General features: G+C 53.4%; 53 protein-coding genes and 1 tRNA gene (1 of these 54 only partly in view). 37 read left to right on the top strand and 17 right to left on the bottom strand.

What is annotated here, in order from left to right; translation table 11 throughout:
• The first annotated feature begins 192 nt into the window (after positions 1-192).
• Positions 193-1059, top strand: coding sequence for a DsbC family protein (locus tag HUF19_RS13170; protein ID WP_260997045.1), 867 nt, complete (start codon positions 193-195; stop codon positions 1057-1059).
• A gap of 984 nt (positions 1060-2043) precedes the next feature.
• Here the strand turns inward: HUF19_RS13170 and HUF19_RS13165 are convergent.
• Positions 2044-2856, bottom strand: a complete 813-nt coding sequence (locus tag HUF19_RS13165; RefSeq protein ID WP_260997044.1) for a pseudouridine synthase — start codon at positions 2854-2856, stop codon at positions 2044-2046.
• A gap of 194 nt (positions 2857-3050) precedes the next feature.
• Here HUF19_RS13165 and HUF19_RS13160 point away from each other — a divergent pair, with 194 nt between their 5' ends.
• A complete protein-coding gene (locus tag HUF19_RS13160; RefSeq protein WP_260997043.1) occupies positions 3051-4184 on the top strand; it encodes an SMP-30/gluconolactonase/LRE family protein in 1134 nt (377 codons plus the stop codon).
• Positions 4185-4200: 16 nt separating this feature from the next.
• Entirely contained in the window at positions 4201-4512 is a 312-nt protein-coding gene (locus HUF19_RS13155) for a putative signal transducing protein (protein WP_260997042.1), read from the top strand.
• Positions 4513-4531: 19 nt separating this feature from the next.
• On the opposite strand, the gene HUF19_RS13150 is transcribed toward HUF19_RS13155, so the two are convergent.
• Both HUF19_RS13150 and HUF19_RS13145 read right to left on the bottom strand, forming a co-directional pair.
• Positions 4532-5386 carry an alpha/beta fold hydrolase gene (locus HUF19_RS13150; protein ID WP_260997041.1) on the bottom strand — a complete coding sequence of 285 codons (855 nt, stop codon included), beginning with the start codon at positions 5384-5386 and terminating at the stop codon, positions 4532-4534.
• A 53-nt stretch (positions 5387-5439) separates the two neighbouring features.
• Positions 5440-5967, bottom strand: a complete 528-nt coding sequence (locus HUF19_RS13145) for a DinB family protein (protein WP_260997040.1) — start codon at positions 5965-5967, stop codon at positions 5440-5442.
• Positions 5968-6175: 208 nt separating this feature from the next.
• On the opposite strand from HUF19_RS13145, the gene HUF19_RS13140 reads away from it, so the two are divergent.
• Both HUF19_RS13140 and HUF19_RS13135 read left to right on the top strand, forming a co-directional pair.
• On the top strand, positions 6176-8995 hold the full coding sequence (locus HUF19_RS13140; protein ID WP_260997039.1) for a TolB-like translocation protein: 2820 nt from the start codon (positions 6176-6178) through the stop codon (positions 8993-8995).
• A gap of 183 nt (positions 8996-9178) precedes the next feature.
• Positions 9179-10768: a cation:proton antiporter family protein gene (locus HUF19_RS13135; protein ID WP_260997038.1), complete on the top strand. Its 1590-nt coding sequence runs from the start codon at positions 9179-9181 to the stop codon at positions 10766-10768.
• A gap of 53 nt (positions 10769-10821) precedes the next feature.
• Here HUF19_RS13135 and HUF19_RS13130 read toward each other — a convergent pair whose 3' ends face one another.
• On the bottom strand, positions 10822-11358 hold the full coding sequence (locus tag HUF19_RS13130; protein WP_260997037.1) for an LOG family protein: 537 nt from the start codon (positions 11356-11358) through the stop codon (positions 10822-10824).
• Positions 11359-11524: 166 nt separating this feature from the next.
• Between HUF19_RS13130 and HUF19_RS13125 the strand changes: the two genes are divergently transcribed.
• A complete protein-coding gene (locus HUF19_RS13125; protein ID WP_260997036.1) occupies positions 11525-11770 on the top strand; it encodes a hypothetical protein in 246 nt (81 codons plus the stop codon).
• Between the two features lie 78 nt (positions 11771-11848).
• Here HUF19_RS13125 and HUF19_RS13120 read toward each other — a convergent pair whose 3' ends face one another.
• The 3 genes from HUF19_RS13120 to HUF19_RS13110 form a co-directional block, all read right to left on the bottom strand.
• Positions 11849-12268: a hypothetical protein gene (locus HUF19_RS13120; protein WP_260997035.1), complete on the bottom strand. Its 420-nt coding sequence runs from the start codon at positions 12266-12268 to the stop codon at positions 11849-11851.
• Between the two features lie 155 nt (positions 12269-12423).
• Positions 12424-13803 carry a PhoH family protein gene (locus tag HUF19_RS13115; protein WP_260997034.1) on the bottom strand — a complete coding sequence of 460 codons (1380 nt, stop codon included), beginning with the start codon at positions 13801-13803 and terminating at the stop codon, positions 12424-12426.
• A 435-nt stretch (positions 13804-14238) separates the two neighbouring features.
• The gene (locus tag HUF19_RS13110) at positions 14239-15144 is read right to left on the bottom strand and encodes a hypothetical protein (RefSeq protein ID WP_260997033.1); all 906 of its coding nucleotides are present in this window, start codon (positions 15142-15144) and stop codon (positions 14239-14241) included.
• Between the two features lie 191 nt (positions 15145-15335).
• On the opposite strand from HUF19_RS13110, the gene HUF19_RS13105 reads away from it, so the two are divergent.
• From HUF19_RS13105 to HUF19_RS13085, 5 genes are all read left to right on the top strand, one after another.
• On the top strand, positions 15336-16346 hold the full coding sequence (locus tag HUF19_RS13105; RefSeq protein ID WP_260997032.1) for a hypothetical protein: 1011 nt from the start codon (positions 15336-15338) through the stop codon (positions 16344-16346).
• 2 nt (positions 16347-16348) lie between these two features.
• Positions 16349-17341 carry a putative solute-binding protein gene (locus HUF19_RS13100; RefSeq protein WP_260997031.1) on the top strand — a complete coding sequence of 331 codons (993 nt, stop codon included), beginning with the start codon at positions 16349-16351 and terminating at the stop codon, positions 17339-17341.
• Positions 17342-17434: 93 nt separating this feature from the next.
• Positions 17435-19561 carry a TRAP transporter large permease subunit gene (locus tag HUF19_RS13095; protein WP_260997030.1) on the top strand — a complete coding sequence of 709 codons (2127 nt, stop codon included), beginning with the start codon at positions 17435-17437 and terminating at the stop codon, positions 19559-19561.
• 296 nt (positions 19562-19857) lie between these two features.
• Positions 19858-21405, top strand: a complete 1548-nt coding sequence (locus HUF19_RS13090) for a hypothetical protein (protein WP_260997029.1) — start codon at positions 19858-19860, stop codon at positions 21403-21405.
• 92 nt (positions 21406-21497) lie between these two features.
• Complete coding sequence (locus HUF19_RS13085) at positions 21498-23165, top strand: hypothetical protein (RefSeq protein ID WP_260997028.1); 1668 nt, start codon at positions 21498-21500, stop codon at positions 23163-23165.
• A 55-nt stretch (positions 23166-23220) separates the two neighbouring features.
• Here HUF19_RS13085 and HUF19_RS13080 read toward each other — a convergent pair whose 3' ends face one another.
• Positions 23221-23934: a cyclic di-GMP-binding domain-containing protein, MshE-related gene (locus HUF19_RS13080; RefSeq protein WP_260997027.1), complete on the bottom strand. Its 714-nt coding sequence runs from the start codon at positions 23932-23934 to the stop codon at positions 23221-23223.
• Between the two features lie 508 nt (positions 23935-24442).
• Here HUF19_RS13080 and trxB point away from each other — a divergent pair.
• Positions 24443-25396 (top strand): thioredoxin-disulfide reductase, encoded by a 954-nt coding sequence (gene trxB, locus HUF19_RS13075; protein ID WP_145465863.1) that lies wholly within the window; start codon positions 24443-24445, stop codon positions 25394-25396.
• 45 nt (positions 25397-25441) lie between these two features.
• Here trxB and HUF19_RS13070 read toward each other — a convergent pair whose 3' ends face one another.
• From HUF19_RS13070 to HUF19_RS13060, 3 genes are read right to left on the bottom strand one after another with little or no spacing between them, the layout of a single operon-like run.
• Positions 25442-26389, bottom strand: coding sequence for a M48 family metallopeptidase (locus HUF19_RS13070; protein WP_260997026.1), 948 nt, complete (start codon positions 26387-26389; stop codon positions 25442-25444).
• Between the two features lies 1 nt (position 26390).
• The gene (locus tag HUF19_RS13065; protein WP_260997025.1) at positions 26391-26873 is read right to left on the bottom strand and encodes a YbjQ family protein; all 483 of its coding nucleotides are present in this window, start codon (positions 26871-26873) and stop codon (positions 26391-26393) included.
• Positions 26873-27193, bottom strand: coding sequence for a YbjQ family protein (locus HUF19_RS13060; RefSeq protein WP_260997024.1), 321 nt, complete (start codon positions 27191-27193; stop codon positions 26873-26875). Before HUF19_RS13060 ends, HUF19_RS13065 begins: the two co-directional genes overlap by 1 nt.
• Positions 27194-27339: 146 nt before the next feature.
• Between HUF19_RS13060 and HUF19_RS13055 the strand changes: the two genes are divergently transcribed.
• Genes HUF19_RS13055 through HUF19_RS13045 form a run of 3 tightly spaced genes read left to right on the top strand, consistent with a single transcriptional unit; the run spans position 27340 to position 29754 of the window.
• The gene (locus HUF19_RS13055) at positions 27340-28578 is read left to right on the top strand and encodes a hypothetical protein (protein WP_260997023.1); all 1239 of its coding nucleotides are present in this window, start codon (positions 27340-27342) and stop codon (positions 28576-28578) included.
• Positions 28571-29281 (top strand): OmpA family protein, encoded by a 711-nt coding sequence (locus tag HUF19_RS13050; RefSeq protein ID WP_260997022.1) that lies wholly within the window; start codon positions 28571-28573, stop codon positions 29279-29281. Before HUF19_RS13055 ends, HUF19_RS13050 begins: the two co-directional genes overlap by 8 nt.
• Positions 29278-29754: a hypothetical protein gene (locus tag HUF19_RS13045; RefSeq protein WP_260997021.1), complete on the top strand. Its 477-nt coding sequence runs from the start codon at positions 29278-29280 to the stop codon at positions 29752-29754. Before HUF19_RS13050 ends, HUF19_RS13045 begins: the two co-directional genes overlap by 4 nt.
• Before the next feature lie 2 nt (positions 29755-29756).
• On the opposite strand, the gene HUF19_RS13040 is transcribed toward HUF19_RS13045, so the two are convergent.
• From HUF19_RS13040 to flgA, 6 genes are all read right to left on the bottom strand, one after another.
• Positions 29757-30611: an LEA/WHy family protein gene (locus HUF19_RS13040; RefSeq protein WP_260997020.1), complete on the bottom strand. Its 855-nt coding sequence runs from the start codon at positions 30609-30611 to the stop codon at positions 29757-29759.
• A gap of 71 nt (positions 30612-30682) precedes the next feature.
• Positions 30683-30758: transfer RNA gene (locus tag HUF19_RS13035), tRNA-Arg, on the bottom strand.
• 46 nt (positions 30759-30804) lie between these two features.
• Positions 30805-31545 carry a flagellar brake protein gene (locus HUF19_RS13030; RefSeq protein ID WP_260997019.1) on the bottom strand — a complete coding sequence of 247 codons (741 nt, stop codon included), beginning with the start codon at positions 31543-31545 and terminating at the stop codon, positions 30805-30807.
• 22 nt (positions 31546-31567) lie between these two features.
• Complete coding sequence (flgN, locus tag HUF19_RS13025; protein WP_260997018.1) at positions 31568-32038, bottom strand: flagellar protein FlgN; 471 nt, start codon at positions 32036-32038, stop codon at positions 31568-31570.
• Positions 32039-32052: 14 nt separating this feature from the next.
• Positions 32053-32379: a flagellar biosynthesis anti-sigma factor FlgM gene (gene flgM, locus HUF19_RS13020; protein WP_260997017.1), complete on the bottom strand. Its 327-nt coding sequence runs from the start codon at positions 32377-32379 to the stop codon at positions 32053-32055.
• Positions 32380-32442: 63 nt separating this feature from the next.
• Entirely contained in the window at positions 32443-33153 is a 711-nt protein-coding gene (gene flgA / locus HUF19_RS13015) for a flagellar basal body P-ring formation chaperone FlgA (protein ID WP_260997016.1), read from the bottom strand.
• A gap of 97 nt (positions 33154-33250) precedes the next feature.
• On the opposite strand from flgA, the gene HUF19_RS13010 reads away from it, so the two are divergent.
• From HUF19_RS13010 to HUF19_RS12905, 22 genes are all read left to right on the top strand, one after another.
• Positions 33251-34177: a chemotaxis protein CheV gene (locus tag HUF19_RS13010; RefSeq protein ID WP_260997015.1), complete on the top strand. Its 927-nt coding sequence runs from the start codon at positions 33251-33253 to the stop codon at positions 34175-34177.
• A 48-nt stretch (positions 34178-34225) separates the two neighbouring features.
• The gene (locus HUF19_RS13005) at positions 34226-35062 is read left to right on the top strand and encodes a CheR family methyltransferase (protein WP_270049425.1); all 837 of its coding nucleotides are present in this window, start codon (positions 34226-34228) and stop codon (positions 35060-35062) included.
• 166 nt (positions 35063-35228) lie between these two features.
• Positions 35229-35627: a flagellar basal body rod protein FlgB gene (flgB, locus tag HUF19_RS13000; protein WP_260997014.1), complete on the top strand. Its 399-nt coding sequence runs from the start codon at positions 35229-35231 to the stop codon at positions 35625-35627.
• Between the two features lie 2 nt (positions 35628-35629).
• The gene (gene flgC, locus HUF19_RS12995; protein WP_260997013.1) at positions 35630-36076 is read left to right on the top strand and encodes a flagellar basal body rod protein FlgC; all 447 of its coding nucleotides are present in this window, start codon (positions 35630-35632) and stop codon (positions 36074-36076) included.
• A 10-nt stretch (positions 36077-36086) separates the two neighbouring features.
• Complete coding sequence (locus tag HUF19_RS12990; protein WP_260997012.1) at positions 36087-36878, top strand: flagellar hook assembly protein FlgD; 792 nt, start codon at positions 36087-36089, stop codon at positions 36876-36878.
• A 27-nt stretch (positions 36879-36905) separates the two neighbouring features.
• A complete protein-coding gene (locus HUF19_RS12985) occupies positions 36906-40541 on the top strand; it encodes a flagellar hook-basal body complex protein (RefSeq protein WP_260997011.1) in 3636 nt (1211 codons plus the stop codon).
• A 204-nt stretch (positions 40542-40745) separates the two neighbouring features.
• Positions 40746-41492, top strand: a complete 747-nt coding sequence (gene flgF / locus HUF19_RS12980) for a flagellar basal-body rod protein FlgF (protein ID WP_260997010.1) — start codon at positions 40746-40748, stop codon at positions 41490-41492.
• A gap of 13 nt (positions 41493-41505) precedes the next feature.
• On the top strand, positions 41506-42291 hold the full coding sequence (gene flgG / locus HUF19_RS12975) for a flagellar basal-body rod protein FlgG (RefSeq protein WP_260974441.1): 786 nt from the start codon (positions 41506-41508) through the stop codon (positions 42289-42291).
• A 10-nt stretch (positions 42292-42301) separates the two neighbouring features.
• Entirely contained in the window at positions 42302-43000 is a 699-nt protein-coding gene (gene flgH, locus HUF19_RS12970) for a flagellar basal body L-ring protein FlgH (protein WP_260997009.1), read from the top strand.
• Positions 43001-43020: 20 nt separating this feature from the next.
• Complete coding sequence (locus HUF19_RS12965; protein WP_260997008.1) at positions 43021-44118, top strand: flagellar basal body P-ring protein FlgI; 1098 nt, start codon at positions 43021-43023, stop codon at positions 44116-44118.
• 293 nt (positions 44119-44411) lie between these two features.
• Positions 44412-44711: a hypothetical protein gene (locus tag HUF19_RS12960; protein WP_260997007.1), complete on the top strand. Its 300-nt coding sequence runs from the start codon at positions 44412-44414 to the stop codon at positions 44709-44711.
• 338 nt (positions 44712-45049) lie between these two features.
• Entirely contained in the window at positions 45050-46114 is a 1065-nt protein-coding gene (gene flgJ, locus HUF19_RS12955) for a flagellar assembly peptidoglycan hydrolase FlgJ (protein ID WP_260997006.1), read from the top strand.
• Complete coding sequence (flgK, locus tag HUF19_RS12950) at positions 46107-49088, top strand: flagellar hook-associated protein FlgK (protein WP_260997005.1); 2982 nt, start codon at positions 46107-46109, stop codon at positions 49086-49088. The genes flgJ and flgK overlap by 8 nt, the downstream gene beginning before the upstream one ends.
• 20 nt (positions 49089-49108) lie before the next feature.
• Positions 49109-50347, top strand: coding sequence for a flagellar hook-associated protein FlgL (flgL, locus tag HUF19_RS12945; RefSeq protein ID WP_260997004.1), 1239 nt, complete (start codon positions 49109-49111; stop codon positions 50345-50347).
• A gap of 53 nt (positions 50348-50400) precedes the next feature.
• On the top strand, positions 50401-51399 hold the full coding sequence (gene pseB, locus HUF19_RS12940; protein ID WP_260997003.1) for a UDP-N-acetylglucosamine 4,6-dehydratase (inverting): 999 nt from the start codon (positions 50401-50403) through the stop codon (positions 51397-51399).
• Positions 51400-51401: 2 nt separating this feature from the next.
• The gene (gene pseC, locus HUF19_RS12935) at positions 51402-52559 is read left to right on the top strand and encodes a UDP-4-amino-4,6-dideoxy-N-acetyl-beta-L-altrosamine transaminase (protein WP_260999508.1); all 1158 of its coding nucleotides are present in this window, start codon (positions 51402-51404) and stop codon (positions 52557-52559) included.
• The gene (pseF, locus tag HUF19_RS12930; protein ID WP_260997002.1) at positions 52556-53269 is read left to right on the top strand and encodes a pseudaminic acid cytidylyltransferase; all 714 of its coding nucleotides are present in this window, start codon (positions 52556-52558) and stop codon (positions 53267-53269) included. Before pseC ends, pseF begins: the two co-directional genes overlap by 4 nt.
• A gap of 98 nt (positions 53270-53367) precedes the next feature.
• On the top strand, positions 53368-54798 hold the full coding sequence (gene pseG / locus HUF19_RS12925) for a UDP-2,4-diacetamido-2,4,6-trideoxy-beta-L-altropyranose hydrolase (RefSeq protein ID WP_260997001.1): 1431 nt from the start codon (positions 53368-53370) through the stop codon (positions 54796-54798).
• Positions 54782-55696: an ATP-grasp domain-containing protein gene (locus HUF19_RS12920; RefSeq protein ID WP_260997000.1), complete on the top strand. Its 915-nt coding sequence runs from the start codon at positions 54782-54784 to the stop codon at positions 55694-55696. Before pseG ends, HUF19_RS12920 begins: the two co-directional genes overlap by 17 nt.
• Positions 55686-56321 carry an HAD family hydrolase gene (locus tag HUF19_RS12915; protein ID WP_260996999.1) on the top strand — a complete coding sequence of 212 codons (636 nt, stop codon included), beginning with the start codon at positions 55686-55688 and terminating at the stop codon, positions 56319-56321. Before HUF19_RS12920 ends, HUF19_RS12915 begins: the two co-directional genes overlap by 11 nt.
• The gene (gene pseI, locus HUF19_RS12910) at positions 56311-57342 is read left to right on the top strand and encodes a pseudaminic acid synthase (protein ID WP_260996998.1); all 1032 of its coding nucleotides are present in this window, start codon (positions 56311-56313) and stop codon (positions 57340-57342) included. The genes HUF19_RS12915 and pseI overlap by 11 nt, the downstream gene beginning before the upstream one ends.
• A 5-nt stretch (positions 57343-57347) precedes the next feature.
• Positions 57348-57671, top strand: partial view of a PIG-L deacetylase family protein gene (locus HUF19_RS12905; protein ID WP_260996997.1) — the beginning only. Its footprint extends 345 nt past the window's final position; only the first 324 of its 669 coding nucleotides appear in the window; it begins with the start codon at positions 57348-57350; its stop codon lies beyond the right edge, outside the window.

The raw sequence follows: 57671 nt of genomic DNA, 5'->3' as shown, positions 1-57671 counted from the left end.
TATGCCCGTTTTTATGTTTGTTGTTATATCTGTGCTGGGTTTGTCATCAGAAAAGCACGTACGGCTGATATACTGCTGTCTGGTTTGACACTTACTTTCTTGACACCGACAGGCGCATTTGAAAGGGTAGGGCCCGGAACAAACACGGGCTCTGGGCCTCCAAGCCTGAATGATGACGTAAAGGTTGCAGTAATGAAGAAAACACTTTTAGCCGCCGCGCTGGGCCTGAGCCTGACGTTACCGGCAATGGGCGCCGCCGCTGACAAAGCGCTGCCGCTCGACAAGCAGGTCGAAGCCAAGCTGGTGCAGGCTTTCGGTCCGCGTCTGCAGGTTCGTGAAGTTGCGCCTCTGGCAGGCAACCAGATTCTGGAGGTGGTATTAATTGATGGGTCTGTGATGCATATGACACCGGATCTGAGCCACTTTATTTACCGTGATGAGCTGTATGAGCTGAGTGCCGAAGGTCCGCAGAATATCACCCAGAACCGTAATAATCCGAAACGTGCTGAGCGTCTGGCCGCCGTCACCGATAAACAGACCGTGGTCTTTAAAGCCAAGGGCGAGCAGAAAGCCCTGATCAACGTCTTTACCGATATTGATTGTGGCTACTGCCAGAAGCTGCATCAGGAAATCCCGCGCCTGAACGAACTGGGTATTACCGTGCGTTATCTGGCTTATCCACGTGCCGGTATCAAAGATCCGCGCAGTGGCGAGCTGACTGACTCTTACCGCAAGATTAACTATGTCTGGTGTCAGGCGGACCGTAAGGCGGCTATGACCACCATGAAGAATACTCAGCGTGATATGAGCATTCTGGGTCAGCGCCTGCGTCAGTCCGGTGGTTCTTCTGAACTGGAAGACCAGTACCGCGCTCTGCAGGGGCAGGTTGTGGCGATGATGGATAAGAGCAAAGATTGCGGTGCACCAATTGCTGCCCAGTACGATCTTGGTCAGGAAGTGGGTGTAACCGGTACTCCTGCCATTATTGTCGATGATGGACGTCTGTTCCCTGGCTATATGCCGGCGGATGATCTGGCCCGTCGCCTCGGCGTGATGTGATTTCAGCATCAGCCTGTTGAAGTACCTGAAAACCTCCTGCGGGAGGTTTTTTTATGCCTGTATGCCCGGAACGGCGAAAGAGCGCAATTCAGCCGGCAAGATAAAGTTATGCACACTGCGCGCAGACGGCCACTGCTGCACCGCCAAAAAATAGTACCTTTGTATTAAAATTTATAAGCGTTTGTTTTCTATAAGAATTATCTGAACAGGCCGGATACTGCGCAGTCCTGGCGAAAGAAAAATATTGATCAGCGTATTGCTCTGCTCTGGTTTTATCCCCGGAAATATCCACAGATTGTCAGAGGAAGTGGTTACTTACCGCGCAGAGCCTTTCCCGACTGCTGTCGTGCAGGCTTCAGCAGGGAGCGCAAACAGGCTCTGTTTTGGCGCATGATGAACTCAGATGATGCATCTTATGCACATCAGGAGTTGCTGCGGTATTTTTGTCGGTAATTTGGCTCAAAAATAGGCAAAAGGGCTATTGATTTTTGTAAGTTGTTGAAAGTAAAGGGATTTTAATATTGGTTAAAAAATAAACAATCTAACGGGAGGCCGCTGTTTATGCGAAAAACAGGGACTTTCCAAAAGCTTACTCACAAAGTTATGCACAGAATCTGTGGACATTTAAACGGCGCTGATGGAGTGGCACAGAGGACATTTTTTCGTTAAATGGCGTTCTTTTCCTCTTGACTTAAAAATCTCACTGAGAACGGGTTATGCACATCGGTGGTATCTGCTTTTTGAACGGACATTCAAAAGTCAAAAAACTGAAATACATTCTGGTGGATGGCATAACTCATTGAATTACATAAGATTTGGCTTTTGTTGTTATTTCAGCCAATCTGACTCAGAGCCGCATCAGTACTGGATTCCGGGCACTTATCAGAAACTTTCCAACAGAATTATCCACAGAAAATGTTGATAACCTCAAGCAAGCCAGAAACGGCGCGACCCGGCGCCGTTGTGGATGATTTTTCCGGCCCTTCAGATGCCATCTTCGTCGTCCTCATCCGTGACATTCAGGAAACAATCCAGCGATGGATGGGGCGTATCCTGCTCATTAAAACGCAGAGCTTCCGGCAGGGCTGCGTACCAGTCAAAGTGCTGAACCAGACGTCGCCAGATGCCATCCAATGGGGCATTGAACACCAGCGTTTCACCGCTGACAGGGTGGCTCATCGTCAGCTGCGAGGCATGCAGCAGCAAACGCGGTGCCTGTAGCTGATCGCGGAAATAGCGGCTGTGGCGGCCTTTGCCATAGCGGGCATCGCCGATAATCGGGTGGCTGAGGTGTTTCAGATGGCGGCGCAGCTGGTGTTTCCGTCCGGTGTGCGGAATGCACTCAACCAGTGAATAACGTGACTGTGGGTATTTATCGATAAAGACCGGAATTTCGGCGTGGGCCAGCGAACGGAAATCGGTGATGGCTTCCTGCTCGGGTTTGATTCTTTCGTGTTTGGCGTATTTATCGACCGGTGGCGCCATGGGTTTATCAAGATGAATAAACTCGGGCATCCAGCCACGGACGATGGCGAGATAACGTTTATCCACGGCGCGCTGGCGCCACTGATCGGTGATCAGGCTGGCCATTTCCTGACTCAGGGCAAAAGCCAGAACACCGGATGTGGGTTTATCCAGACGGTGAACCGGGTACACCCGCTGTCCCAGCTGGTTACGCAGCAGCTGCAGGGCAAAGCGGGTTTCATGGCGGTCAATTTCGCTGCGGTGTACCAGCAGGCCGCTGGGTTTGTTGATAACAACCAGTTCGTTATCGAGGTAAAGAATATCGAGATCCACTGCATGCCCGGCGTGATCACCGGCCCCCGGCTAAAACGCGGCACTTTACCCTATGTGCTGCTGTGCGGGTAGCGCATGACCGTCGTCCGCTATGAGGCTACGCTGGCGCAGGTTTTCCATTGAGCGGCAAACTTTGCTACTTTGTGCGGCGCGAATGACTGTCCGTTCAGATTAAAAATAACAAAGGAGTCGTCATGATCAGTCGCTGGCTTATTGCTGTATCGCTGTTACTGGTCCTGTTGCTGGGGGCGATGCGCCTGGTGTATGTGGAGAGTGCTTCATTTCCGGATCGCAGTGGCGCACCGCTGCTGCCGTCGACCGAGCTGGAGCAGGTTGCCAGTCTGCCTGAGCCTCCCGGCAACCTGGCGGTGGCCGAAGATCAGCGGATCTTCTTCACCTTTCACCCGGAAGCCTCACCAAAAACCAACGTCGCTTTATGGGCGGATGGCGAAGTCAGCCCCTTCCCTTCTGCAGAGTGGCAACCCGGTGGCAGCGAAGAGAATGCGCTGAATGAAGTGCTGTCGCTGCGCCTGCACAATAATGAATTGTGGCTGCTGGATAATGGCCGCCATGCGCTGAACAGCGTACGTCTGCTGGCGTTTGATATTAACAGCCGCGAGTTGCTGCACAGCTATCGCTTCCCGCGCGATGTGTTTCCGCTGGGCGCCCACGCCAACGATTTCCGCATCAGTGCCGATGGCCGTTATTTCTTTATTACCGATGCCAGCCTGCTGGCGCGCACTCCTGCTCTGGTGGTGTACGACCGTGTCAGCAACAGCAGTCGCCGCCTGCTGCAGAGCGACGCCAGCGTGCGCGCCGGAGAATTTGAACCCGTGGTGCAGGGCCAGGCGATGACCCTGTTCGGACTATTTACGGTTAATCCGGGGGTGGATGGCATCGCACTGGATGACGCCAATGAGTGGCTGTACTTTGCCGCCGTTGCGGCTGATGAGCTGTACCGTATCCGGGTGGCTGATCTTGTTGATAAAGAATTGCCCCATGCAACGCTCAGTTCCCGCGTCGAAAGCCTTGGCGCGAAAACCATGACCGATGGTATGGCAGTGGATGCTGCCGGTAATGTCTATTTGTCGGACCTCGAGCACTCCGCGATTGTACGCCGCACGCCGGATGGTGAATTACAGACGCTGTTGCGCAGTGTTGATCTGCGCTGGCCGGATGGCTTCAGCCGTCAGGGCGACTATCTTTATGTTACCTGTTCCGCTTTGCATCAGGTGATCGGCCACAGTCGTGAAGAAATTCTCGCTGCCGGACCTTATCCGATTTACCGTTTTTCGCTGAGCAGGGCAGAATCCTATCTGAATCCCTGATGCACGAGGTCGGCAAATGAAATGTGTTTACCAGGCAGCCGATACACTGGAAGCCCATCTGGTACTTGGGCTGCTTGAGCAGCACCGTATTCAGGGATTTATCGAAGGGGCTCACCTGACGGGTGGTCTGGGTGAGCTGCCGGTGCAGAATTATGTGCGGGTGCTGGTGAACGATGTTGATTACGAAGTCGGGCGGCGGCTGATGCTGGAATACGATCAGGCCAATGCCATCACCGACCCGTTGCCGCAGCCGGTGTTCCGTCACTGGGGCTGGTTTGTGTTGGCGTTGCTGGCCATTATTGCCGCTGAAAGTCTGCGCTTTCTCTGATTTCCTCTGCTCTTTGCCGTTACTCACCGTTGCGCAGATTCTGAAAAACCGCCTGACTGCCGGCGTCATGTCCGCGGTGAAACTCCGTTAACAGCATCGCCAGATGTTCGGCATCTTCCAGATGCGGAAAGTGACCGGTTTTTATCCACAGTGAGCCGTTGCTCCTGTTGTGTCTGCTCAGAGGATCATATTCCCCGTCGATAAACTGTTGCGCATTGTTGCTGGCCATACTGGTTTCGCTGCTGAGTGGCAGTTCATAACGATAGTGCAGCAGCTGCGGCAAAACCTGCAGCCCCTGATGGGCACACAATAATTGCCACAGATCCTGTCGGGTCTGACTGCTTATCGGCGTGAAAGGGCCGCTCAGGGTTTCCAGATAACGGCCATACAGACCTTCGCTGATGCAATGGCTGAGCAGTTGGCCCAATGGCCCGGCCAGCCAGAGTTCACGCCAGAGAAAGTAGCGCGCATCACCGCCGCGGCGGGCAGAAATCCAGCTGCAGCGTCCAATCCGAATGTTGCTGTCTGTGTTCAGCAATTGCATGCCGATACCGGCACCATAATCATGGCCAACGATCTGGCATTGCTCGATGCCCAGATGAGCAAGTAAGGCAAGCACCATTTGCGCCTGATCATTAAGGCGGTAACTGTACTCTGTGGGTTTATCGGAGTCGCCGCAGCCGGGCAGGTCAGGGCAGATCAGGCGGAACTGGCCGGTCAGCATCGGCCACAGGCGGTACCAGTCCCAGCTGCTGCCGGGCAGGCCATGCAACAGTAATAAGACCGGTCCCTGTCCTTCGTCATGAAAACCAATGCGCAATCCTTGCCAGTGGAAGTCACGTTGCTGGCTGCGCCAGATATTGGGATTAAGCACGGCTGCTCCTTAGCGGCTTTTTTATTGTTATATCTGCAGTGGCTGAATCATCATCAGTCGTTCAGTGCCGGAGTAAATAACAGGTCGGTTACGCCGTAATCCACACCCAGACAACTCAGGCCGGCCGTAATCTGACCACGGTGGTGGGTCTGGTGATTAAAAATATGCTGCAGTACCAGATCCAGTGGCTTTGCCATTTCTTCGCCGCGGCTGTTGGTGTATTGCAACACATCGCGGGCATCATCGGCGCGCAGCAGGTCGCACCAGCGCACATAGGCATTATCGAGGCGGTCGCGCAGGGGGCGGAGACTGTCCAGACCGGTGACCAGTTGCGTATTCAGGGCTGCCGGTGTGGGCAGGTCACGCAATTCTTCCAGCATCGGAAAAATAACAGACAGACGTTTAAGCCAGAGAATATCGGTGACCAGCAGGTGATTCCAGGTGCCGAGCAGGGAGTCAAAATACAGATTACAGGAGGCTTGCAGCTGCCCGGGCGGCAAAGTTGCGCACACATCCAGCAGCTGGCGGTTCATTTCCCGGTTGTAACGGGCATAACGACGATAAACGTCTGACCATGACATACTGTCTCTCCCGGCTGGTGAATACGGTTTAACGTAATCGGAGATCGGTTTCTCCCTGCGGCCTGACCAGCGCTGGCGCGGCGGCAGACTTCTACTCTATGTCAGCCTAATCCATGCGGCAAGCAGCCTGGTTACGGTTGTTGTTACGGTTGTTGTTGTCATACGAATCCGCTATTTTCGGGCAACTATTTTTCAGGGAAGCCGAATCATGAACGGAGCTGCTATCTGTCGCGTAATACTGTTGCTGTTATTTACTCTGCTGAGTGGCCGGGTGTTGGCCGTTCCGGCGGCCTGGGATCGTACCGATACCGACTGGCAGACCCGGACGTCAGCGCATTTCGAGCTGCATTATCCGGCCCGCTACGATCAGATGGCGCAGCATGCGCTGACCATTGCCGAGCGCGTGCACGATGAGCTGGTGCCGTTTTTCACACAGGAACCGGACGAGCGCACGCAGATGGTGCTGGTGGACGATTACGACTATTCCAATGGTTGGGCCACCCCGTTTCCTTTTGTGCAGATCCGTCTGTTTGCCAGCCCGGCTGAAGATGTTGCCGGGCTTGAGCATATGGATGAGTGGCTGCACGGCCTGATCCGTCACGAATATGTGCACATACTGCATATGAATATGAGCCGGGGCATTCCCCGCAGTGGCCGTAAGGTGTTTGGCCGTATGTTCTGGCTGTTTCCCCATGTGTTTACGCCTTCTATGTTTACCGAAGGACTGGCGGTTTACCTGGAAACCAACCGCACGCTGGGGTATGGCCGCCTCGACGGCAGCATCTATGCGATGCAGATGCGTATGGAACTCGACAGCCATCAGGGCGACGACCTGAATCAGGTGGTGGTGCCGTTGCGCGACTGGCCACGCGGTAAACACTATTTATACGGCGCCTATTTCTGGCAGTACCTGTCAGAGACTTATGGCGAAGCCGTGATGAGTCGTTATCTCAACGATTTCAGCGGCCAGCTGATTCCCTATGTGATGCAGAACTATGTGGCCAAGAAGGTGTTTGGCAAATCGTTTCCGGCGCTGTGGAATGACTACCGCCAGTGGTTGCTGGCCAGCTTTACGCCTGCGACAGACAAACTGCGGGCACAGGAAATATCCGGCGATGCTTTGCCGGTACTGAGCAATACACAGCAGGTGACTGTCGCAGCACAGGGTTCGCTGCTGCAGGTGATTGATAACGGTGAAGACCGGGCAGAAATCAGCCGCTGGCAGCCGGACGGTTCGGCTGATAATGGCTGGTCGGTGCATTCCCTGACCGCGACTAAAGGTGTGACCGATGCCGATATCGCCGCCGATGGCACCCTGGCCGTTTCGCGTCTGATCAGCCATGCCAGTGGCCGCGATCTGAATGACGTTTTCCTGTGGTCAGCGGATGGCGGCTGGAAGCGCATCAGCAAAGATCTGCGCCTGCGTAAAATCCGCTGGTTGGCAGATGGGCAGCAGCTGATTGGCAGCCGTAAAGTGCATGGTCTGAGTGAATTGTGGCTGCTGCAGCGCGATGGTGATGCTCACATGTTGTGGCAGGGCGGGGATAAAACCGTGCTGGGCAGTTTTGATGTTGCGCCGGATGGGCAATCGCTGGTGGCATCGCTCAAACGTCCGCAGCAGGGCTGGAATCTGGAAAAGCTCGATCTGGGCACGCTGCGCTGGCAGGCGTTAACCGATACGCGGGCGATTGAGCATCAGCCGGAGTTTCTGCCCGATGGCCGTATTCTTTACAGTGCCGACTACGACGGCGTGTTTAACCTCTATGTGCTGCAACCGGCAACCGGCATGGTGGAACAATGGACGCAGGTGGTGGGTGGCGCGTTTCAGCCACGCTGGCTGAATGGTCAGGTGGCCTATCAGGATTACACCAGCGAAGGTTATCAATTGAAAATGCTGACCCCAAGGGCGCTGACCAGCTTCAGCATCGCCAGCCGTCAGGGGCGCTATGATTATCCGCCGGCGGTCAGTGGCGTGGTGCCGTCAGAGCGCAGTGATTATTCCCCATGGCCGACACTGGCGCCTAAATACTGGCTGCCGCTGTTCAGTATCGATGAATACTCGTCGGCACTGGGGCTGACCACCAGTGGCAACGATGCGGTAGGGCGTCATACCTACAGCATTGCTGCGTCATGGGATTTCAAACAGGATTGGGCGGATGTGTCGGCCAGTTATCTGTATGACACCCGCTGGTCGCTGCTGTGGAACCGTACGCACTCCTATCGCGACCTGAATACCGGGCTGGAAGATGATTATTCTGCCAAGCGCGAAGATTTGCTGATCGCTCGCCGTGACCATGTAATGGATGCCTTTGAAGATCAGCTGCAGCTGCATCTGGGTCTGGTTGCCGATCACGAAAAGATTGAACGCGCGCCGGCCGGTGTCGATCGTGGTGACGGCTTTGAAGAAACGCTGGCCGGTGTGGCACTGAGTTTCGATAACCGCGAGCTGTACCGCAATGTGCCGGGTATCGGCTGGGGAACCTATGCTGATCTGGTCTATGAGAGCAATGATGTCCTGAACAGTGATTATAACGGCGACCAGTGGCAGGCGAGTCTGAAGCACACCTTTGATCTGCCGGGGCGTAATACCCTGAGCTTTGGCGTTGCAGGCGGTATTGCCGACCGTGGCGCTGAGCCATTCACCATTGGTGGCAACCGGGGGGAAGAAGCACTGCTGTTTGGCCGCGATCAGTTTGCGTTGCCGGGCTACGATGATGATGTGCAGATCGGCCATAAATACTACAACGGTGTGATTCGTTTTAACCGTTTTCTGACCCGGGTTGAGCGTAACTGGGGCATGATCCCGCTGGGACTGGGGGATATCTCGCTGGGTGCCTGGGCACAGACCGCCAGTGCCTGGTTCCGTGAGCAGCACCGGCCACAGCTGAGTGCGGTTGGCGCAGAGCTGGGTGTGGATGTGGTACTTGGCTATAACCTGGCGCTGCCGTTCGTGCTTGGCGTGGCACACGGACTGGATGAGGATCTGGGTGAAACCAGAGGCTATCTGCGTACCGCCGTTTTCTTCTGAAACCGCGCCATCTTGCCGCAGGCTGCAGACCCTCCGCATACAGGGCCTGACCCGTGTCAGGCCTCTGCTTTTCCGCACACGCTATACTGGGTACCAGTCTCAGTGCCTTGCCTGAGGAATTTTCAGCCAATAGCAGGCCTGTCTAATGAGTGTTAACAGGCCTGAGCAGTAACAGGATCTTGCATGGATTATTTGTGGGTATTAGTGGCGTTCCTTTGTGGCTTCGTCGTCAAGCAACTGGGAATGCCGCCCCTGGTCGGCTACCTGCTGGCCGGTTTTGGTTTGCATGCGATGGGCGTGCAACCGGTCGGTAGCTTGCAGGCGCTGGCCGATCTGGGGATTACCCTGATGTTGTTTACCATCGGCCTGAAGCTGAATATCCGTGCGCTGATGCAAAAGGAAGTGTGGCTGACCAGTGTGCTGCATACCGGTGTCTGGGTGGTGTTACTGGCCGGTGTATTGTTACTGGCAGCCTGGCTGGGCCTGAGCCATTACTTCGATATTCCGCTGACAGCGGCGCTGCTGGTGGCCTTTGCCCTGAGCTTTTCGTCCACCGTTTGTGTGGTGAAAATGCTGGAGGAAGCCTCCGAACTGAAAACCCGCCACGGCAAAATTGCGGTTGGTATTCTGGTGATTCAGGATATTCTGGCGGTGGTGTTTCTGGTGGCTTCAACCGGTAAAACGCCATCGCTCTGGGCGTTCGGCCTGTTCGGTCTGTTTCTGATCAAACCGCTGTTACACCGTCTGGTCAGTCAGGCCGGACACGGCGAGTTATTGCCGCTGCTGGGGTTTTTCCTGGCGCTGGGCGGCTCTGAACTCTTTACCCTGGTGAATATGAAGGGCGATCTGGGCGCCTTGCTGGTGGGGATGTTATTGGCGTCCCATGCCAAATCGGCCGAGCTGTATAAAGTACTGATGAACTTCAAGGATCTGTTCCTGATCGGTTTCTTCCTGTCCATTGGCTTTACCGCCTTGCCGAGCCTCGATATGGCGCTGACGGCACTGCTGCTGACCGTGTTGTTGCTGGTTAAATTCGTACTGTTTTTTGCCCTGCTGGCGCGCTTCAGTGTTTCTGGCCGATCGTCGTATCTGAGTGCTCTGGCGCTGACCAATTACAGCGAATTCGGTCTGATTGTCGCCAGCCTCAGCGTCAACCGTGGCTGGCTGAGCGAAGACTGGCTGGTGATCATTGCGCTGGTTATGTCGCTGTCGTTTATTCTCAGCAGCTTTATTTACCGTCGTGCGCATCATATTTATGCGTTGCGTAAAGACAGTATCAATCGCTTTGAGCGTGCCGGTGCGCATCAGGGGTTTGAGCGACCAAAAGAGGCAACGGTGCTGATTCTGGGGATGGGCCGGGTTGGTAAGGGCGCTTACTGTGCGCTGGAGCGCGAATACGGCAGCCGGGTCTGGGGCGTGGAGTCGGATGCTGAACGTGTCGCGGCGTTAAAAGCCGAAGGCTTTAATGTGGTGGTTGGTGATTCCGATGATATGGAATTCTGGCAGAAAGTGAGTACCCAGGGCATTCGTCTGGTGATGCTGGCACTGCCGTCACAGACCGAAATGCGCAGCACGCTGGAGATGCTGAAGCTGGCTGGTTATCAGGGCAAAGTGGCTGCGGTTGCCCGTTATGAAGACGAGCGCGCAGAGCTGTTACACCTCGGTGTGGATGTGGCTTTTAACTATTACTCCGAAGTAGGGGCGGGTTTTGCCGCCGAAAGCCGCCATCTGCTCACTGGCAGTGAGCCGCTGGACGTTGCCCATCAGGTTTGAGGTATACCAGGAGCGGCGCTGTCGGCCGCCTTCCTGTTCAGTGGCTTTTTTGCTCAGTGGCCAGCGTTAAGACAGGCGAGCAGCTGTTCCGGCGTACTGGCGCGTAACAGTTGCTGTTCGCCGTGGGCAAAACCTTCCTGCTGCACATGGCTGAGCAGATCAAACAGTGGCTGCCAGTAGTTATCCACCTCATAGCAGGCGCAGGGTTTGCTGTGCGCCCCCATACCGGCCCAGCACCAGATTTCAATCAGTTCATCCAGCGTGCCGATACCGCCGGGCAGGGCAACAAAGGCATCAGCAAGCTCGGCCATCAGCGCCTTACGTTCATGCATACCGGCCACATGATGCAGGGTGGTGAGCCCAAGGTGAGCTACTTCACGCTTGTGCAGTGAGTCGGGAATCACACCGATGACTTCGCCACCTTCGGCCAGGGCGGTATCGGCAATAATGCCCATCAGTCCACTGTTGCTGCCCCCGTAAACAATGCCGATGCCCTGTTGTGCCAGGTAACGTGCCAGCTGCTCTGCGGCTCTGGCGTATTTGGGGTCATTGCCGCTGCGGGCACCACAGTAAATAGCGATTCGTTGCATACCTCTCCTCCTCATCTCCGGTCAGAGTTTAACAGCGCTGTTTTATAGCTTCCTGCTCTTTTGTCTGAGTTGATTAGGTTGTATGTGTCTATGTGCGGGCTTTCACGCGGCTTTTTTCCGGCTCTGGGTTAGGCTCAGAAAACAGCCTGAAGAGGAGGGCCGCGCCATGGCTAAGATGTCATTCCGTTTTACCACCGAAGTGGAAGTTGAACTGCGTGGTGAGAGTTACGAAGAAATCTATCTGATGCTGAAAGATATGATGCACGGAGCGCGTCCGATCAGCACTCAGGGCAATGTGAAAATCTTTCCGCCGGAGCAGAGTGCGATGTACTTCAGCATGGAGGGGGAGCAGGAGTTGCATGAGATCCCGATGTTTAAGGGGGATTTCCGGCGCGATATTCTGGAACACTGACGGCAGTACTGACGCAAAAAATGCCCCGCGGTTAACAGAAGCAGTTAGTCGCGGGGCGGGCGTTTTCCGGGGCTTTAATCAGAACAGTTGCAGCACCAGTGCGGCCTGTTCGCAGTGATCTTTTTCTTTCAGATCGTTTTTCTGCTTCGACTGGCCGGATTTAATCCAGGTGTAGCTGCTCGGTGAACCTTTACAGATGGTCAGACCGAGTACGTTATTTTTCGATTTTACAAACAGGTTCATATTAACCAGACCACGGGTGCGCGAGCGCAGGTGGATTTTTTTCGGCGAAATCGTGAAAGAGCGTAAACCGTCTTTGGCGGTCACGTTCATGCTTTCACCGGCGGGGGCATTAACGAAAACCGCGTCGTCACGGATTTCAATACTGGTCCAGTTGGAATCGGTTTCAAATTCCAGTTCGTAGATTGTTTCTTCTGCCGGTGCAGCAACAACGCTGGTGGACAGGGCAGCAAGGGCGGCGAATACAAGTGCTTTCATAATATGAACCTTCCGTGGATCTCTCCGGGATGGTGAATTTAGGGGCGATAAAAAAGGCTTTGAATCATGCTGGCATGTTCAAAGCCCTGTTAGTTATATAGTTCAGACTTCTTATATCGTCAAAGTTCTGATACTCAGTCGCGCCTCAATAACCGTTATAAGTGGGTCTCCGCATATTCCGCCAGAATGGATCTTGGAGAGCCTTCCAGATGAATGGTGCCGCCGCTGCTGAATTCTTTAAAACGCTCAATCAGATAGGTCAGTCCTGAGCTGATCGGATTCAGATAAGGCGTATCGATCTGTGCCAGATTCCCCAGACACACCACCTTCGAGCCGGCGCCGGCACGGGTGATGATGGTTTTCATCTGGTGCGGGGTCAGGTTCTGGCACTCATCGATCAGAATCAGGCTGTGCTGAAAACTGCGTCCGCGGATGTAGTTCAGCGATTTAAACTGCAGGGGTACTTTTTGCAGAATGTAATCGACGCTGCTGGTGGCATGTTCGTCGTCATCATGCAGAGCTTCCAGGTTGTCGGTGATGGCGCCCAGCCAGGGTTCCATTTTTTCCGCTTCGGTGCCGGGCAGGTAGCCGATGTCCTCATCCAGTCCGCGGGTTGAGCGGGTGGCAATAATGCGGCGGAACTGTTGTGTCGCAACGGTCATCTCGATAGCGGCGGCCAGTGCCAGAATGGTTTTACCTGAGCCGGCCTGACCGGTCAGGGTGACCAGATGCACGTCCGGGTCCATCAGCAGATGCAGTGCCAGTGCCTGCGGAATATCACGCGGCGTCAGGCCCCAGGCACTCTGCGACAACAGCTGCTCAGCCGGCAGATCCTGCAGCAGGGCGGTATCCTCTTCGATCAGCACGACACGGCCAATAAAGCCTTTTTCATCGACGATAAAACGGTTTACGTACAGGTCGTCGGGCAGGTTTTCCAGCGGAATGCGGTGGTAAGTGCCGGTTTCGTCGTGGAAGGTTTCAACCTGTGACTGGGTTTCCCAGAAAGAATCGGCAAAGGTGTGATAGCCGGTTTCCAGCAGGGCTACATCGGTGAGTAACTGGTCGTTCTGATAATCCTGTGCGCCGACGCCGCAGCCGCGGGCTTTCAGGCGCATATTAATGTCTTTGGTAATCAGCACCACTTCGCGGCGCGGGTGTTTTTCCTGCAGCCCTACCAGACTGTTAATAATTTTGTTGTCATTCAGATCCGGTGGCAGTGAGCGGTTAGGCGCTTCAAAGTTATCCAGCAGAATAGACAGATGTCCCTGTACCGAGCCATCCGGGCGGGCAATGGGCACGCCTTTGGCGATTTCCGTTGGACTGGCGTCGCCGATGATATGGTCGATCTTACGGATTGCCTCACGGCAGTCGGTGGCAATGGACGCTTTGCCCATTTTCAGTTTATCCAGCTCCTCCAGAACGGTCATGGGGATCACCACCTGGTGTTCTTCAAAATTCAGGATCGCAGCCGGATCATGAATCAGAACATTGGTGTCCAGAACGTACAGCTTGGTTGCGGATTTAGTTGCGGCCATATAAGCACTCTCCTGGTTTCAGGTTGGGCTGATCAGATACAGAAATGGCGGAATGCCACGCTGGGTAAAGCGGGCAAAAGGGTTTGGACTCGCGTTGGCATGTGGCTGAGGTTGGTTGACGGACAGGGTTGGGGACGGAGCGGGATTGAGCAGAGATGGTAAGGGATTGGACGTTGCAACGGAGGTTCAGCGTCGGTGGTGGTGTTCTGTGGGTATGCAGGCCACTGGTGCCGGTGTGCATACTGTGTCTGCCATATCCAGGCAGCGTCATACTGCTCTCGGGTAGCAACTTACCCTCCCTCCGTGGGTGATGGTGTGTCTGCGGCTTACGCCAGAAAACACACCTGTAGTTACTATGGCGTTACGCAGACTCCTTGCCAAGTGTTTGTTTTATGACAGCGCTTTGTCGGCAATGGTCAGCGGATCTGGCCTGAGTCAGCTTTTCAGCCGCGCCAGAAACTGCGCCAGATCCGGCAGCAGTTGCAGATAAACGCCGAGCCGGCTGGCGAGCAGCACGCCATCTTTACTGGTCAGTTTTTCCTGTGCCTGTTGTACGGTCTGCTGCAGCACGCGGCGGGCGCGCAGACGGTTCATACCCCATTCCACTCCCGGTGCCAGTAATGGCGATAGCAGCAGGGCTGAGAGAACACCACTGCCGATTCCGACCCAGCTGACCCAGGCCGGTACGCCAAACCAGCCGGCCCAGAAGGCTCCCCACCAACTCTGCTGGCCGAGATACACGCTGCCGGCGACGGTGCCGCCAAGACTGGCGGCGCTGCTGAGCATGGCTTTATCCCCCAGTAAGCGGCCGGTGAGCATAATGGTCAGGGCCAGCATGCCTTCGCGCAGTCCTTCGCTGGGCAGATGCAGGCGCACCAGCTGGTGTTCCACATAGTGTTCAAATTCCTGCCGCTGCGCCGGTGTCAGTGCCTGCTGGTCTTCAAGATCATGACGGTAATGCTCGATGATACGCTCACAGTATTGCTGCAGGCTGGCTTCAAGAGCGGGCAAGTCGAGCAGTTCCTGCTCCAGAATACGGCGCATTTCCTGTTGTTTGCCACTGGGGCTGGCGATGCCGCCCGGACGGCGGTGCAGCAGGCCGAGCAGCGTGCGCGGCAGGGCGAGAAGATCGCCGGGAATATCGCGGCGGTGGCGCCAGTGGCGGGCAAAAACCGCTTTGGCCGGAGCAAAGTGGCGGCGATAGACCGTATCCACCCGCTGACTGGCCTGCGCGAAATGCTGGTCGAGCAGTTGCTGCAGCGCCCGGCTGTGTTCTGAAGCCGGTAACGTGTCGTTTTGTGCACGCTTTTGACGGTGCGGGGATGCTGGCTGTTGGCGCATTTTAACCTTTCTAAGACCCTTGATTGACTCTATTGTCGCGGGCCCGGTGACGGCTGGGCCAAGCTTTTCAGCGGCATTGGCGTTAGACTGGGGCCGGGCTTAACCAGTGCAAGACACTCAGGTAAGACCCATCAGGATGATTGTTATCCTGAACAGAATAAAAAAAACTACTCATCAGAAATGGGGGCGTCATGTCTTTCCTCGCGCGTATTACGCTGGCAGTGCTGGCGATCAGCAGCATGTCCGGCTGCAGCATGATCTACAAAACAACCGGCTGGTTTGCATACGATTACACCGAAGAGTATGCGATTCCCTATACCATGAAAAGCAGCGACCCGGAGATGGCCTGCGGTATGACCACGGCCATGGCTCCGACGCTGATGTCGTTCTCGGAAGTCACCTTTCCGCCAGACCGCGCCGCGGTAACCATGTACATGATGTCAGGCTCCTGTGCGGAAGAAAAAGCCCACGAAGAAGCGCTGACCTACGTGCGTGCCTTCAAAAGCCAGAACATTGCCGAAGCCAAAGATGCCCGCATCCGTGAAAAACGCGCCTTTGCTGTGGCAGCCAGCCGTCAGTATATGGCGTATCAGCACATGGTGGCGGAGTTCGGTGAACCGGGCGACGAGTGTCCTGATCTGAGCAAAGACGAAGAAATTTACTGGGTACTGGGCTCTATTGCCGGTATGCAGTCGGTAATGAGTGACCTGCGTTCACAGAGCAGCGTTAACGTACCGAAAGACATCGCCATGAAAGCCGTACGTGGTCTGCAGTGTGTGGATAACGTGCGCTGGTGGGGGCTGCCGCAGGCATTACAGGCCGGTATCTGGGTAATGATGCCGGACACCGCGCCAAAGGGCACAGACCCATGGCAGGAAATGGCTAACGCCAGCCGTATTGCCACCGCCTCTGGTGTGCGTATGGCCCATGCCATCGAAGTGGTGATTGCCGACGGTTCAGGCAACACTGAGCAGCTGCGTGATGCTATCCGCCGCCATGCTGCGTCGCTGAAGGCCACTTCGAGCAATCCGGATTACCGCATGATGGATATTATGGCCAGCCGTCAGATTACGGCCGTGTCAGACCGTCTGTGGACTGAAGCAACCGGTGCCCGCACGCCAACTGGTGGTCTGGGGACTTTCTGGGATGATGTTCAGCCAAAAGCGAACACCCTGGATATCGACGATCTGTTGGGAGACTGAATATGTTACGGGCATTACTGCTGATGGCTCTGGGTACCAGTCAACTGGCCTTCGGAGCACTGGAAAAGCGTACATTCTGTGTATACGACCCGCTGGGCGCTAACGGCTCTATCTATGGCATGACCAAAGATTACAGCACCATCGCACTGGAGTGGGGCGTGGACTTCCACCTGCGCGCCTACACCGATGAGAAAATCGCGGTTGATGATTTTAAGGCCGAGCAGTGTGACGCGGTGCTGATGACCGGCGCACGAGCGCGTCCGTTCAACAAGTTTACCGCCACGGTTGAAGCCATTGGCGGTGTGCCGAGTGATGACGTGATGCGCAATCTGGTGAACACCATTGCCTCACCGAAAGCGGCGAAGTTTATGACTGAAGGCCGCTATGAAGTGGCGGGTATTCTGCCGGCCGGGCCTATTTACCTGTTCCTGCGCGACCGCACCGTCGATTCGGTTGAAGAACTGTCGGGTAAGCGCATTGCCACCATTGAATATGATGAGCCATCGATGAAGCTGGTCAATCATGTCGGTGCTTCGGTGGTACCGTCCAACTCGGCTAATTTCTCCGGCAAGTTCAATAACGGCAGCGTCGATGCCGCTTACGCGCCGGCGGTGGCTTACAAGCCGCTGGAAATGTACAAGGGGCTGGGCAATAAGGGCGGTATTCTGCGCTTTAATCTGGCCTATCTGGACTTCCAGCTGATTCTGCATAAAGACCGTTTTCCTGCCGACTTTGGCCAGAAATCCCGTGTGAAAATCGCCAGCGTATTCGACCGTATGCGCGAATATATCGATAAGGACACCGCCGAAATCGATGATAAATACTGGGTTGATCTGAGCAAGGATGATCACGACAAGTACAACCAGATGCTGCGCAATGTACGCATCTCCCTGCGTGACGAAGGCGTTTACGACGGCAATATGCTGCGCCTGATGCGCAAACTGCGCTGTGCCGAAACACCGGCCGCCGCAGAGTGTGTCGAAAAACTCGAATAACAATAAACAGCCGGCAACACCGCAGTTCCGTCCGGAGCTGCGGTTGCGGATACCCTGCGCGCCGGCAGCAGTAATTTTCAGAGGTATTCTTCCATGGAGCAGACAGTACGTGTAGGCAACCGCACGGCGTACGAATGGCTCGCCGCTCTACCTGCATTTCTGGTGCTGGTATTTGTTGTCATCCTTAACAGCAGTCATGCGTTGCACGCTCAGTTGCTGCAACTGGGTGAAGGTGTCTGGGATGGCTATTTCCAGTTGCGTACCGACCCGGTACAGCCTTCCTGTAACCCGACCATGGATATTGATGCGCAGTTAGCGCGTCTGGTGGCAGAAGCCAATGCTCAGCAGGATGATGAGTGGGATTTATTTGAAGAAGAGCCGGCCGATCCTGAGGTTATGCGTCAGTCGTTGCTGGCCGCGCAGGAACAATGTCAGCAAAAACACGCTCTGTATGAAAGCACCGTTGACCGGGTAACACCGGCCGTCCGTGTATTCCGTGCGATTGAATTAAGCGTGGCTGAATTCGGCGAATTCGGTTTAAGTGCCCAGCGTATTATGCTGGCGGTGCTGGTGCTTATCTGCGGCCTGACCGCGTTATTCCGCCGTCACCATATTGCACTGCGCCCGATGGAAACCGTGATGGATTACCGCGTCGCGTCCGGTGCGCAGCTGCTGGCCAGTGCCATTCTGTTTTATTCGGTCTACAGCTTCCGTGAAGTCGCGTTCTCTGCCGGTGTGGAAGTCACCACCCAGCACAGTATTCTGCATCATCTGTGGATTATCGGTTTTGCCTTTATTCTGCTGCTGAGCCTGTATCAGTTCCTGTTTGTCCCGAAAGATGCCAAGCCTGGCGGCAGCTTCCTGAAAGCACAGCTGGCTGTGCCGCTGTACGCCACCATGTGCATTATTTCCGGGGCGTACTTTATTTCCGCCGGGCACAGTGCCGGTATCGGTATTTACCTGAACCAGATGATGGAACTGTCGCAACTGTTCCTGAATGTGGGCCTGTATGTGTGGATCGGTATGCTGCTGAAGCGTACTGAGCTTGCGCAGGTGGTGTTCAATCTGTTCCGTCCGTTCAAATTACCACCGGAATTACTGGCCGTGGCGGTGGTTGCTGTGGCAGCTATTCCGACCGCTTATACCGGTGCCTCGGGTATTTTCGTCATCGCCGTGGGCGGTCTGATTTATAACGAGCTGCGCCGTGCCGGCGCGCGCCGTCAGCTGTCTCTGGCAGCCACGGCGATGTCAGGCTCGCTGGGTGTGGTACTGCGTCCTTGTCTGCTGGTGGTGATTATCGCCGCTCTGAACAATGAGGTAACCACCGATCAGTTGTTTGGCTGGGGCGTGAAGGTATTCTTCCTGACCACGCTGCTGTTTGCCCTGATGGCGCTGGCAACCCGCCAGGGGCCGATGCGTCTGGAGACGCCGGACAATGTTTTCCCTGAGTTTTTACAGGCACTGAAGCCGCTGATTCCTTATGTATTTATCATCGGTATTACGCTGGCAATTTATGCCGTGGCTCTGAATGCCTATCTGGATGAGTTTTCTGCGCCGTTTATTCTGCCGGTACTGCTGCTGGTGATTCTGGTTTATGAACGTCTGGGGCAGGAAAAAGCTGCACTGAAGCGTGAAAACCTGAATATCGATTACGTTGAAAACCGTCTGGAGCAATCCTGGAGTGATCTGCGCCGCGGTAACGATTCCATCGAAAAAACCATCCGTGAAGCCACCACGGAAACCACCGGTCACATTGGTGCGTTACTGATGCTGATGGGCTTGTCGGTGAGCATCGGTGGTGTGGTCGAACGTGCCGAACTGATGAGCATGGTGCCCACAACCTTCGATTCGATCTGGCTGGCAATGGCACTGCTGGTCGCCATTCTGGTGGTGATCGGTATGGTTATGGACCCATACGGGGCGGTGATTCTGGTCAGTGCAACCATTGCCACCATCGCTTATGACAGCGGCATTGATCCGGTGCATTTCTGGATGGTGACACTCGTGGCCTTTGAGCTGGGTTATCTCAGTCCGCCGGTGGCGCTTAACCATCTGCTTACCCGGCAGGTGGTTGGCGAAGAAGAGGTTCGCCTGGCGAAAGAAGAAAGCGCCGGTATGAGCTTCTGGTATCGCCATGAGCGTATTCTTCTGCCACTGGTCACCATGGCCATTGCGCTGGCGATTGTAGCCTTTGTGCCACTGGCCATCGGTTACGACTGACAAAAATCTGCGGCGAGCAACGGGGTGACGTGAGCCGCAGAAGCGGATAAACAAAAACGGGAGCAGCAGCTCCCGTTTTTTATTTGTTCTGTTTTTTTGTGGGATCAGATTCCGGCAATAGGTGATAAAAAATTCATCTGCCAGTCGCGCTTTTGTCATCTGATTCTGCCCTTCAGGTGACTCTTCAGGCCAGTTGGCAATTGAGTACCACATCGGCGCGAATCGTTCACTTTTCGTGCTGTACTATGGTTCCAGTATTGTCTAATCTCAGGCGCTCTCACCTGAGGATAATAACAATGAAATGGATCCGCTGTTTGCTGGCTCCGCTGTTCCTGACGGCTATGACTGTTCAGGCAGCGACCGAAACGATGACACTGGCGGCTGATGCCGATGCTGGTGTGCAATTCCCTATCAACATTCAAACAGTTACCGGCCAGGGCAGTGATGGGGATCAGTTCCTGTCAGTAACTGCCGATGTGTTTGGTGCGGTTGAAGCGGCGATTAACACCACCGTTGCCGATGTGCAGGCAAGCTTTTTTGAATGGAGTTACAACCGCGGTGTCGGCACCATTCCCAATACCTGTCCGGCCGGCTATGACGCCAATGCCGGCCTGTGTGCCGAGCAGTGTCCGGCGGGCTTCAATTCGGTTGCCGGCGTGTGCTGGGAACAGTGTCCGCAAGGCTGGTCTGATGGCGGTGCTATCTGTACCAAATGGAGCTGGCCTGTGGAAAGCCGTGCCAAGCAATCCTGGGTGCAGCCACGCATTGCGATGCAGTGTGCGTCAGGTTCTGTGAACGAAGCCGGTCTGTGCTATGAGCCTTGCGCAGATACCTTTACCGGTGTTGGCCCGCTGTGTTTTGGCCGTTTTGCCAATAACGACAGTGCCGAGCGTATCCGCCAGCAAGCGGCCGAACAACAGGCTGATGTACTGGCTAACCTGGGCGAAAGCGGCATTGTGGTGCCGGAAGGTCAGCAGCCACAGCTGAAGACCGATATGTCTTTTGCGCCGATCGTCTGTGGCCTGGAAGCGGTTGAAGGTGCTTTCGGTCTGCCGGTACCGGACCCGGTTAACATTGGCGGTCTGGCGGTGGATGCAACCGGTGATGCGATCCTCAACGCGATTTCGGATTCCGCCAGCAGCGGCGCCTGGTTTGTACCGAGTCTGGCACAGACGGTGGTACTGGATTTCTCGGCTCAGGCCGGTTGTGAAGATGATGGTGTGGTGGCAAAAGCGTCACTGAATTTCAAACCCAGCGTCACGGTAAAAGCCAGCACCCGTATGTTCGACAGTGTGCTGCACAATATGGCCGGTGTGGATCTGGGCGTGATGAGCGTGTCTGTTTATGAGCTGATCCCGTTCCGTGTGTACGGCACTGTGGGCAGCACCATGAGCACCGATGCAACCCTGACTTCTGTGGTTGACCGCAGCCTGCCGCCGCTGATTATCGATGGTAAGCAGCATGCCAACAGCACCGCACTGGCGGTGACTCCGGGCATGGACCTGTGGCTGTCGGCGGAGGCTTATCTGCGCGTAACCAGCATCCTGAGCTTTATTCCGGATCTGCTGCAATTAGGTGCCGAATTCAAAGTCTGGGTGCTGGAACTGGCCATGCCTTATCAGCTGGAAGAAGGTATGCGTAACGGTGCTGAAGGTTATGAAATGTACAAGCAGGAATCGCTGCACAGCCTGCTGTCTTCCGGCCGTGGCTATGTGGATACCTTCCTGCGCGTCTTCGGGATCGAAACCAATGCCTTTGGTGATAATGCCGATGTGCAGTGGGACGGTTACCACGAAGACAAAACGCTGTTCGATAAAGAGGCCAGCCGTCCGCTCAGCTTCTGAGTAACGCTGCCCGAACGCGAGTCCTGAGGCCCTTCCCGTGAAGGGCCTTTTGTTTTTACCGATATATTGTTTAACACGGAGTCCGGATCATCATGCGTTGGTTGCTACGAATCTCGTTGTCCCTGCTGGTTTTGCTGGTTGTTGCGGGTGCAGGATTCTACCTTTACCTGCAAACCCTGCCGACCCGGCCGCCGGCCTTTGTCGGGGCGACTGACATTGATCAGCACCAGGCCGCAGAACCGCTGCAGTGTGCGGCCGGTCAGCCACTGAATGCTGCCTACCGCGTGCAGGTTGAGGTGGTGTCGCGCCTGAATAATCAGCTGGTGTACAGCTCCGGCCTGAGTTTCCGTACCCAGCTGCAGCAGGCCAATGGCGATCTGATTCGTGCGGTAGCCACGGATATCCGCATTGATGAAGGCGATGGGGCGCTGGCCCTGCCGGATCTGCCGTATCTCAGCCGGGTGGAGAGTGGTCAGGGGGCCGTGTTTGTGGCATTTAATGATCTGGGCCTGATGAAGCAGCATCCGCTGGCGGTGATCAGTCAGTTGCTAAAAGGCCTGTCGGTGGGGCATGAAGGCGAAACCTACCGTTATGCCTATGACTCGCTGCAGCGTTTATACCGTTACCGCCAGACGGCCGCAGGCAGTGAGCGGGCAGTATTCCGCGCCGATACCGATTTATCACTGCTCAGCCGGGATTTTGCCGCTAACCGCAGCGACTGGCGTATTGTCAACGATGGTGGTTGTCTGCCGCAGCAGCTGACATCCACCGAGCGTCAGGCGCTGCAGGTGGCGGGGCAGCAGGGCTATATCGAGTTCCGCATCCGGGCGGAAGGTATTCCGCTGTATGCCGATCTGAACCGTTACGCCTTTAATGAAGGTGCCAATGCAGCCCAGCGCTGGCAGATGCGCCAGGTCAGTAGCGCCGAGTTTGCCACACCGGTAACTTCGGCTGCTGATATGTGGGCGGTGTTTGCCGGATTCGCCCAGGATCGCAATACCGCGCGCCTTATCCGCGCAGCAGAGTATCTGCTGGATAACTTCTCGCCCTATGAGCTGGCTGACGCCCTGCAGGGTAATGGTGTGGAACTCAGTGACGAGGCTGGCCGCGATCTGATTTTTGCCCTCGGTATCAGTGGCCGGCCGGAAGCGGAAGACTTTATGCTCGACGTGCTGCAGACCCTGCCACAGGGGGCCGGAGAAGCGGTGGATATGCAAAAGGTGCGTCTGATGGTGGCCTTGTCGGCCAGTGGTCAGGTGACGCCGCGGGCGTATTCGGCGCTGGATTCTCTGGCACGTAATGCACAGGAAAGCGTTAATGTGCAGGCTAATGCCCTGATCAGTATGGGCAGCATGGTGCGTCAGCTCGAACGGCAGGGCAGCGATAACAGCAGCCAGCAGCAACAACTGACACAGCTGTTAAGTGAGCGTATGGACGGCCCGCAGGCAGCCTCAGCCATTATGGCGGCGAATAACGCCGGACTGACCGATCTGGACGCTGACATTATTGCTCATCTGGGGTCGTCTTCGAGCCGTGAGCGTTATGCTGCCGGGATGACCCTGAGCCGCGATCCGCAGCATTATCCGTTGCTGCTGGAGCATCTGCAGGGCGAGACCTCCAATCTGGTTAGCCAGGCGATTCTGGCCAATATGGATGTGAGTGCGCTCTCGCAGGCACAGCGCAATCAGCTGAACCTGATTGCCGATAACAGTGCCGATGTGGATAAAGCGCAGCTGATTCAGCGTTTTCTGACGCAATAGCCGTTATTGCAGACATAAAAAACGCCGCATTAGCGGCGTTTTTTATGCTCAGGCTTTATGGCCGTAACTGAATCCTGACGCTGGTACCGGCACCAAAGCTGACGTTGCGGATAACCACATCACCCATATGCTGGCCTTCAGAACCCGCTACCCTGACGTTGCGGAAAGCAATCTGCTTAATGGAGGTTGGCATCTGCACTTCCAGTGAACCATCGGCGTTGATGGTTGTGCGTGGGCCCGGCTCGTATTCAACACCGGATACTTCCATATCAGCATCCAGCAGGTTGGTACCGGGTATCAGCGAGGAGGCCAGACTTTCCAGGGTGGTAATCGCGGCGTCATCGTCACTGCCAAGATCGGTATTAACGATATCCAGCAGGCGTTCATAATTGGTCATCGCGCCCTGGGCGGTAACATCCGACATTGCATGGTCTGACAGCATCTGCATGCCACTGCGCTCGGTAATCTGCTGCTCGGCAATGGCGCTGTTATCGGTTGCGGCATTGGCGTTGGCCATAAACGGCTGAATAGGGCCAAGCAGGACGGCACTGATGGCGGCAATCAGACGGTAGCGGGATTGTTTCTTCAGCGCCCGGTTAAGCTGACGCTCTGTTAACCAGCCGTTGCTGACCAGTACTTCGCCAAGACGCATACCACTCTGGGCCTGCAGTGTCAGGGCCTCGTCGAGTTGCTGACGGGTGATCATCCCTTTGTGAATGAGCAGGGTGCCCAGACGTGAACGTTGTTGTATTTCCTGGCGCTTTTGCATGCTAGCCGACCTTTATATGGGTTCTTGTTATTCCGTATCCGGATATGCTGCCCCAGTCGTTCAGACGGGACAACGAAAGGACTTTGACGGAAACCGTATACCTGTTATCTGGTCTATGTAACTCATTGAAATAGAACAGAAATGCAAAAACAGGCCAATTTGTAACTGGGTGTTGCGGGACGCAGATACCTTCCCAATGATGAGAGTATAGACAGGAATGGCAGCGCTGCAGGGGGATGCCTGTCAATAGCCTGACTGGATGAGCAGATTGACAATATTTATTTAACCCACAGGCGCTTTACCGCTACCCTGCAGAGCATTGTTTGGGCGGGCGTTACGCTCCGGGTTGTGGTTACTGGCTGGTTACTGACTCTTTATGAATCATAGTGCCGGCGGATAAACACTCTGTCGCGGAGATTTAAATCGTCCTTCGATTTATCCCGGCGGCATTGCTCCCTATAATGGCCCACCACTGAACATCGAATTCTGACATTGGAGACGCATCAGCATGAGCGCAGCACGCCACGTTAAGTTATTGATTCTGGGTTCCGGTCCTGCCGGTTACACCGCTGCGGTTTATGCCGCGCGCGCCAACCTGAATCCGGTGATCATCACCGGCATGCAGATGGGTGGCCAGCTGACCACCACCACTGAAGTGGACAACTGGCCGGGTGACGCCATGGGCGTTCAGGGGCCGGAGCTGATGGAGCGTATGAAAGCCCATGCCGAGCGCTTTGAAACTGAAATTGTGTTCGACCAGATCAGCGAAGTGGATGTGCAGCAGCGTCCTTTCCGCCTGAAAGGTGACAGCGGTGAATACACCTGTGACGCGCTGATTATTGCCACTGGCGCCAGCGCCAAGTATCTGGGTCTGGAAAGTGAAGAAGCTTTCAAAGGTAAAGGTGTTTCTGCCTGTGCGACCTGTGATGGTTTCTTCTACCGCAAAAAACGCGTTGCCGTGATCGGTGGTGGTAACACCGCTGTGGAAGAAGCGCTGTATCTGTCGAACATCGCTTCTGAGGTGGTGGTGATTCACCGTCGTGAAGGTTTCCGCTCAGAGAAAATCCTGGCCGATAAACTGATGGAAAAAGCGGCTAACGGTAACGTGACGATTCACTGGAACAGTGAGCTGGACGAAGTGCTGGGTGACGACATGGGCGTCACCGGTATGCGTATCAAAAACCGTGAAACCGGTGAGACTCAGAATATTGAGCTGGAAGGTATCTTCGTAGCCATCGGTCACTCACCGAATACCGGTATTTTCGCAGGCCAGCTGGAAATGAAAGACGGCTACCTAGTGGTACAGAGCGGTTCTAACGGCAATGCAACCCAAACCAGTGTTGAAGGTGTGTTTGCGGCCGGTGATGTGTCTGACCACATCTACCGTCAGGCGATTACTTCCGCTGGTACCGGCTGTATGGCGGCGCTGGATGCGGAGCGTTACCTGGATAACCTGAAGTAATCTTCAGTTGTTTGTATAAAAAAGCCCGGCATTGTCCGGGCTTTTTTATGGCTGCGGAATCTGAGCTTCTTTACTGTCTGCACCGTCATTCAGTTGCAGCAATGCGGGTAGTGGCGTCAGCTGGCTGGTAGTTACAGGCACGGTGGCTGAACCGGCCTGACTGATCTGTTGCAGGCGTTCGCTGGTTAATGGGTGGGTCTGGAACATCAGCGCCCAGCGGCTTTCATCGTGCTGGTTCAGCATGTTGCGGAAAAACTCATCAGCTCCGGCACTGTGGCCATAATGGCTTTGCAGTATTTCAAGCGCACGCTGATCGGCGCTGCGCTCCATATCCCGGCTGAAACTTAACAGCGTCAGCAGGCTGGTGTGCTGGCCGATCATACTGGCAGCCCCTTCACTGCCTATCACGCTGCCCAGCAGTGATAGCGCCAGTTGTTCCAGTGCCAGGGTTATCGGGTGACGTTGCTCTACGTGGGCATATTCATGGGCCAGCACCATCGCCAGCGCATTTTCTGACGTGACCTGAGTTAACAGGCCGCGGGTCACAAAAATATGGCCGCCGAGCGTGGCAAAGGCGTTGGGGGGATCTTCGTGCGCTAACCAGTGCAGCCGCACCTTTAATGGCGCGCTTTGCTGGCTGAGCAGGTTGTCCAGTAATTGCTGCAGTGCCTGCTGGCGCGCTGTATCTGCAGCGTGCGTGTCCTGAGTGCTGGGCTGCAGTGCGCCGGATACGGCTTCTGGTGCGGAGGAAAACCAGCGGCTTTCCCAGGAATAAGGAATTTTCGGCCCCAGCCACTGCGCACTCCAGCCCAGCAGCAGGGTCAGGATAAACATCAAAGCCAGCAGTGCGCCGGCCAGTAGCAGAAAGTCTTTGAGCGGATGTTCGTTACGGTTGTTGATCTGCTCGGGCAGTTTGGGGTTGCCCTTTGGCAGAGGCGCGCTCTGCCTGGGCTCATGGTTTGGCTCATGGTTGTGTAAGGGAGGCACGCTCATCTCAGCGTGCCACTGCCGACGCAGCAGAAGCAGAAACCGGTGTTGGAATAAGAGCCGTTCCGTATGCCAGTACCTCTACCGATCCTAATCCCTGGCCGGCATTCTGACCGATGCGGCTGGTTTCGAACTTGAGATTGAATACCGCCTCAGCTCCCAGGCTCTGCGCTTCTTCCTGCATGCGCAGGATCGCTTCACGGCGGGCGCGGTCGAGCAGGCTTTCATAGGCGCCGACACGTCCGCCGAAAATGCCGCGTAAACCGGCAGCGACGGTTTTAAAATAATCCACCGAAATAACCACCGAGCCGGTCACCAGCGTGCTGGTATGGCTCTGAAACTGAATGGGGGGCATGCGGTCGGGTAGTACCAGCAGGCTGCGCAGCGCATCTTCGCGGGCAATAATGCTGCGGTAATGGCGTGATTCCGCCAGCCGGCCAAAGCCATAGCCCAGCGCCAGTAATGTCAGAAAGACAATCAGCTGACCCATCAGCGATCCTCCAGAATCACCGCCGTACCGTAGACGAAGATTTCGGAGGCTCCGGCAGCAATGGATGAGGTGGAAAAGCGCACATTGACCACCGCATTGGCGCCCAGAGCGCGGGCCTGCTCGCTCAGACGCTGCAGAGCTTCATCGCGGGATTCGGATAACAGCTCGGTATAGCCCTTGAGTTCGCCGCCAAAGATATTCTTCAGACCCGCCATAATATCGCGGCCGGCATGCTTGGCGCGCACGGTGCTGCCCTGTACCAGACCTAAGTGAGCGGCAATTTTTTTGCCGGGGACGACTTCCATATTACTGATCAGCATACCCATTCCTTATCTTGTAAAGGATTCATTAAGCCCCGAGCCGGATAAAAAGGGAATATTGCGTTTTTATAGCCGGGAAGCAAAACAACCAACATGAACTAGACTTGTTGGGAATAAACCTCACTCTGGCGAAAGAGCAGATACTCATGATGGAGCAGTTTTCCGGATGGACACTGGGGCTGATGATCGCGATTGCGGCACTGACCCTGTTCTTCCACTTTTACCGTTATTCCAACCGCACCGCTGAAATTGCCCCCAATATTCTCACCAGTATTGGTATTTTCGGTACTTTCCTGGGTGTGGCGCTTGGCTTGTGGCACTTCGATACCGCCGATATTCAGGGCAGTGTACCAAAGCTGATGGACGGTCTGAAAACCGCGTTCTGGTCTTCCATTGTTGGTCTGCTGGGTGCACTGACGCTGAAGATCCGTGGTGCTCTGGCCCAGACCGGACGGCGTGAAGTGAATCAGACGCGGGTGGCAACCATCGACGATCTGGATGCCTCGCTGAAACACATTGCCGATCAGATGAATCCGGAGCTGGATAACGGCCTGCAGCAGTTACTGCAGCGCCAGCATCTGCAGACGCTGGAGCGTATGAATCAGGTTATCGGCGCGCTCGACAGTTATCAGGAGCGTATGGCTGAGGCCAATGCCAAAGCGCTGGTGAATGCGATTGAAGCCGTTATGCGCGAATTTAATACCAAGATTAATGAACAGTACGGCGATAACTTCAAACGCCTGAACCAGTCGGTTATTGCCATGCTGGAGTGGCAGCAGAATTACAAAGACCAGTTAAATACCCTGATTACTGAGCAGGAGCGCACCTCGGGCTCCATGCAGGAAGCCAGTCAGGCGTTCGAATATATGGTGAAGCATGCCAATGCTTTCAACGGCATTTCTGAATCGTTGCAGGATCTGCTGAATGGCCTGGAGGCACAGCGCGCGAATCTGCAATCTCAGCTTGGCAGTCTGGCCGACCTGGTTAATCACGCGGCTGACGGTCTGCCAAAACTGGAAGATCGCGTCGTTGCCTTAACTCAGGGAATGGCCGATGCCGTGCAGATGCAGCAGCGCTGGGCCGTTGAAGAGCTGGGCAAAATGCAACAGAGCATTGAGCAGCAGTTACAGCAGAATCTGACCGACAGCGGCCAGCGTTTACAGGATCAGCAGCAGCAAAGTCTGCAGCAGCTGCAGCGTATTGGCGAGCGGGTTGAGCGTCAGGTAGTGGTGCTGGATGAAAGCATGGAAGAAGAGCTGAACAAGGCGCTGAAATCCTTTGGTATGCAGCTGACCGCGTTGTCCGAAAAATTCGTCAGTGATTACTCACCGCTGACCGAGAAGCTGCAACGGCTGGTGAAAATGGCAGAGCAGATCGATGAATGAAAATGAACTGGAGCAGCTGAAAGAACAGGAAGGGCACTGGGTTGCCGTTTCCGATTTAATGGCTGGTCTGATGATGGTATTTATGCTGATTTCCATTGTCTTCATGATTAATGTCGAACAGGAACGCGATAAAATCCGCGACGTCGCCATTCTGTACGATCATCTGCGTGTGCAGTTATACGAAGATTTAAAAAGTGAATTTGCCGGTGATATGCAGCGCTGGGGAGCTGAGCTGGATAAAGATCTGACCTTCCGTTTTAACAATACCGAAGTGTTGTTCGATAAAGGCGCCGCTGATCTTAAACCGGAATTTCAGTCAATACTGGCCGATTTTTTTCCGCGCTATATCGGTATCATTACCCGTGAAAAATACCGTGACGATATTCTCGAAGTACGTATTGAAGGCCACACCTCCAGTGCCTGGTATGGCGCGCTGAGCGAAGATGATGCCTATATCCGTAATATGGAACTGTCACAAAAACGCACCCGCTCCGCGCTGGGGTTTGTCCTCGAATTACCGGATGTGAGCACCAATAAAGACTGGCTTAAATCTCACCTGACCGCGAATGGCCTGTCTTCTGCCAAAGTCGTGCGTGATGATAATGGTGTGGAAAATGGCGAGCGCTCACGCCGGGTGGAGTTTAAAGTCCGCACCGATGCTGAAGGGCGGATTGCGACGATTCTAGACCGGGTTTTGCCGTGAAAATTACCGACTTTCTTCAGCATGAAGGCTTTAACCGTCTGCGTGAAAGCATGGGCGCGGATGAGCTTGGACATTTTGAATTATTCGATCCGGCACGCCAGCTGACCTATGCCGAACGCGAAGTCCTCGACAACGGTATGCTGACCGCCGAAGGGCAGGCACTGCGTATTCTGAAAGATAAAACCCTGGCCTTTAAAAATACCCGTGTCTGGCTGTTTCATGAGCAGGATTATCATCTGGCGTATTGCCAGAAAGTGCAGGCGTTGCGCCATCATCAGGATCGTTTACAGATTGGTACCGGAGCACTGTCGGCTAAGAAGAACGAAGGTGTCTGCCTTGAGTGTTTGTCTGTGCTGCAATATCAGGGTGTGGACGCACGCCGGTTACGGCGTGCAGAATTTTCTGAACAAATCCGTGAGCAATTCTCGCTCGATACTTTCAAGCAGGAATATCCCTTCTATCCGATTACCTGAGCCTAGAGGCTCAGGGTTTTCTCCGAGCTGAAGGTCAGCGGCTTTGGTTTCCAGACTTTCAGTGCCGGTGCAATATCGGCTTTGCCATCGAGTTTATAAGTAACGGCTGATTTTCCGCTTAATAAACGCAAGACACTGCTGCCGGCTTCAGACAGGCTCAGCGACAGCGGTATTGAAAAGGTTTTGCGCTCACCGGCATTCAGCGTCAGTGGTTCGGTTTTGCTGCTGCTCAGGGATTTACCTGCCGCCGACAACTGGTAACTCAGGGTATTTATCTTTAAGCCAAAGCTGTTTGGATTGCTGACGGCAAGATCAAACGAGAGACGCAGGCGGGTAAGGCTGGCATCTTCCATTCTGACGTTAACCAGACTGACATCGGGCAGATGCGGTACAGGCAGCGTATCTTTGTGCCTGACGGGCAGGCTGACGTCGCCGAGTACAGGAACTTTCATGCTGACACGGCCATTGATTTCATAAGCCACGGATGATTTGTCTTTGATGCCTGACACCGTTTTATACAGGTCGGTATATTTCAGCGTGATGGGTAAACTGATGTCGCGGCTGCCCTTCGCTGGTAATGAAATACTGCTGTCAGGCTGCGTCACCTCCACAATCTTTTTACCATCGATATTCAGATCGAGAGTCAGGCTGACGCCCGGCAGCTTAACCGGATTTGGGTTTTTGACCGTGACTTTGGCCAGCAGGGTAACTTCTGTTAACGACAGCTCAGTCACCGTTACCGATGAAATCTGCGCCTGGGGTTTTTGTGCTTTGGCTATATTCTGCAGGTTACTGCAACCAGCCAGCAGCAATGCAATGAACGTAAACAGCAGCAGGGAACGGATTTGTTTATTCATGTTGTACCTCCTGTAATCAGGCGGCAGTGTAACACGACACGGAAGAATTAAAGGTGGTGCAGGAAGAGGGGTGGCCTCCCCATCAGGACTTGAACCTGAATCTGACGCTTAGGAGGCATCCGTTCTATCCGGTTGAACTATAGGGAGAGGCAGGCATTTTAACGGCTGACAGCGGTGCTGTCAGCTTTTGTCGTTAAACGTCGCCGAGGGGTTCTTCTTCGAGGTCTTTGTGGTGGCGCTCTTCCCACTGAAACTCAGTGATCAGGCGGTCGAGGTAACGCTGTGCCATGGCCGATACCATGGTGAAGGCGAAGCCGCAGATGGTATTGCCCTCATCGTCATTGATGATATGACGGGCTTCCAGGCTGCAATCCATGGTGTTTTCTTTATTAAAGCGGATTCTGGCGATCGGGAATTCACGCTGTTCTTCCAGTCGTTTTTTTACATTGGCGCTGAAATGCGCTTTAAAGCCACTGGATGACAGATCCAGAAGGCGACCGAGTAAATCGCCTTCGCCATCGTTCATTTTAATTTTCAGAAGAATATTGTGAGCAGGCGGCACCGCTACACGGTATGCCGTGCGGCGCTGAAGATACAGAACCTGCTCGGGAAATTCGGCACGGTATTGTTCTTTCTGGGGCTGGTATTTCAGCCGGCCGGTCATGCGGAATTCAATACGCACACCCTGACTGTCACATTCAATATGAAAACGTTTCCCTGCACGGATCAGGTCGTTACCCTGCTGCGGAATGACTTTGTCCATGAAAAAGCTGCGGCTTTTAAAGTCGGTTTGTGGAATAGCGGAGGTGAACACTTCGTCGCTGCCGTCAATCCGTACTTTAACCGGTGTGCCCATCAGGACGATTTTGCGCAATGCTCCGTAAATATCTTCCGGTTCATCGAGCAGGTATTCTTGATTTTTTTCCTCAGACATTGCCCTTGGTTCCCAGACATGATCAGACCTGAATGTACCCTTGTCCCTGCTTCAGGCTACTTGCTTTCCCTTTATCGTTGTATAAGTGTGGATCATTCTGCTGGCCACGCAAGATTTTAAGTTTTTGCAGGGTGCGGTGACGTGCGTGGAGGACGATATCGGAGAGTTGGATGGATAGCTTCTGATTTTGTTTGTACTGCTCTTCGAGTTTTTGCCACAAGGGGGGGATATTTGCCGCTGCGGCAATATCCGGATGCTGAAGGCACTGCGCCGATTGCGGCAGATTGGATTTTTTCATCCATTGCAGGCGGTTTGCGGCGTGTTCCTGTAACTGGTGGAGACAGAGTGTTTTTTCCTGCTGGAGTGTTTGCAGGCTTTGCAGGTCGCTGGCGGCCAGAGCATCCCGTTCCTGTTCGAGAATCGTGTGGATTCCCGTGGCTAATTCCAGCTCAGTTTGCAGGAAAGCTGCGAATTGTTCGGTGTCTGTGCGCATAGGAGTTCACTGCTTCAGTTGAGACGATCCTCAAAATCAAGCATTTTTCCTGCCAGCTTTTCATAGTCGATCTTGTATTCGCCTCTTTCGATGGCGCCACGAATGCGTTCTACGGTCGCGTCATCGACATCAGGCATTTCACGGATTTCCGCTTCAACCTGCTGAATGCTTTTGCTGCTGGCGCTGAGTTTTACCTGGTCGGTAAATACTGCGCTTTCCTGCGCTTTAGCGGTTGGTGCCGGGTCTTTATTTACCGGCTCGTTACGGGTGCGTGAACTGTTGTCCACTCCGCCAGTTAACTTATTGATATTCATAGACAAATCTCCGAGCCAGTTAGGCATTTTACACTCCTGCATAGGTGTTATCGGCGGCCATAGTTGGAACTTTAGCAATTTTTTGAAATTTTATTCGACCTGTACTAAGCCCCGCCCGGTTACCCGGCCGAAGATGATTTTCTGCGATTGTTCGTTACGCACCCGGATTCGTTCGTCCTGCCGGCCATTTTCCAGCGCGGTGCCGTTCATTTCAATGCGTATACCCGGGCGGTTAACCCGGATTTTGACCCGTTCACCACGGTTTATGATCAGCGGCGGATCGAGCATATCCGGACTCAGCACCGTGCCGGCACGCAGGCTGCGGCGGCTGATTTGTTCCTGCACGTCTTCCGCACGGGGGTAGTAGCCTTTGGTCAGCTCGCCGGTGTCATGGCGCACCATGGATATATCGTCAGTGGTCAGGGGCTGGCCGGCGCTGACCGGTTTCCGCAGCACGGCAACCGTCTTGTAAGTATGCAGCTGTATTGCCAGATGCTGCTTCCAGTAGGGGGCGTTGCAGCTGAGTTCCAGTCCGTTACGTCCGGCCTGCAGAGGTTTGACCAGAGCCAGTCCGAAGCCTCCCTGACAGTCTGGCAGCTGGTAGTCTGCCGGCAGGCCGGGAAAGGATACTGAGGCTTCAGCTGAGTGACCGCTGATTTCCTGCCAGCGGCTGACCAGTTGCTGCCCGACTTCCTCCTGCCAGCCTGACGCCTGAACTGCAGGCGAGCAGGGCAGTGTGGCGAGGGCGAGGAAAATTGCAGCAAATATCCGACGATGGCGCTGGTTCTCTACTATGCTCATAAACACGTGATATTGAATGTCATTTATCTGGCGTTGAGTCCATGGTTTCAACAGATACAGCAAGGGTCATGCCGGATCGACTTTTGGGGAGCTTGTTATGGCAGGTGTGTTAGACACAGTGAATCAGCGTACGCAGCTGGTTGGTGAGAACCGGCTGGAATTGCTGCTGTTTCGCGTCAATGGACGGCAGGTCTACGGCATCAACGTCTTTAAGGTTAAAGAGGTTCTGCAATGTCCGAAGCTGACGATTCTGCCGGGCAGTAATCCGGTCGTTCGTGGTGTGGCACATATCCGCTCGGGCACAATTCCGATCATGGATATGAGCATGGCAACGGGGAATGAGCCGTTGCAGGATCTGAAAAATGCTTTCGTCATCATTACCGAATACAACCTCAAGACTCAGGGCTTTCTGGTGGCTGGTGTGGAACGCATCATCAATATGAACTGGGGTGATATTCATCCGCCACCAAAGGGAACCGGTCGTGAGCATTACCTGACGGCGGTTACCGAAGTGGACAAGCAGCTGGTCGAAATCATTGATGTGGAAAAAATTCTGGCGGAAGTCTCGCCGGTTAATGAACAGATCAGTGAAGGGGTGATCAGCGAGGATGTTCATGCCAGGGCCAAGGCCAAAAAAGTGCTGATTGTTGATGACTCTAAAATTGCCCGTAAGCAGGTAAGCCGTTGTCTGGAAAATGTCGGTGTTGAGGTGGTTGCACTGAATGACGGACGTGAGGCTTGGGAGCACCTGCATGCCATTGCCGAAAACGGTGAGCGGGTGAGTGATCATTATATGATGATGATTTCCGACATTGAGATGCCGGAGATGGATGGCTACACCCTGACCACGCGGGTTCGTGGCGACAGCCGTATGGCAGATTTTTTTATTGTTCTCCATTCATCCCTGAGTGGTGTTTTCAATAAAGCGATGGTTGAGAAAGTCGGGGCGAACGATTTTATTGCCAAGTTTGATCCGGACATTCTTGCGGAACGGGTTGTGCGACAAGTGAATGCAGCCAGTTAGGACCTGTTTAAGCACATTAAACAGGCTATGGGCTATGTGGATGAGAATATGACCAAAGAAATGTCAGTGGATGAATATAACCGCTTCCGTCAGATGTTGGAAAAAAGCAGCGGTATCATGCTGGGCGAAGGTAAAGAGTACCTGGTGACCAGTCGTCTGCGGCGCATGATGGAGCGGGAGTCGGTGGCCAGTATTTCAGACCTGCTGGTTGCCATGGAGCGCAACCGCAGTCTGCAGGAAAGTGTTATCGATGCGATGACCACCAACGAAACCCTGTGGTTCCGTGACGAACACCCTTACCGGATTTTTCGTGAGAAGCTGTTGCCTGAGCTGGCACAGCAGCGGCGTCCGCTGAAAATCTGGTCGGCGGCCTGTTCGACCGGCCAGGAGCCCTATTCACTCAGTATTGAGATCGAAGAATTCAGAAAGAAGAACCCGGGTCAGCTGATGACCGGCGAGCGCATTGTCGCCACCGATATTTCCCCCAGCTCGCTGGCAGCGGCTAAAGAAGGGGTGTATCAGCAACTGGCGATCCGTCGTGGCATGAATGATCAGCACCTCAAAGTGTACTTTGAAGAGGTTGATTCTGATCGCTGGCGCATTAATTCTCAGGTGCGCAGCCGGGTGGATTTTCGTGCCCAGAATCTGCAGCAGAGCTTTGCGCTGCTGGGCAAATTCGACATTATCTTTTGCCGTAACGTGCTGATCTATTTTTCTGCTGATCTGAAGCACGACATTCTGAAGCGTATGCACGGCAGCCTGAATCCGGGCGGTTATCTGATGCTCGGTGCGTCTGAGGCAATGAATAACCTGAGTGATTACTTCGAAATGGTGCAATGCCATCCGGGGATTGTGTACCGGGCGAAGAAGACCGGAGGCGCATAAGCTGCTTGCCGCCGGTCGGTAAAGGTTTGCCGTTGCCGTTAAATTGCCGCTCCATTGCCGCCTTAAAGGGCGGCTTTTTATTTCTAACGTACTGAAAAATAAGGATTATTTTTTTTGGCACAGGGGTTGCTATCTTCCAGTCATAGTCACGTAAGAGAATCAGATTATGGCCTCTATCAATTTCACCAACGCCCTCGGCGTTCATCCTTCTGCTCTGCAGCTGCGCGCGGCGCGGGCAGAAATTCTGGCAAATAATCTGGCCAACTCTGATACGCCGGGATTCAAGGCACGTGATATCAATTTTCAGGCCGTACTGGCCGGAGAAGTTAATTCCCGCAACAGCGTGGCGCTGGAGCGTACTCACTCCGGTCATCTCAGTGGCCATACTCAGCGCGATGATGAGCTGCTGTACCGCAATCCGATTCAGCCTTCGATTGATGGCAACACCGTCGATTCGCAGATGGAACAGGCGCTGTATGGCCGTAACAGCATGAACTACAACGCCAGCTTTGAATTTCTCAGTGGCAAGTTCAAAGGCATGAAAGGCGCGATCCGGGGAGAATAATTATGTCGTTATCCAACGTATTTGATATCGCCGGTTCCGGCATGAATGCTCAGTCGATCCGGATTAACACCACCGCCAGTAATATCGCCAATGCGGAAAGTGCATCCAGCTCGGTCGATGAAACCTACCGTGCACGTAAGCCCTGGTTTGCGGTAATGCATAAAACCTTTATGGAAGTGAATGCCAATAATGAGTTTCAGAGCATCGAAGACGGTACCGGCGCTGGTGTTCAGGTGATGGGAATTGTGGAGAAAGATGCGCCGCTGCAGCAGCGTTTTCAGCCGGATCATCCGATGGCGAATGAGGATGGCTATGTGTATTACCCGAACGTGAACATCGTTGAAGAAATGACTGACATGATGTCTTCATCACGCAGCTATCAGATGAATGTCGAAGTGCTGAAGACCGCAAAGCAGATGCTGCAGCGTACGTTGAGTCTGGGACAGTAAGGAGCAGGTTATGGCAATTAATGAAGTCGGTAATAACACTGCTGCGCTGGATCAGTACCGCAAGCCCAGCAATACCGCAGAGCCGAAAGAGAATGAACTGGGTCGTGATGCGTTTCTGGAGCTGATGGTTGCACAGCTGAACAATCAGAACCCGCTGGAGCCGACCGATAACCAGGCCTTCGTGGCGCAGCTGGCGCAGTTTTCCACGGTGGAGGGGATCGACAAGCTCAATACCACCAGTGAAAGCATGATGTCGCGTTTTAACTCGGCGTCTGCATTGCAGGCATCCAGCCTGGTTGGTCAGTCGGTCATTGTTGAAGGTAATGAAACCGGCCTGCTGCTCAGCGGTGGCGTGGTCAGTGGTTACACCGATGTTCCGGAAAGCGCCAGTAACCTGCAGCTGAGTATTGAAGATGAAAATGGCGTGCTGCTGGAGCAGATTCCGCTGGGCAACCGCCCTGCAGGCTCGATGTCAGTACGTTGGGATGGTCTGAATATGATGGTCGATGGCGAAATCATCGATCTCGACATCGATAAGCTGAATCGTCAGGAATATTACAAAGACGAAGAAGGCGAGCTGGTACTGGATGCTAACGGCGACAAGATTCCTGTGCCGTATCCGGCCGGTGAATACGTATTCAAGGTTACCGGCACCATGGGCGGTAAATCAGAAGAGTTGGGAATGCAGATGAGCTCACGGGTCGACAGCGTCACCATGAGCGGCAGTGGAACGGTCATTCTGAATCTGGCGGGCGGTCGCAGTGCCTCGCTGGATCAGATTAAACAGATTCTGGATGAGTAGTTCGGAACGGGCAACGGAGACTAGATTATGGCTTTTAATATTGGTTTAAGTGGTATTCGGGCTGCCTCGACCGACCTTGAGGTAACAGGTAATAACATTGCCAACGCCAGTACCACCGGCTTTAAACAATCACGGGCGGAATTTTCCGACGTGTACACCACCACCCTGCTGGGCACCGGCATTAAGCCGGTCGGCAGCGGTGTTATGGTGGATAACGTCCGCCAGCAATTCAGTCAGGGGAATATCAGTGGCACAGAGAGTGCGCTGGATATGGCTATCGACGGCAATGGCTTCTTTGTACTGGAAGATCGCGGCAGCGTGTCTTACACCCGTTCCGGTATTTTTTCCCTCGATAAAGACGGCTATGTGGTCGCCAATAATGGGTCACGCCTGCAGGGTTATGCCGCGAATGAAAATGGTGTGGTTAATGGTGTTCTGGGGGATATCCGAATCCAGGTTGCCAACCAGCCACCACGACTGACCAATCTGGCATCGGCCATTCTGAACCTGAATGCCAGTGAAAAGGTATTGCAGGAGCAGGGCTTACAGCTGGTATCCAACGGTCTGGCGATTGGTGCTGCCGATTCCGGTATTGCTGACTCGACCCGGACAATTCTGGATTCGGCCGGTCAGCCGACGACTGGCGGCACGCCTGCTGCGGTAGCTTTTGATGGTGCGCTGGGTGGTGGTAATACCGTCGCCAACGTTGCCACTGCCGGTACTGTTGGTGGTGAAACCTTTGATGTCGATCTGGGCGATGGTAATGGTGTGCAGACGATCACCCTGCAGGCGATTCCGGCCGGTTCTACTCAGGCAGAAGCCCTGACATTAATCCAGCAGTCAATTGATGCTGTGCTGGGATCGCAGCAGCTGACCGCGACCACCGATGGTACCGGTAATCTGGTATTTGAGCGTGGCGGTTACAGTGCGACCGACGGTTCCAGCTTTGCCTTTAGTAACTCGGCCAGTATGGCGGCCTTTGGTGCGGCTGGTGCGGTAACTGCCGGCACTCAGGGGTCATTGTTGTTTGTTGGCGCAGGCGCACTGACTGCGGATTTCCGCAGTATTCCGGGTACTTCAACCACCACCCGTACTACGGCAACGCCTCCGCTGAGTATTGTCTCTTCCGATCCCGGCCAGTTTGCCCAGCTGACCGCGAGTAACCTCTATGGTGCGCTGGATATCAGCGCCGGTAGCGGTAATGTGCTGGCCTTTGCCATCGCTACCGAAACCGGAGCTACCTATCAGATTAACCTGAGTCAGGCAGCCTGGCAGGGCGCAGCCCCGGGTTCAGGTTATGCCACGCTGAGCATTGCCGATGCCGTGGCACAGATTAATACGCAAATCACCGCTACGGCCGGTGCAGGTAACGAAGAGGTGCTGGCGGTAAACAATGCCGGCCGTATCGAGTTCCAGGTGCAGGCGCCGGCCACTCAGGGCGACTATTTGCAGATTGCCAATAACACGGTGTCTTCCATAGGTCTGAGTCTCGACAGCATCGGTTTCCTTTCCGGTAACCGTTTTGATAATGGCGTTGAGCCGGTGCAGGCAAACAACGTATTCCAGCTGGAAGTGACCAGTACCACGGGTAATGGCGGTGGTCCGTTCAATATCACCATTCCGCCGGCTAACTATGCGTCGCTGGATGATCTGGCGGTAGCGATTCAGCAGCAGATTGATATCTACATCGGTGCTGCCGGTATCGCCGGTAAGGTCTCCGTGGATGCGGTGGGTGGCCAGCTGGTGTTTACCAACACCAATGTTGGTTCCGGTGAAGGTATCTCAGTGACACCAACGGTAGCTGAGCCGCAGGCGGTGGCTGCTCTGGGCTTTGACAGCCTGTTTGTGGTTACCGGTGAGGATGAGGTGGATAAATCCAACAGCTTCCGCATCAACCTGACAGTACCGGCGCCGGATAACGAAAACCGCAGCGGCTCTGTGCTGATTACGCTGGACGAAGAATATCGTTCGGTACAGCAACTGGCGGCCAGCATTAACCGCCAGCTGAACAGTCAGGATGCTGATGGCTATATCGGTGTGCAGGCGGCGGCGGTAGAAATTGAACCGAACGTGGTGCCGCCACAGTATCAGCTGGAGCTGCGCGCCACTGAAGCCGGTGAAGCCTCGATTATCTCGATCAGCAACATCACCGCCTCCGGCCCGGACATCAGCGCCGCTGAGCTGTATGGTCTGCTGCAGGCCAATCCGGCCGACAGCACCCTGCTGACGACCGGTATTGAAGGGGTGAATAACGAGTACCCGGAACAAACCGTTGTGCTGACCAATCCGGACGGTGAAGAAACCGAAATCCTGATTCCTGAGCGCAGTGAAGCCAATGCCATTGTGGCGCTGTTCAACAAGCAGCCGGGTGTGACTGCATCGGCGCTGACCACCATGAACATTCCGCTGTCGGGCTACAACAGTCCTGGCAACGATATGACACTGACGCTGAACGGTCAGGTATTAACCTCTACTTCACTGGAAGATATTGCCGACGAAATTAACTCGTATCGTGGCACCACCTTGCCGGGCTTTAGTGCCGAAATTACCGCAGCCGGTGATCTGGTCATCACCAACGAAATCGGCCGCGATATTAAGCTGAGCATCGACAGTCCGGTGGTATCGGACTCGCTGGTGGTGCAGGGCGCCGATAACACCGGGCCGGTAGTGCTGGGCGGCAGTACCAGTGCTGATCTGTCAGCGGCAGTGGGTGGTGTGGTGACCTTTATCCTGAATGAAAACTACACCCTGAGTCAGCCTGATCCGGTGGTATCCGGTATTTTCGGGGCACTGACTCCGGATGAGTTTACCCCTTACACCCTGAATGCTTTTGATCCGAAAGATCAGGACACCTACAACCACGCCACCTCGATGAATATCTATGACAGCCTGGGTAATACCCATGTGATGACCCAGTACTTCGTTAAGGAACCGGTTGATCCGAGCCGTCCGAACGAGGCCAATCTGTGGGCCATGTATGTTCAGGTGGATGGTTTTGATGTCGGCGATCCGGACCCGACTCTGCCATTCCCGCAGAATCTGGAGCCAACGCCGGCACGTTTTGAGTTGTTCTTTAATCAGGACGGCAGCTTCGATCCGCTGTCGACCGGCGATATTTACATTACTAACTGGGATCCGAAGGATGCCGACGGTAATCCGACCGGCGCCCTGAGTTCGGTAAACGTACTGGAAGGTGGTCTGCCGCTGTCCGATCCGCCAGGCAACTCCAACTTCCAGATTGACCTGAGTGGTTCTACCCAGTTCGGCAGCGCCTTTGCGGTCAACGAAGTGAGCCAGAACGGTTACACCACCGGCCGTCTGACCGGGCTTGAGGTGGATCAGGAAGGGATTATCTTTGCCCGCTTCACCAACGGTCAGGCACAGACGCTGGGGCAGGTGGCGCTGGCCAACTTCCGCAATCCGGAAGGTCTGACGCCACTGGGGGATACATCCTGGGCCGAGTCTTTTGAGTCGGGCGATCCGACGGTGGGCTCGCCACGCACCGCTTCTTTTGGTCAGATCCGTTCATCAGCTCTGGAGGATTCGAACGTGGATTTATCGGAAGAGCTGGTCGGTCTGATCATTGCCCAGCGTAACTTCCAGGCCAGTGCCAAAACCATTGAAACCACCGACCAGGTCACTCAGACCATTCTGAATATCTGATGACTGTCCGGCGGCAAGCCTCTTCCCCTCTGGCGGAAGAGGCTGCCGTTTTTCCCACGCTTTTTCCGCTCCGATACCGTCAATAAATCATAAGTCATTGAAAATAATGGTTTTTATGGTTTTGGCACGTCCTCTGCAATGTTTCCTGTAACTCATTCGGTAAGGTGGATTTTCCGCCTTACCTGCAAGAACAGAGGCAGAACTATGGACCGCGCTTTATACATTGCCATGTCAGGTGCCAAGCAAAATACGCTGGGGCAGGCCGCACACGCCAACAACCTGGCCAATGCCAGTACCACAGGCTTCCGCTCGGACTACACCCAGAGCCGGGCGATGGGGGTTTTCGGCGATCACTTTCCAACCCGTGCCTATGCCATGACCGAACGTCCGGCCAGTGATTTCCGTCAGGGTCCGCTGGTCGAAACCGGCAACCGCATGGACGTGACTATTGAAGGTGATGGCTGGTTTGCTGTGCAGGGACCGGATGGCCAGGAGGCTTATACCCGTGCCGGCGATCTGAGCGTTGATGCCGATGGCCGTCTGGTAAATGGCAGCGGTCTGCAGCTGATTGGCGATGGCGGGCCTGTGGTGCTGCCAGAGTTTCAGAGTATTGAAGTCAGTCGCGCCGGTATCGTGACGATTCAGCCCTTGGGGGAAAACCCGGCGGCGGTCGCTGAACCGGTGCAGCTTAAGCTGGTGCGTCCGGATCTGCAGGCGCTGGAAAAAGGCGAAGATGGCCTGTTCCGTTTCCGTGATCCGGCCACACCGCCAGCAGTCGCCGACCCGAATATCACTCTGGTGAATGGTTTTGTTGAAGGCAGCAATGTTAATGCGGTCACAGAGCTGACCAGCCTGATCGCCCTTAACCGGCAGTACGAAATGCAGGTAAAACTGATGAAACGGGTGGATGAAAATACCGCCGCCACTACACAACTTCTGGCTAACCAGTAACAGGAGCTGACCTATGTTAAATGCACTTTGGGTAAGTAAAACCGGACTGGAAGCACAGGACCTGGCACTGACCACGGTATCTAACAACCTGGCCAACGTATCCACCACCGGCTTTAAAAAAGACCGCGCGGTATTTGAGGATCTGCTCTACCAGATTCAGCGTCAGCCCGGCGCCAATTCCTCGGCCGACAGCCGTTTGCCTTCAGGCCTGCAGCTGGGTACCGGTGTACGTACCGCCGGTACGCAAAAGATTTTCACCACCGGCTCCCTGCAGCTGACTGATCAGCCGCTGGATATGGCGATTAACGGTCGTGGTTTTTTCCAGATCGCGATGCCGGACGGCACCATTGGTTATACCCGTGACGGTACCTTTCATATCAACAATGAAGGGGTGGTGGTGAACGTGAACGGTTATCCGCTGGAACCGCAGATCACCATTCCGGAGCAGACCAACCAGCTCACGGTCAGTAAAGACGGTATCGTGCAGGCCACCCTGTTTGGTGATCCGACGCCGCAGGAGCTGGGCCAGATTGAAACCGTCGATTTTATTAATCCGGCGGGCCTGCAGGCGGTGGGCGGTAATGTGTTTTACGAAACCGCCGCCAGTGGCGCGCCGCAGGTAGGCGTACCGAATGAAGAAGGCTTTGGTACGGTAGAGCAGGGAGCACTGGAAAACTCTAACGTTGAAGTGGTGGAAGAGCTGGTAAAAATGATTACCGTGCAGCGTTCCTACGAAATGAATTCGAAGGTCGTATCCGCCGCCGATCAGATGCTGCAGTTCCTGACGCAGAACGTGTAAGGAGGTTGTTATGAATACGCAGTTTTTATCCCGTACAACCCTGATGCTGGCGATGCTCTCCCTGTTGCAGGCCTGTACTTCCGTGCCTTTGGAGCCTGAAGTGTACCCCGATGATCCGGATTACGCGCCGGTTTCGGCTGAAAGTCTGCAGCCACCACCAATGGCCAATGGTTCTTTATTTCAGGCGCGCTACAGTTTTGGCCTGTACACCGACCAGCAGGCGCGTCGGGTCGGCGATATTATTACGGTGATTTTTGATGAGCAGTATCAGTCATCAAAATCGGCGCAAACCAAATCGGATAAAACCTCCAGTAACAGCATTGTGCCTAACAGTGTGATGGGTACAGTGCCCGGCTGGAAAAATCTGGGGCTGGATTCTGATACCTCGGCTGACCGTAAATTTAACGGCAAAGGTGAAGCTGACCGCTCTAACAGTCTGAGTGGCCAGATTTCGGTTTCGGTCGCGGAAATTATGCCTAACGGTATTTTACGTATCCGCGGTGAAAAATGGCTGACCCTGAGTGAAGGGGAAGAATATATCCGCATCAGTGGTCTGATCCGGCCGCAGGATATAACGCCAGATAATACCGTTTCATCAAGTAAAGTGGCTGATGCCCGTATTTCCTTTGGTGGTCGTGGCAATCTGAATAATGCGACCAAGCAGGGTTGGTTTGACCGCATTCTTAATTCGCCCTGGTGGCCACTGTAAGCCGGCCGAGGAGAAAAACGATGTTACGTTTTCTGAGTTGTCTGTTTGTGGTGTCGGTTGTTCTGACACCGGCCGTACAGGCTGAACGTATTAAAGATATCACCAGTATTTCCGGTGTGCGTACCAACCAGCTGGTGGGTTACGGTCTGGTGGTGGGGCTGGATGGGACCGGTGATAAAGCACCGTTCACCACTCAGACTTTCCGCAACATGATGGCCGAATTCGGCATTACTTTGCCGGCCGGCGTCGATCCGAAATTAAAGAATGTGGCGGCGGTATCGGTTACTGCAGAATTACCGGCCTTTGCCAAGCCCGGACAGCGGGTGGATGTTACCGTTGCTTCATTAGGTAATGCCAAAAGCCTGCGTGGTGGCGCACTGATGTTTACGCCGCTGAAAGGTGCTGACGGTAATATCTATGCGGTTGCTCAGGGGAATCTGGTGGTGGGTGGTTTTGGCGCTGAAGGTAACGATGGTTCAAAAATTACCGTAAATGTACCCAGTGTTGGCCGTATTCCTAACGGTGCTTCTGTGGAGCAAACTGTACCCAGCAATTTTTCCCGTGGCGACAGCCTTATTTTTAACCTCGATCAGCCGGACTTTACTACCGCACGGGCTATGGTTGAACGCATTAATAACTTACTCGGACCAGGCACCGCTGAAGCACTGGATGCAACCTCAATCCGTGTCAGTGCGCCGCGCGATACCAGTCAGCGCGTCAGTTATTTATCCATTATTGAAAATCTGGAAATTGAAACCGGTAAAGAGCGGGCCAAGGTTATTATTAATTCCCGCACCGGTACTATTGTTATCGGCCAGAATGTGATGATTGAGCCGGTGGCGGTTACCCACGGCAGCCTGGTGGTAACCATTACCGAAGATTTTCAGGTTGCTCAGCCCAATGCCCTCGCCGATGGCGAAACCGTGGTGGTGCCGCAGACCAATATTAATATCGACAACGGTGGTGATAGCCGTATGTTTAAATTTGGTCCCGGTGTATCCCTCGACAGTATTGTGAAAGCCGTGAATGAAGTAGGGGCTGCGCCCGGTGATTTAATGGCTATTCTTGAAGCAATGAAGCAGGCCGGTGCGTTAAAGGCTGAATTGATTGTTATCTGATACTAGGGCCTGTTAACACTAAGTGAATCGGGCCTGCTGAGAGCCAGTTTTTCTCAGAACAAGGAGAGAGGAGTGATATTAGCGGGCTAAATGAATGACGAACGACGACGTTAATGGGGAAAACTGGCCTCAGCCCGAAGGGTTATGGCTAAAAATCCCTCATCCTGCGTTGCTGTTCGTTTGCTTAACCCGTTAGGCAACACTCTCAGCGCCTTGTCTGAGGAATTTTTGGCCGATAACAGACCTGTTTAATTAGTGTTAACAGGCCCTAATAAACATAAGAGAACACGAATATGAGTGCTGAATTGTTTGAGCAGGTAAAAAGCCTGTCTCTGGAGCTCCGTTCGCTGATTCGTCAGGGGGTTCGAGAGGGGGTCGATGAACGGATTCAGCGGCGTAATGAGTTATTACAGCAGTGGTTTTCCCAGATCAGTGAGCTGATTGATATGACCAACGAGCAGCAGTTATTTCTGGAAAATTTACTGCAGGAAGAACAGCTGCTGCTGGAAGATCTGCAGCAGGAGCAGAAAGGCATCGCCAGCCGCCAGAGCGGCAAGAAAAAGCTTTCCCAGTACCAACAGTTGCCACACTGAAGCATAGATCTGGCTCCCACGCTCTGCGTGCCAGCTTGTGCTGACATCGTTGTATTTTCACGCAGAGCTTATGCCTTTTAGTCTGTTCACATCTGGCTCCCACGCTCTGCGTGGTAGCTTTGCTGACATCGTTGTATTTTCACGCAGAGCTTACGCCTTTTAGTCTGTTCACATCTGGCTCCCACGCTCTGCGTGGTAGCTTTGCTGATATCGTTGTATTTCCATGCAGAGCTTACGCTTTTTCCCACCAATAAAATCGCTGATGCGGAAATACACCGCGAACTCCCACTGGTAATAGTGGCAAGCATCTTGCAGTTTCCCTGACAAAGGAGATTGCCATGATCCAGACACAACCACAGAGCGCCCATATTTATACCGACCTGAATGCTATTCAGGATATCCGTACACTGGGTAAAGACGATAAAAACGCCGCGCTGATGGAAGTTGCCAAGCAGTTTGAATCGATGTTTCTGAACATGATGATGTCGTCTATGCGTGACGCCAATAAAGTGTTCGAAGAAGACTCGATGTTCAATTCTCCGGAAACCGATTTCTACCGCAAAATGTATGATGATCAGATGGCGCTGTCGCTCTCCGGCCAGCAGGGCATGGGGCTTTCGCAGGTTATCTATCGTCAGCTGATGACCAATTACGGTGACAACAAAAATGACGCCCAGCAGCTGGATCAGGGTAAGTTATTTGATCGTCGCGCCCGCTCTCCGTTATCGATGGTTGCTCCTTCTCATGTTACGGCGCTCAACGCAACGATGGATGCCGTTGATGCTGAATTGCATCAGCTTCGCCCTCGGGCTCAGTCTGCGGTTACCGGCAGTTCAGATTCAGTTGCTGCGGCAGCCAGCGGCAGCGGTAATAAAGGGCAACAGTTTGCCACTCCGGCAGAGTTCGTTGCCGCTCTTTATCCGCTGGCCGAAAAAGTCGGCGCTGAACTGGGTGTTGAGCCAAAAGCCATCGTTGCTCAGGCCGCACTGGAAACCGGTTGGGGAAAATACATGATCAGTGATGATCAGGGTCGTAACAGTTTTAATTTCTTTGGTATTAAAGCGGACAGCCGCTGGCAGGGTGAGCGTGTGGATGTGATTACCCATGAATACCGCGACGGCCTGGCCGTAAAAGAGCGGGCACCATTTCGTTCTTATTCGTCGATGGAAGAAGGCGTTCGTGATTATGCCAACTTCCTGCAGGGTGCTGAACGTTATCAGCAGGCTATCGGTCAGAACCTGGGCGCCGGGCATTATGGCTATGCCCTGCAGCAGGCCGGTTATGCCACCGATCCACAATACGGAGCGAAAATTCAGCGTATATCACAAAGCAGCACACTGAATTCCGCTCTCGAACAACTGCGTGCCGACGCAGCACTGAGCGGAGGCCGCAACGATGGCTAGTATTCTTGAAATTGGTATTTCCGGTCTGCGCGCCAGTCAGACGGCATTGACCATCACCGGCCATAATATTACCAATGCCGGCACAGAGGGCTACAGCCGCCAGGTGATCGGCCAGAGTGCCGTCAGTCCGCAGAATAAAGGCGGTGTCTGGGTCGGTTCAGGCGTTAATGTCGATACGGTTAACCGTGTTTATGATCAGTTTCTGACTGAGCAACTCTGGCGTGATACCTCGACCTTTAATGGCTTTGATACGCTGGCTTTAAACGCAGAACAGATCGACAGCTTACTTGCAGATTCCGGCACCGGTGTGCAGCCGGGGCTGGAGCGTATGTTTTCTGCCCTGCAGGCCGTGGTGGATGATCCGTCGTCGTTGCCGGGGCGTGCGGTTCTGGTATCGGAGAGTAATGGTCTGGTTGATCGTTTTACTTCTATCAGTGATCGTCTGTACGCGCAGAACGAAATTATTAATGGTCAGATGGAAGTGATGGTCGGGCAGATTACTACCATCGCCGAAGGCATTGCAGAGCTGAATGAGCAGATTCAGTTTGCCACCGCATCGGCCAATGGTATCGAACCCAGCGATTTACTGGATGCCCGTGACAAACTGGTTAAGGATCTGTCCGAGCTGGTTAAGGTCAACGTAGTTGAGCAGGACGATTCGGTCTGGAACGTCTTTATCGGTAATGGTCAGGCGCTGGTTATTGGTAATGATTACAACGAAGTATTTACCGATGCCGGTGGTTCTGATCCGTCACGTTCAGATCTGTATTTCCGCAAAGGTGATGTTATTCAGAATGTCACTGACGAGATTGTTGGTGGTCAGCTGGGCGGAACACTCGAATTCCGTAATGAAGTTCTGGATCCGGTACTGAATGGTCTCGGTCGTCTGGCTCTGGTGATTAATCAGACCTTTAATGAACAGCATAAGCTGGGCATCGATTACGACGGTAAAATGGGTGAAAACTTTTTTACCGATATAAATACGCCGGAAAAAACCTATAACCGCGTGTTGGGTGATAGTCAGAATGCCCGGCCCAATGATCGTCTGCTCAGTGTGCATATTAAAGATGCCGGAGCGTTAACCATCAGTGAATATCAGGTGGAATTTCCCGGCCCTGATGATTACACCTACCGCATTAAACGCCTGGATGACGATAAAATCGTCAGCAGCGGAGCACTGACGGGCAGTTTTCCGGATTCTGTAGAAGTCGATGGTTTTGAAATCCGTTTTGAAGACGGCAGCTTTCAGGCTGGCGATGATTTCCGCATTATGCCGACCCGTAACGAATCCAGCAAAATTAAGGTTAATATTACCCGCCCTGAACAGGTTGCGGTTGCGTCCCCTATCGTGACCGACTCGGCTATTGGTAATCGTGGTAATGCAGCCATTTCTCAGGGCGGAGTGTATGACATTAATACTCCGTATTTTTCCCGTGAAGGTGAGCTGACACCGCCACTGCTGATCCGGTTTACCTCACCGACAACTTACGATGTGCTGGATAACACCGACCCGGGTAAACCGATTCCGCTGTTCCCGCCATTAATGAATCAGACTTACGTACCGGGTATCAGCAACTCAATTCTGCCCGCCGATGAAGGCAAAACAGCCTTTACCAGCTTTGGTGGTTACCTGCCGGTTAATACAACCTATCAGGCGCCACCACCGGCGGCTAATATATTGCCTCAGAATGGCTTTTTCCCGGAGCGTATTGTTATAAGTCATACCGATCCGGTCAGTGGCAAAGTAACAACACAACCCACGCTGATTACCAAAGCGAATGCTTCTGCCAGAGAAATTGCCGAGCAATTAAGTAAGCGCGAGGGGATTGAAGCTCTGGCGCGGACAACGGTTGAGCTGAGTGATTTCAGCGGTGATGCGAATCCTTTTCAGCCGATGACGTTCAGTCTGAACGGAATTGTTCTGACCGATACCCTTGGCCCGAATCAGACCAAGTACGATGCCAGTTACCCGCAAGAAGTACCCGACCCGGTAACACCAGATTTTATTGCCGACCGTATTAACAGTAACCGTGATCTGCAGGACCTGGGTATTGTCGCGCGCAGTGATGGCAGCAAAGTGGTTATAACGGCACTGAATGGTGATGACGTCAATCTGGAGATATCCGGAGATAACGGCGATGGTTTCAGCGTCAGTAACGGCCAGGACATTATCTTGCGTGAAACCGGCGAAGCGCCATTTACGCCACTGACTGAGTACGATGGCTATGACTTCAGTGAGGGTGGTCCTTACACCTACGAATTTGATGTTCCGGGACAGGGCACCTTTAACATTGAACTGACAGACACCTATGCAACGGGTGTTGAAGTCGTCGATGCCATCCGTACCCAGCTGGAAAATGCCGGTTTTACCTTCTCCGGCAATCTGGATGTGGATATTGATGAGCGCGGCACCATCAGCTTTCAGCCGCGCCTGCCGATGAATGCTACCGGTGTTCATGGCTCATCGAAAATATCCATGGGTGGACAGATCAAAGTGATTGCCGATCCCGGTTACAGTCTGGATATCGAGCCGCCGGGTAATAATTTGTTCGCCGAGAATCCGGTGGGCGAACCAGTGCATTTTGGTTTCGATGTTGAAATCAGTGGTCTGGCACAAAGTGGTGACGAATTTACCGTTGGATTTAATACCGACGGAACTTCAGACAGCCGTAATGGTGTGGCTCTGGCTGCACTGCAGAATGAAGACACGGTGGCCGGAAATACCAGCTATTCGGAATCCTATTCCCGCTTGGTGGAAGAAATTGGTTCAGTTACCAGTCGAGCGCAGATTAACCGCGATTCCAGTGAAGTACTGTTACGGAATTCTGAGGGGGCAGTAACCAGTCTGTCCGGCGTGAACCTCGATGAAGAGGCCGCAGCCCTGATTAAGTACGAACTGGCTTATAACGCCAGTGCGCAGGTAATTCAGGTAGCACGCAGTATTTTTGATACCTTGATTTCGACTTTCCGCTAAGGTTTGCCAGGAGATTACTTATGCGTATCGCAACATTGCAGAGTTTTAATACCGGGCTTAATGGCATTCTTGATAATCAGTCGGCGGTCAATAAAACCCAGCAACAGGTTTCCAGTGGCCGGCGTGTACTGACACCGGCAGACGATCCTATTGCCGCAACCAAAATTCTGCAGCTGCAGCAGGATCAGGCATTGCGGGATCAGTACAACCGCAATATGACTGCGGCCGATAACCGCCTGAAACTGGAAGACGCAACTCTGGGCTCGGTTACCGATAACCTGACCCGTCTGAAAGAACTGACGGTTAAAGCCGGTGGCGGTTCTCTGACCCTTACCGATCGGCAGGCGATCGCCGCCGAGGTGTATCAGATTCAGGAAGCTCTGGTTGATTTATTTAATACCCGTGATGCCAATGGTGAATATGTATTCGCTGGTTTTAAGGGGGGGGACGCTCCCTTTGTTAAAAATGACAGCGGACGCTATGACTACAAAGGTGATGAAGGACAACGTTTTCTCACTATTGGAGCGTCCACTAATGTTGCAACCGGGGACAACGGTAAAAGTCTTTTTGTTGATGTGGAAGCATCTAAGAATACCTTTACCACTGAGTTAAATCCTCTCAACAAAGGCACCATGCGTATCAGTCCGGGATTTGTTGTTGATGAGGAAAAATATGCAGATTTTTACCCTGATGACCTGATTATTACGTTTAATCCGGAATCCTCCATTACTCCTGCAGGGCCGAATTACACCGTTCGCCGTGCTTCCGATAACCGGGTTGTCGAAGGTATGAGCAATCAGGCATACAGCCCGGGTACCGATGTGGTGGTTGCCGGTATTACGATTACCCTCAATGGCGACCCTGAGCCGGGTGATGAAGTACTGGCTAAGTCGACGCCCAAGCAGAGTATCACTGACACTATCTTCCGCCTGACCGCTGGCCTGAATACGCTGGAAGATAATGTGGTGGATTCGGAAACTCTGGATATTCTTATTGAAGATACCCTCACCAATCTGGCGTTTGCTCAGTCATCGGTGTCTGAAATCCGCAGTCAGGTAGGTGCCCGGCTGAATGTTGTGGATAACACCCGCAATCTGTCGGCGGATGTCGGTCTGGTTAACAAAGAAGTACTGTCAAAACTGTCGGATGTTGATTTTGCTGAGGCGGTAAGCCGCCTGTCACTGCAGAGCTTTCTGTTGGAAGCGGCGCAGCAAAGCTATACCACCATCTCAAGGTTGTCATTGTTCAATCAGCTGTAGTAGCTTGGTACTTATAGTCACCGGTTCCGCTATGGCGTTCCAGGAGAGTCATAATGTTTGATAACAAGGTATTGCTTGTCACCGGAGGAACGGGGTCGTTTGGCCATGCTTTTGTGCCGATGACTCTGGAAAAATATAACCCGAAAAAGATCATCATCTTTTCCCGTGATGAAATGAAACAATGGGAAATGGCAAAGATGTTTGCCGGTGACAAGCGGGTACGGTTTTTTATCGGTGATGTGCGGGATAAAGACCGGTTATACCGGGCGCTGGATGGTGTTGATTATGTGATTCATGCCGCTGCGACGAAAATTGTACCAACCGCTGAATACAACCCCTTTGAATGCATCAAGACCAATATTAATGGCGCAATGAATGTCATTGATGCCTGTATCGATCATGATATTAAAGGCTGTGTCGCTCTGTCGACCGATAAAGCCAGTTCGCCGATTAATTTATACGGTGCGACCAAGCTTGCATCCGATAAATTATTTGTCGCATCCAATTCCTACTCTGGTGAGCATGGCACACGGTTTTCCGTGGTCCGGTATGGCAACGTAATGGGTTCCCGTGGCTCAGTGATTCCATTCTTTATGTCTATCCGGGACAAGGGTGTCCTGCCGGTTACCGACGAGCGCATGACACGCTTTATGATTTCTCTGGATGAAGCGGTCAAACTGGTGTGGCATGCCTTTGAAGATATGGTTGGCGGTGAAATCTATGTCAAAAAAATTCCGTCCATGAAAGTCACTGACATTGCCAGAGTAGTAGCACCGGAAGCCGATATCGAGTTCGTTGGCATTCGCCCGGGTGAAAAATTGCATGAACAGATGATTGGCGTTGAAGATTCTTACCATACCTATGAGTATGACGAGCACTTTAAAATTTTACCGGCAATCAACGACTGGGATCACTGCCCAAGCCGGATTAAAAATGGCGTTAAAGTTCCTGAAGGTTTTGTCTATGCCAGCGATAATAACCAGGAATGGATGACGGATGAGGAACTCTCTGACTGGATTGATCAACACCGGGATAAAATCGGAAACCTTTGATAATGATTCCATATGGCCGTCAGGATATTAATCAGCAGGACATAGATGCTGTTGTTGATGTTTTACAATCAGATTTTCTGACTCAGGGGCCTCAGGTGCCTCTGTTTGAAAAAGCATTAACTGATTATACCGGTGCTGCTTATGCAGTGGCGGTTAACAGTGCGACTTCGGCGTTGCATCTTGCTTGTCTGGCACTGGATGTTGGCCCAGGTGACTATGTCTGGACATCGCCGGTGACCTTCGTTGCTTCGGCCAATTGTGCTTTATATTGTGGTGCTCAGGTTGATTTTGTCGATATCGATGAAAAAACATACAACCTGTGTCCGCTCGCGCTTGAACAGAAACTGATTCAGGCAGAGCAAAAGGGCATGCTGCCCAAAGTAGTGGTGGCTGTTCACCTCTGTGGTCAACCCTGTGATATGGCTGCAATAAACCGGCTGGCCGAACGTTATGGCTTCCGGGTTATTGAAGATGCATCCCATGCAATTGGTGGGCAATACCAGAATCAGCCAATCGGCAGTGGCCGTTACAGTGATATTACGGTTTTTAGTTTCCATCCGGTAAAAATAATCACAACCGCAGAAGGCGGTGCCGCGCTGACCAATTCATCTGTACTGGCAGAAAAATTAATGCTGCTGCGCAGCCACGGTATTACCCGTGATCCGGCGCACATGACCAGAGAGCCGGATGGTCCCTGGTATTATCAGCAGATAGCACTCGGTTTTAACTATCGTATGACTGAGTTACAGGCTGCTCTGGGAGTCAGTCAGATGCAGCGGCTTGACCAGTTTGTTGCACGCCGGCACGAACTGGCACATCGTTACAACAAATTATTGGCTGATCTGCCGCTAACAACGCCCTGGCAAAACCCCGACGGTTATTCCGGGTTGCACCTGTACGTGATCCGATTGCAGTTGGAAAATATCAACAAGACTCATCGACAGATATTTGAAGCACTGCGCGAGCAGGGTATAGGAGTGAACCTGCACTATATACCGGTGCATTTGCAGCCATTTTATCAGGCCATGGGGTTTTGCAACGGAGACTTTCCTCAGGCGGAGCGCTATTACCAGCAGGCGATCAGTCTGCCTATGTATCATACACTGACAGAAGAACAACAGGATTCCGTTGTTCAGGCCGTTACGGATGCATTGCTATGAAGGTAGCTGTAATTCCTGCCCGTGGTGGCAGTAAGCGCATTGCTAAAAAAAATATCCGGCCATTTTTTGGCAAACCGATTATGGCCTGGTCTGTTGAGGCAGCGCGTGCCAGTGGCTGCTTTGATCGAATTATTGTGTCGACCGATGATGCAGAAATCGCGGCTGTAGCCAGGAGTCTTGGTGCCGAAGTGCCTTTTACCCGCCCGGCGGAGTTGGCAACGGATCAGGCGGCGACCATTCCGGTTGTGGCTCATGCGATTAACTGGCTTAAGCAACAGGGTGAAGAGCCGGAACAGGTCTGCTGTATTTATGCTGCAGCGCCTTTTATTTCTGCCGCTGATATTCAGCAGGCGGAGACTGTTTTACGCGACAGCAGCGTCAGTTATGTGTTTCCTGTTGCCAGTTTTCCCTCGCCTGTACAGCGTGCCCTCAGGATTCTGCCTTCCGGGCGGGGCGAGATGTTTAATCCGGAGTTGTTTGTTAAGCGCTCGCAGGAACTTGAAGAGGCTTATCATGATGCCGCGCAGTTTTACTGGGGAACAGCAGATGCCTGGCTGCAGGAAAAAATGATCTTTTCCACCGATTCTGTGCCACTGGTTATTCCCCGCTATCGGGTACAGGACATTGATACGGAAGAAGACTGGCAGAGAGCTGAGTACCTGTTCCGTGCCATGCAGGAAATGCAGGCATTTTCCGGAACGCAGGGTTAAATACGCTGATGAATCCGCCGATGAGTACGCCTGTTACGAGCCGTATGAGAGTATTAATCAGGGCCGATGCTTCTGAGGCCATAGGTCATGGTCACATCATGCGCTGTCTGACTCTGGCCGCTGCTTTAGCCAAAGCCGGAGCTGAATGCCGGTTTATCTGCCGCGAATTACCGGGGCACGCTCAGGCGTTAATCAGCCGCTATGGTTTTGCGGTTGATCTGATTCCGGGGGCTGAGCTTTCTTCTGCTGAAGCCATTGCAGAAGATGCAAAGCTTACGCTGCAGCCCGCAGGATTATGGCAACCCCATTGGGTTATTGTTGATCATTATGAACTGAATGCGGAGTGGCAGTCTGCGCTTAAAAGCACTGGTTGTCGTTTGCTTGCTCTGGATGACTGGCCGCACCGGCAGCATCAGAGTGATCTGTTACTGGATCAGAATCTGGCCGCCGATGCAGAGGCTTATTCCGTCTGGACTGACAGCACTTGCCGGATCTTGACGGGTGCCCGTTTTTCTTTGCTGCGCCCGGAATTTATGCGCAAAAAAGTGAACCGTATTTACTCAGGACATAGTCAGCTGAAAATCCTGATTAACCTTGGTGGTGCTGATTTACCGGGTTACAGCGCTGATATCGTTGAGCAATTGATGCCTCTGGCGCAACGCCTGAATCTGCAGCTGGTTGTTCTGGTCAATCAGTGTTCGGTTTCCCATACGCAGATCGCAGAAAAAATAACCGCAGGGTATTACCCCTTCGCAGTGCAATTGCAATCTTATTGTCAGGATATGTGCACACTCTATGACAGCGTCGATCTGGCAATTGGTGCCGGTGGCAGTTCAACCTGGGAGAGAGCAAGCCGTGGTTTACCAACAGCGCTGGTTGTCATCGCGGATAATCAGCAGGCGACGGCACAGGCTGCGGTCAGTGCGGGAATGGCAGTCAATATCGGTGATTTTACCTGTTCAGCAAAGCTTGACCTTCCTGCACTGGCTGACGTTCTGAAAAATCCACAGCAGTTACAGCATATGAGTCAGTGTGCAGCTGCATTATTTGATGGCTGTGGGGCAGAGCGCATTGTGCGGGAGATGTTGCTTAAAAGCCGCCAGGATTTGCAGCTAACAGCAGCACGGCCACAGGATTGCACGCTGTTTTATCAGTGGCAGAAAGAGCCTGGTGCCAGACGATTTTTCCGTAATCCACAGGTACCGGTCTGGTCTGATCACCGCTCATGGTATCTCAAGGTTTTACCCAGCCGCAGCGTTATTCTTTATAAGATCATGCTGTGCGGAATGGCGGCGGGTTATATCCGTCTGGATATTCATAATCGCCGGGATGCTGAAATATCGGTACTTGTAACGCACAGGTTTCAGGGACTTGGTCTGGCTGCAAGCGCCCTGAATCTTTGTGCCTCTGTGCATTCAGAACGCCGTTTATATGCGGCTATAAAAAATGGCAATTATGCGTCGCGCCGCAGTTTTCGCCGTGCCGGATTCCGGCCATCAGGAAAAGAAATGTATGTCAGATATCAGTAATAAACCCCGTATTCTGATCAGCGCTGCCGCCTCACCTGCCGCCGCCTCGCTGGTACAGCATCTGCGCTCAAAGGGCTATTACATTATAGGAATGGATGCCAATGAGTATGCCGCGCCTTTGGGGGCGGCTATGTGCGATGAGTTTGTACTTTCGCCCATGGCGACAGACAGTGGTTATCTTCCGTTTCTGGCAAAGCAGCTTGATCGTTGTGATCTTTTCCTGCCCTTTATCGATGAAGAATTGCTGGCGATTGTCAATGCCGGAGCCGGACAGATTCAGAAGAGCAAAATAATGCTGTCTGCTGATCAGAGTATGAAAATTTGTCTGGATAAACTGAATTTTCAGACGTTCTGTGAGCAGAATGATTTAGCCATTGCTCCGCGGGCCATTGGCGTTCCGGCGATATATAAGCCGCGTAACGGTCGTGGCGGAAAAGGCGTAATGCTGGTTGATGATGACGCTGTTTTTTCGGTTCTTTCTGCGAAAGAGCAGGGGATTCTGCAGCAGCAGCTTAAAGGCGTTGAGTACACCGTGGATTGTCTGTTCGGTAAGGAGTCGGCACTGTTGTCTGCGGTTGCCCGTCAGCGTCTTCTGGCAGCCGGTGTATCGACGATTGGCCGTATTGATCAGAATCCGCAGGTACTTGAATTGGTGACCGCTGTCAGTAAGAAGCTGAATTTCCGCGGGCTGGTGAATATTCAGATTATGCTGACAGATGCAGGACCTAAGCTGATCGAAATTAATCCGCGCTTATCCGGAAGTCTGATGTTTACCATACTGGCCGGCGCTGATTTGGCCGATGCTGCTATCCGTCTCTGGCTGAATGATGAACAACCACCGGCATTTACTCTCTCCGAAAAAACCTTCTGCCGTTACTGGAGTGAGTATGTCTACTGATCTTGCCGATAATATCAGGCAGTTATTTATCCATTTGGAGCCTTATCAGGAATGGTTGTTTGATCTTGATAATACCCTGTACGCGCAGGCGGAGTACGACCATTGCATCTTTACTGCGCTGGAGCACTGGCTCGGGCAACAGGGAGAGGCGGTTTCCGGACTGGCCAGAAAAATGTCCGCCGAAAAATTACGATTAGGACCTACCTACCCCCATCTTTTCGATGACGTCTTCGCCGGTTTTAATCTCAGTCCGGATATTGTCAGCCGGGCGATTGAGTTTTACCGTGATGAGCGACCGGCCTTCGTCAGCAAAAATAACCTGATTGCACAGATCAGGGCTAACTTACAGGGGCGGCCTTTGTTTATCGTAACCAACGGGCATACCGCACTGCAGCAGCATAAAGTTAAGTGCCTCGGCCTGGACTCTCTGGCCAGCAAAGTGGTCTATTGTGATAAGTACAATCCGGAGCAACTGAAGCCTTCCCGCTGGGCATGGGACAGATTGCTTGCAGATTACCAGTTCAGCCATCCGCTGTATGTCGGAGATTCTCCGGCAACAGACGGCGGCTTTGCCCGTAATGCGGGCATCGACTATTACCGGTTTGAGTATTCCTATGAACATTAATAATCAGATCATCGGTGCCGATCAACCGCCCTATATTATTGCGGAAATGTCCAATAATCATATGCAGGATATGGATCGTGCCAAAGCCATTATTGACGCGGCGATGAATGCCGGTGCCGATGCGGTAAAAATTCAGACCTATGATGCCGACAGCCTGACCATCGACTGCGACCTGGACGATTTTATTATTAAAGATCCGCTTTGGGCCGGGCAGAGTTATTATCAGCTTTATAAAAATATTGCTGCGCCAAAATCCTGGACGCAGGAGTTATTCCGCTACGCCCGCCAGCAGGGCGTAACCCTGTTCAGTTCACCTTTTGATAAAGAAGCCGTGCGGATTCTTGAAGAAGTTAACTGCCCAGCCTATAAAATTGCCTCATTTGAGGCACAGGACCCTGAATTACTTGCTCATGTTGCCCGTACCGGAAAGCCGGTGCTGGTATCGACCGGCGTCAGCAACTGGAATGAAATTCAGGAAACGCTGCTTTGGCTCAGACAGGCCGGAGCGCAGGATCTGGTATTTCTGCACTGCATCAGCAGTTACCCGGCCAGTGAAGCGGATATGAATCTGAATGTTCTTAAGCGCCTGGCCACTTTACCGGTTATTACCGGGTTATCTGACCACAGCCTGGGCAATACTGCGGTACTTGGTGCTGTTGCTTTAGGGGCGAGAGTTATTGAAAAGCACTTTACCCTGCAGCGCAGCGATGGCGGCCCGGATGCGGAGTTTTCTCTGGAGCCAGAGGAATTCAAATCGATGGCCGTGCAGGCGCGGGCATTATTTCAGGCGCTGGGCAGCGACCGTATTATTGATGCCCCATCCCGTCAGGGCAATCAGCATTCACGTTCGGTTTATTGTGTTAAAGATATTAAAGCCGGTGAGCGTATAAGCGCGGATAATGTGCGCGTCATTCGTCCGGGTTTTGGCCTTAAGCCGAAACATTTACCTGATGTGATCGGTAAAAAAGCCCGCGCCGATATTGCGCGTGGTACGGCTATGAGCTGGGAGCTTCTGGAATGACTGGAATGAAACGGATACTGATTATCGCCGCCCATGCCGATGATGAAGTGCTGGGTGCCGGAGGAATAATCCATCGCTGGGTCAGGGAAGGCAAAGACGTTGCCTGTTTATTTCTGGCTGATGGTGAGACATCGCGTGCCGGTGGCGAAGAGCGCATCGGCCAGCGAACCTGTGGTGCAGAGGCGGCCGCTGCTGTGCTGGGTCATCAGATTCTGGCAACGCTGAACTTTCCCGATAACCGGCTCGATCAGGTTCCTTTGCTGGATATTGTGCAGGCAATTGAACCTCATATTGCTGCTTATGCACCGGATACGGTACTGACTCATTCT

The organism is Thalassolituus hydrocarboniclasticus, assembly GCF_025345565.1.
Classification (GTDB): Bacteria; Pseudomonadota; Gammaproteobacteria; order Pseudomonadales; family Oceanobacteraceae; genus Venatoribacter; species Venatoribacter hydrocarboniclasticus.
This window is presented reverse-complemented; position numbering and strand designations above follow the sequence as displayed.

Excerpts from the sequence above, each read along its gene's own strand:
- HUF19_RS13170 (WP_260997045.1), top strand. The coding sequence starts at position 193 with ATGAAGAAAACACTTTTAGCCGCCGCGCTGGGCCTGAGCCTGACGTTA.
- HUF19_RS13160 (WP_260997043.1), top strand. The coding sequence starts at position 3,051 with ATGATCAGTCGCTGGCTTATTGCTGTATCGCTGTTACTGGTCCTGTTG.
- HUF19_RS13155 (WP_260997042.1), top strand. The coding sequence starts at position 4,201 with ATGAAATGTGTTTACCAGGCAGCCGATACACTGGAAGCCCATCTGGTA.
- HUF19_RS13145 (WP_260997040.1), bottom strand. The coding sequence starts at position 5,967 with ATGTCATGGTCAGACGTTTATCGTCGTTATGCCCGTTACAACCGGGAA.
- HUF19_RS13140 (WP_260997039.1), top strand. The coding sequence starts at position 6,176 with ATGAACGGAGCTGCTATCTGTCGCGTAATACTGTTGCTGTTATTTACT.
- HUF19_RS13135 (WP_260997038.1), top strand. The coding sequence starts at position 9,179 with ATGGATTATTTGTGGGTATTAGTGGCGTTCCTTTGTGGCTTCGTCGTC.
- HUF19_RS13130 (WP_260997037.1), bottom strand. The coding sequence starts at position 11,358 with ATGCAACGAATCGCTATTTACTGTGGTGCCCGCAGCGGCAATGACCCC.
- HUF19_RS13125 (WP_260997036.1), top strand. The coding sequence starts at position 11,525 with ATGGCTAAGATGTCATTCCGTTTTACCACCGAAGTGGAAGTTGAACTG.
- HUF19_RS13120 (WP_260997035.1), bottom strand. The coding sequence starts at position 12,268 with ATGAAAGCACTTGTATTCGCCGCCCTTGCTGCCCTGTCCACCAGCGTT.
- HUF19_RS13115 (WP_260997034.1), bottom strand. The coding sequence starts at position 13,803 with ATGGCCGCAACTAAATCCGCAACCAAGCTGTACGTTCTGGACACCAAT.
- HUF19_RS13110 (WP_260997033.1), bottom strand. The coding sequence starts at position 15,144 with ATGCGCCAACAGCCAGCATCCCCGCACCGTCAAAAGCGTGCACAAAAC.
- HUF19_RS13105 (WP_260997032.1), top strand. The coding sequence starts at position 15,336 with ATGTCTTTCCTCGCGCGTATTACGCTGGCAGTGCTGGCGATCAGCAGC.
- HUF19_RS13100 (WP_260997031.1), top strand. The coding sequence starts at position 16,349 with ATGTTACGGGCATTACTGCTGATGGCTCTGGGTACCAGTCAACTGGCC.
- HUF19_RS13095 (WP_260997030.1), top strand. The coding sequence starts at position 17,435 with ATGGAGCAGACAGTACGTGTAGGCAACCGCACGGCGTACGAATGGCTC.
- HUF19_RS13090 (WP_260997029.1), top strand. The coding sequence starts at position 19,858 with ATGAAATGGATCCGCTGTTTGCTGGCTCCGCTGTTCCTGACGGCTATG.
- HUF19_RS13085 (WP_260997028.1), top strand. The coding sequence starts at position 21,498 with ATGCGTTGGTTGCTACGAATCTCGTTGTCCCTGCTGGTTTTGCTGGTT.
- HUF19_RS13080 (WP_260997027.1), bottom strand. The coding sequence starts at position 23,934 with ATGCAAAAGCGCCAGGAAATACAACAACGTTCACGTCTGGGCACCCTG.
- trxB (WP_145465863.1), top strand. The coding sequence starts at position 24,443 with ATGAGCGCAGCACGCCACGTTAAGTTATTGATTCTGGGTTCCGGTCCT.
- HUF19_RS13070 (WP_260997026.1), bottom strand. The coding sequence starts at position 26,389 with ATGAGCGTGCCTCCCTTACACAACCATGAGCCAAACCATGAGCCCAGG.
- HUF19_RS13065 (WP_260997025.1), bottom strand. The coding sequence starts at position 26,873 with ATGGGTCAGCTGATTGTCTTTCTGACATTACTGGCGCTGGGCTATGGC.
- HUF19_RS13060 (WP_260997024.1), bottom strand. The coding sequence starts at position 27,193 with ATGCTGATCAGTAATATGGAAGTCGTCCCCGGCAAAAAAATTGCCGCT.
- HUF19_RS13055 (WP_260997023.1), top strand. The coding sequence starts at position 27,340 with ATGATGGAGCAGTTTTCCGGATGGACACTGGGGCTGATGATCGCGATT.
- HUF19_RS13050 (WP_260997022.1), top strand. The coding sequence starts at position 28,571 with ATGAATGAAAATGAACTGGAGCAGCTGAAAGAACAGGAAGGGCACTGG.
- HUF19_RS13040 (WP_260997020.1), bottom strand. The coding sequence starts at position 30,611 with ATGAATAAACAAATCCGTTCCCTGCTGCTGTTTACGTTCATTGCATTG.
- HUF19_RS13030 (WP_260997019.1), bottom strand. The coding sequence starts at position 31,545 with ATGTCTGAGGAAAAAAATCAAGAATACCTGCTCGATGAACCGGAAGAT.
- flgN (WP_260997018.1), bottom strand. The coding sequence starts at position 32,038 with ATGCGCACAGACACCGAACAATTCGCAGCTTTCCTGCAAACTGAGCTG.
- flgM (WP_260997017.1), bottom strand. The coding sequence starts at position 32,379 with ATGCCTAACTGGCTCGGAGATTTGTCTATGAATATCAATAAGTTAACT.
- flgA (WP_260997016.1), bottom strand. The coding sequence starts at position 33,153 with ATGAGCATAGTAGAGAACCAGCGCCATCGTCGGATATTTGCTGCAATT.
- HUF19_RS13010 (WP_260997015.1), top strand. The coding sequence starts at position 33,251 with ATGGCAGGTGTGTTAGACACAGTGAATCAGCGTACGCAGCTGGTTGGT.
- HUF19_RS13005 (WP_270049425.1), top strand. The coding sequence starts at position 34,226 with ATGACCAAAGAAATGTCAGTGGATGAATATAACCGCTTCCGTCAGATG.
- flgB (WP_260997014.1), top strand. The coding sequence starts at position 35,229 with ATGGCCTCTATCAATTTCACCAACGCCCTCGGCGTTCATCCTTCTGCT.
- flgC (WP_260997013.1), top strand. The coding sequence starts at position 35,630 with ATGTCGTTATCCAACGTATTTGATATCGCCGGTTCCGGCATGAATGCT.
- HUF19_RS12990 (WP_260997012.1), top strand. The coding sequence starts at position 36,087 with ATGGCAATTAATGAAGTCGGTAATAACACTGCTGCGCTGGATCAGTAC.
- HUF19_RS12985 (WP_260997011.1), top strand. The coding sequence starts at position 36,906 with ATGGCTTTTAATATTGGTTTAAGTGGTATTCGGGCTGCCTCGACCGAC.
- flgF (WP_260997010.1), top strand. The coding sequence starts at position 40,746 with ATGGACCGCGCTTTATACATTGCCATGTCAGGTGCCAAGCAAAATACG.
- flgG (WP_260974441.1), top strand. The coding sequence starts at position 41,506 with ATGTTAAATGCACTTTGGGTAAGTAAAACCGGACTGGAAGCACAGGAC.
- flgH (WP_260997009.1), top strand. The coding sequence starts at position 42,302 with ATGAATACGCAGTTTTTATCCCGTACAACCCTGATGCTGGCGATGCTC.
- HUF19_RS12965 (WP_260997008.1), top strand. The coding sequence starts at position 43,021 with ATGTTACGTTTTCTGAGTTGTCTGTTTGTGGTGTCGGTTGTTCTGACA.
- HUF19_RS12960 (WP_260997007.1), top strand. The coding sequence starts at position 44,412 with ATGAGTGCTGAATTGTTTGAGCAGGTAAAAAGCCTGTCTCTGGAGCTC.
- flgJ (WP_260997006.1), top strand. The coding sequence starts at position 45,050 with ATGATCCAGACACAACCACAGAGCGCCCATATTTATACCGACCTGAAT.
- flgK (WP_260997005.1), top strand. The coding sequence starts at position 46,107 with ATGGCTAGTATTCTTGAAATTGGTATTTCCGGTCTGCGCGCCAGTCAG.
- flgL (WP_260997004.1), top strand. The coding sequence starts at position 49,109 with ATGCGTATCGCAACATTGCAGAGTTTTAATACCGGGCTTAATGGCATT.
- pseB (WP_260997003.1), top strand. The coding sequence starts at position 50,401 with ATGTTTGATAACAAGGTATTGCTTGTCACCGGAGGAACGGGGTCGTTT.
- pseC (WP_260999508.1), top strand. The coding sequence starts at position 51,402 with ATGATTCCATATGGCCGTCAGGATATTAATCAGCAGGACATAGATGCT.
- pseF (WP_260997002.1), top strand. The coding sequence starts at position 52,556 with ATGAAGGTAGCTGTAATTCCTGCCCGTGGTGGCAGTAAGCGCATTGCT.
- pseG (WP_260997001.1), top strand. The coding sequence starts at position 53,368 with ATGCGCTGTCTGACTCTGGCCGCTGCTTTAGCCAAAGCCGGAGCTGAA.
- HUF19_RS12920 (WP_260997000.1), top strand. The coding sequence starts at position 54,782 with ATGTCAGATATCAGTAATAAACCCCGTATTCTGATCAGCGCTGCCGCC.
- HUF19_RS12915 (WP_260996999.1), top strand. The coding sequence starts at position 55,686 with ATGTCTACTGATCTTGCCGATAATATCAGGCAGTTATTTATCCATTTG.
- pseI (WP_260996998.1), top strand. The coding sequence starts at position 56,311 with ATGAACATTAATAATCAGATCATCGGTGCCGATCAACCGCCCTATATT.